Origin of the sequence: Labrys okinawensis (assembly GCF_002982075.1) — a bacterium.
GTDB lineage: Bacteria > Pseudomonadota > Alphaproteobacteria > Rhizobiales > Labraceae > Labrys > Labrys okinawensis_A.
Genome location: NZ_PUEJ01000001.1, coordinates 505,358 through 563,028 on the forward strand (window position 1 = coordinate 505,358; position 57,671 = coordinate 563,028).

General features: G+C 63.4%; 49 protein-coding genes and 1 pseudogene (2 of these 50 running past the window's edge). 26 read left to right on the forward strand and 24 right to left on the reverse strand.

Annotated features, from left to right (window positions below; translation table 11 throughout):
• A protein-coding gene (locus C5L14_RS02360) for a hypothetical protein (RefSeq protein ID WP_105860404.1) crosses the window boundary here: on the reverse strand, window positions 1-489 show its 5' portion. The gene continues 102 nt to the left of window position 1, outside the view; the window shows 489 of its 591 coding nt (coding positions 1-489); the start codon lies at window positions 487-489; its stop codon lies beyond the left edge, outside the window.
• 161 nt (window positions 490-650) lie between these two features.
• Here C5L14_RS02360 and C5L14_RS30245 point away from each other — a divergent pair, with 161 nt between their 5' ends.
• The 3 genes from C5L14_RS30245 (at window position 651) to C5L14_RS02375 (ending at window position 3,527) form a co-directional block, all read left to right on the forward strand.
• On the forward strand, window positions 651-878 hold the full coding sequence (locus C5L14_RS30245; RefSeq protein WP_181160986.1) for a hypothetical protein: 228 nt from the start codon (window positions 651-653) through the stop codon (window positions 876-878).
• 741 nt (window positions 879-1,619) lie between these two features.
• Window positions 1,620-2,834, forward strand: coding sequence for a helix-turn-helix domain-containing protein (locus C5L14_RS02370; protein ID WP_105860405.1), 1,215 nt, complete (start codon window positions 1,620-1,622; stop codon window positions 2,832-2,834).
• A gap of 39 nt (window positions 2,835-2,873) precedes the next feature.
• A complete protein-coding gene (locus C5L14_RS02375; RefSeq protein ID WP_105860406.1) occupies window positions 2,874-3,527 on the forward strand; it encodes a glutaminyl-peptide cyclotransferase in 654 nt (217 codons plus the stop codon).
• A gap of 11 nt (window positions 3,528-3,538) precedes the next feature.
• Here the strand turns inward: C5L14_RS02375 and C5L14_RS02380 are convergent, their stop codons facing one another.
• Window positions 3,539-4,897: a PLP-dependent aminotransferase family protein gene (locus C5L14_RS02380; protein ID WP_105860407.1), complete on the reverse strand. Its 1,359-nt coding sequence runs from the start codon at window positions 4,895-4,897 to the stop codon at window positions 3,539-3,541.
• A 100-nt stretch (window positions 4,898-4,997) separates the two neighbouring features.
• Here C5L14_RS02380 and C5L14_RS02385 point away from each other — a divergent pair, with 100 nt between their 5' ends.
• Complete coding sequence (locus C5L14_RS02385) at window positions 4,998-5,603, forward strand: LysE family translocator (RefSeq protein ID WP_105860408.1); 606 nt, start codon at window positions 4,998-5,000, stop codon at window positions 5,601-5,603.
• Between the two features lie 393 nt (window positions 5,604-5,996).
• On the opposite strand, the gene C5L14_RS02390 is transcribed toward C5L14_RS02385, so the two are convergent.
• On the reverse strand, window positions 5,997-6,791 hold the full coding sequence (locus C5L14_RS02390; RefSeq protein ID WP_105860409.1) for a lytic murein transglycosylase: 795 nt from the start codon (window positions 6,789-6,791) through the stop codon (window positions 5,997-5,999).
• Between the two features lie 368 nt (window positions 6,792-7,159).
• On the opposite strand from C5L14_RS02390, the gene C5L14_RS02395 reads away from it, so the two are divergent.
• Complete coding sequence (locus tag C5L14_RS02395; RefSeq protein ID WP_105860665.1) at window positions 7,160-7,762, forward strand: IMPACT family protein; 603 nt, start codon at window positions 7,160-7,162, stop codon at window positions 7,760-7,762.
• Between the two features lie 96 nt (window positions 7,763-7,858).
• Here C5L14_RS02395 and C5L14_RS02400 read toward each other — a convergent pair whose 3' ends face one another.
• From C5L14_RS02400 to C5L14_RS02430, 7 genes are all read right to left on the reverse strand, one after another.
• Window positions 7,859-8,371, reverse strand: a complete 513-nt coding sequence (locus C5L14_RS02400; protein ID WP_146126812.1) for a GNAT family acetyltransferase — start codon at window positions 8,369-8,371, stop codon at window positions 7,859-7,861.
• A gap of 299 nt (window positions 8,372-8,670) precedes the next feature.
• Entirely contained in the window at window positions 8,671-10,026 is a 1,356-nt protein-coding gene (locus C5L14_RS02405) for a purine-cytosine permease family protein (RefSeq protein WP_105860411.1), read from the reverse strand.
• A gap of 108 nt (window positions 10,027-10,134) precedes the next feature.
• Complete coding sequence (locus C5L14_RS02410; protein WP_105860412.1) at window positions 10,135-11,112, reverse strand: biotin-dependent carboxyltransferase family protein; 978 nt, start codon at window positions 11,110-11,112, stop codon at window positions 10,135-10,137.
• Complete coding sequence (locus C5L14_RS02415; RefSeq protein WP_105860413.1) at window positions 11,102-11,977, reverse strand: 5-oxoprolinase subunit B family protein; 876 nt, start codon at window positions 11,975-11,977, stop codon at window positions 11,102-11,104. Before C5L14_RS02415 ends, C5L14_RS02410 begins: the two co-directional genes overlap by 11 nt.
• The gene (locus C5L14_RS02420) at window positions 11,974-13,365 is read right to left on the reverse strand and encodes an acetyl-CoA carboxylase biotin carboxylase subunit (RefSeq protein WP_105860414.1); all 1,392 of its coding nucleotides are present in this window, start codon (window positions 13,363-13,365) and stop codon (window positions 11,974-11,976) included. The genes C5L14_RS02415 and C5L14_RS02420 overlap by 4 nt, the downstream gene beginning before the upstream one ends.
• Window positions 13,362-13,604: an acetyl-CoA carboxylase gene (locus C5L14_RS02425; RefSeq protein ID WP_105860415.1), complete on the reverse strand. Its 243-nt coding sequence runs from the start codon at window positions 13,602-13,604 to the stop codon at window positions 13,362-13,364. Before C5L14_RS02425 ends, C5L14_RS02420 begins: the two co-directional genes overlap by 4 nt.
• 2 nt (window positions 13,605-13,606) lie before the next feature.
• The gene (locus tag C5L14_RS02430; RefSeq protein WP_105860416.1) at window positions 13,607-14,407 is read right to left on the reverse strand and encodes a 5-oxoprolinase subunit PxpA; all 801 of its coding nucleotides are present in this window, start codon (window positions 14,405-14,407) and stop codon (window positions 13,607-13,609) included.
• A 281-nt stretch (window positions 14,408-14,688) separates the two neighbouring features.
• Between C5L14_RS02430 and C5L14_RS02435 the strand changes: the two genes are divergently transcribed.
• A complete protein-coding gene (locus C5L14_RS02435) occupies window positions 14,689-15,594 on the forward strand; it encodes a LysR family transcriptional regulator (RefSeq protein WP_105860417.1) in 906 nt (301 codons plus the stop codon).
• Between the two features lie 51 nt (window positions 15,595-15,645).
• On the opposite strand, the gene C5L14_RS02440 is transcribed toward C5L14_RS02435, so the two are convergent.
• Window positions 15,646-17,724, reverse strand: a complete 2,079-nt coding sequence (locus tag C5L14_RS02440; RefSeq protein WP_181160987.1) for a hydantoinase/oxoprolinase family protein — start codon at window positions 17,722-17,724, stop codon at window positions 15,646-15,648.
• A gap of 11 nt (window positions 17,725-17,735) precedes the next feature.
• Window positions 17,736-19,490 (reverse strand): hydantoinase B/oxoprolinase family protein, encoded by a 1,755-nt coding sequence (locus C5L14_RS02445; RefSeq protein ID WP_105860418.1) that lies wholly within the window; start codon window positions 19,488-19,490, stop codon window positions 17,736-17,738.
• A 237-nt stretch (window positions 19,491-19,727) separates the two neighbouring features.
• On the opposite strand from C5L14_RS02445, the gene C5L14_RS02450 reads away from it, so the two are divergent.
• Both C5L14_RS02450 and C5L14_RS02455 read left to right on the forward strand, forming a co-directional pair.
• The gene (locus C5L14_RS02450; protein ID WP_105860419.1) at window positions 19,728-20,720 is read left to right on the forward strand and encodes a helix-turn-helix domain-containing protein; all 993 of its coding nucleotides are present in this window, start codon (window positions 19,728-19,730) and stop codon (window positions 20,718-20,720) included.
• A 190-nt stretch (window positions 20,721-20,910) separates the two neighbouring features.
• Entirely contained in the window at window positions 20,911-21,210 is a 300-nt protein-coding gene (locus C5L14_RS02455; RefSeq protein ID WP_105860420.1) for a hypothetical protein, read from the forward strand.
• A 90-nt stretch (window positions 21,211-21,300) separates the two neighbouring features.
• On the opposite strand, the gene fhuF is transcribed toward C5L14_RS02455, so the two are convergent.
• Genes fhuF through C5L14_RS02470 form a run of 3 tightly spaced genes read right to left on the reverse strand, consistent with a single transcriptional unit; the run spans window position 21,301 to window position 25,426 of the window.
• On the reverse strand, window positions 21,301-22,041 hold the full coding sequence (gene fhuF, locus C5L14_RS02460) for a siderophore-iron reductase FhuF (protein ID WP_105860421.1): 741 nt from the start codon (window positions 22,039-22,041) through the stop codon (window positions 21,301-21,303).
• The gene (locus C5L14_RS02465) at window positions 22,038-23,324 is read right to left on the reverse strand and encodes an MFS transporter (protein WP_245443191.1); all 1,287 of its coding nucleotides are present in this window, start codon (window positions 23,322-23,324) and stop codon (window positions 22,038-22,040) included. Before C5L14_RS02465 ends, fhuF begins: the two co-directional genes overlap by 4 nt.
• Window positions 23,321-25,426, reverse strand: coding sequence for a TonB-dependent siderophore receptor (locus C5L14_RS02470; protein WP_105860422.1), 2,106 nt, complete (start codon window positions 25,424-25,426; stop codon window positions 23,321-23,323). Before C5L14_RS02470 ends, C5L14_RS02465 begins: the two co-directional genes overlap by 4 nt.
• 849 nt (window positions 25,427-26,275) lie before the next feature.
• Here C5L14_RS02470 and C5L14_RS02475 point away from each other — a divergent pair.
• From C5L14_RS02475 to C5L14_RS02505, 7 genes are all read left to right on the forward strand, one after another.
• Window positions 26,276-27,907, forward strand: a complete 1,632-nt coding sequence (locus tag C5L14_RS02475) for a methyl-accepting chemotaxis protein (RefSeq protein WP_105860423.1) — start codon at window positions 26,276-26,278, stop codon at window positions 27,905-27,907.
• 121 nt (window positions 27,908-28,028) lie between these two features.
• Complete coding sequence (locus C5L14_RS02480) at window positions 28,029-28,448, forward strand: chemotaxis protein CheW (protein WP_105860424.1); 420 nt, start codon at window positions 28,029-28,031, stop codon at window positions 28,446-28,448.
• Complete coding sequence (locus C5L14_RS02485; protein ID WP_105860425.1) at window positions 28,445-29,686, forward strand: CheR family methyltransferase; 1,242 nt, start codon at window positions 28,445-28,447, stop codon at window positions 29,684-29,686. The genes C5L14_RS02480 and C5L14_RS02485 overlap by 4 nt, the downstream gene beginning before the upstream one ends.
• Complete coding sequence (locus C5L14_RS02490; protein ID WP_181160988.1) at window positions 29,683-30,360, forward strand: chemotaxis protein CheW; 678 nt, start codon at window positions 29,683-29,685, stop codon at window positions 30,358-30,360. The genes C5L14_RS02485 and C5L14_RS02490 overlap by 4 nt, the downstream gene beginning before the upstream one ends.
• The gene (locus C5L14_RS02495) at window positions 30,357-32,612 is read left to right on the forward strand and encodes a hybrid sensor histidine kinase/response regulator (RefSeq protein WP_105860427.1); all 2,256 of its coding nucleotides are present in this window, start codon (window positions 30,357-30,359) and stop codon (window positions 32,610-32,612) included. Before C5L14_RS02490 ends, C5L14_RS02495 begins: the two co-directional genes overlap by 4 nt.
• Complete coding sequence (locus tag C5L14_RS02500; RefSeq protein ID WP_105860428.1) at window positions 32,609-33,637, forward strand: chemotaxis response regulator protein-glutamate methylesterase; 1,029 nt, start codon at window positions 32,609-32,611, stop codon at window positions 33,635-33,637. Before C5L14_RS02495 ends, C5L14_RS02500 begins: the two co-directional genes overlap by 4 nt.
• Window positions 33,634-34,662 (forward strand): diguanylate cyclase domain-containing protein, encoded by a 1,029-nt coding sequence (locus C5L14_RS02505; protein WP_209432020.1) that lies wholly within the window; start codon window positions 33,634-33,636, stop codon window positions 34,660-34,662. The genes C5L14_RS02500 and C5L14_RS02505 overlap by 4 nt, the downstream gene beginning before the upstream one ends.
• Window positions 34,663-34,701: 39 nt before the next feature.
• Here the strand turns inward: C5L14_RS02505 and C5L14_RS02510 are convergent, their stop codons facing one another.
• A complete protein-coding gene (locus C5L14_RS02510; RefSeq protein WP_105860429.1) occupies window positions 34,702-35,385 on the reverse strand; it encodes a CerR family C-terminal domain-containing protein in 684 nt (227 codons plus the stop codon).
• 197 nt (window positions 35,386-35,582) lie between these two features.
• Here C5L14_RS02510 and C5L14_RS02515 point away from each other — a divergent pair, with 197 nt between their 5' ends.
• Entirely contained in the window at window positions 35,583-36,374 is a 792-nt protein-coding gene (locus tag C5L14_RS02515) for a response regulator transcription factor (protein WP_105860430.1), read from the forward strand.
• 262 nt (window positions 36,375-36,636) lie between these two features.
• On the opposite strand, the gene C5L14_RS30580 is transcribed toward C5L14_RS02515, so the two are convergent.
• Window positions 36,637-37,242 (reverse strand): hypothetical protein, encoded by a 606-nt coding sequence (locus C5L14_RS30580; protein WP_245443238.1) that lies wholly within the window; start codon window positions 37,240-37,242, stop codon window positions 36,637-36,639.
• Here C5L14_RS30580 and C5L14_RS02525 point away from each other — a divergent pair.
• A pseudogene (locus tag C5L14_RS02525) lies at window positions 37,241-38,499 on the forward strand (flavin-dependent oxidoreductase). The gene C5L14_RS30580 and the pseudogene C5L14_RS02525 overlap by 2 nt on opposite strands.
• 491 nt (window positions 38,500-38,990) lie before the next feature.
• Here the strand turns inward: C5L14_RS02525 and C5L14_RS02530 are convergent.
• Window positions 38,991-39,773, reverse strand: a complete 783-nt coding sequence (locus C5L14_RS02530; protein WP_245443193.1) for an IclR family transcriptional regulator — start codon at window positions 39,771-39,773, stop codon at window positions 38,991-38,993.
• A 104-nt stretch (window positions 39,774-39,877) separates the two neighbouring features.
• On the opposite strand from C5L14_RS02530, the gene C5L14_RS02535 reads away from it, so the two are divergent.
• On the forward strand, window positions 39,878-40,627 hold the full coding sequence (locus C5L14_RS02535; protein ID WP_105860432.1) for an SDR family oxidoreductase: 750 nt from the start codon (window positions 39,878-39,880) through the stop codon (window positions 40,625-40,627).
• Between the two features lie 61 nt (window positions 40,628-40,688).
• On the forward strand, window positions 40,689-41,966 hold the full coding sequence (locus C5L14_RS02540) for an L-fuconate dehydratase (RefSeq protein ID WP_105860433.1): 1,278 nt from the start codon (window positions 40,689-40,691) through the stop codon (window positions 41,964-41,966).
• Between the two features lie 72 nt (window positions 41,967-42,038).
• Here the strand turns inward: C5L14_RS02540 and C5L14_RS02545 are convergent, their stop codons facing one another.
• Entirely contained in the window at window positions 42,039-43,091 is a 1,053-nt protein-coding gene (locus tag C5L14_RS02545) for a LacI family DNA-binding transcriptional regulator (RefSeq protein ID WP_105860434.1), read from the reverse strand.
• Window positions 43,092-43,525: 434 nt separating this feature from the next.
• Between C5L14_RS02545 and C5L14_RS02550 the strand changes: the two genes are divergently transcribed.
• Window positions 43,526-44,875 carry an MFS transporter gene (locus C5L14_RS02550; RefSeq protein WP_105860435.1) on the forward strand — a complete coding sequence of 450 codons (1,350 nt, stop codon included), beginning with the start codon at window positions 43,526-43,528 and terminating at the stop codon, window positions 44,873-44,875.
• A 58-nt stretch (window positions 44,876-44,933) separates the two neighbouring features.
• Here the strand turns inward: C5L14_RS02550 and C5L14_RS02555 are convergent, their stop codons facing one another.
• From C5L14_RS02555 to C5L14_RS02565, 3 genes are all read right to left on the reverse strand, one after another.
• Complete coding sequence (locus C5L14_RS02555) at window positions 44,934-46,451, reverse strand: sodium:solute symporter family protein (RefSeq protein WP_105860436.1); 1,518 nt, start codon at window positions 46,449-46,451, stop codon at window positions 44,934-44,936.
• 4 nt (window positions 46,452-46,455) lie between these two features.
• A complete protein-coding gene (locus C5L14_RS02560; protein ID WP_105860437.1) occupies window positions 46,456-46,662 on the reverse strand; it encodes a hypothetical protein in 207 nt (68 codons plus the stop codon).
• A gap of 114 nt (window positions 46,663-46,776) precedes the next feature.
• Window positions 46,777-47,874 carry a class II histone deacetylase gene (locus tag C5L14_RS02565; protein ID WP_105860438.1) on the reverse strand — a complete coding sequence of 366 codons (1,098 nt, stop codon included), beginning with the start codon at window positions 47,872-47,874 and terminating at the stop codon, window positions 46,777-46,779.
• A gap of 163 nt (window positions 47,875-48,037) precedes the next feature.
• On the opposite strand from C5L14_RS02565, the gene C5L14_RS02570 reads away from it, so the two are divergent.
• The 6 genes from C5L14_RS02570 (at window position 48,038) to C5L14_RS02595 (ending at window position 54,202) form a co-directional block, all read left to right on the forward strand.
• Complete coding sequence (locus C5L14_RS02570) at window positions 48,038-49,018, forward strand: helix-turn-helix transcriptional regulator (protein WP_181160989.1); 981 nt, start codon at window positions 48,038-48,040, stop codon at window positions 49,016-49,018.
• Window positions 49,019-49,466: 448 nt separating this feature from the next.
• Complete coding sequence (locus C5L14_RS02575) at window positions 49,467-49,742, forward strand: hypothetical protein (RefSeq protein WP_146126813.1); 276 nt, start codon at window positions 49,467-49,469, stop codon at window positions 49,740-49,742.
• Between the two features lie 103 nt (window positions 49,743-49,845).
• Window positions 49,846-50,637: a trehalose-phosphatase gene (gene otsB, locus C5L14_RS02580; protein WP_105860441.1), complete on the forward strand. Its 792-nt coding sequence runs from the start codon at window positions 49,846-49,848 to the stop codon at window positions 50,635-50,637.
• A gap of 32 nt (window positions 50,638-50,669) precedes the next feature.
• On the forward strand, window positions 50,670-52,088 hold the full coding sequence (gene otsA / locus C5L14_RS02585; protein ID WP_105860442.1) for an alpha,alpha-trehalose-phosphate synthase (UDP-forming): 1,419 nt from the start codon (window positions 50,670-50,672) through the stop codon (window positions 52,086-52,088).
• A 336-nt stretch (window positions 52,089-52,424) separates the two neighbouring features.
• Window positions 52,425-52,871 (forward strand): GNAT family N-acetyltransferase, encoded by a 447-nt coding sequence (locus C5L14_RS02590; protein WP_210203195.1) that lies wholly within the window; start codon window positions 52,425-52,427, stop codon window positions 52,869-52,871.
• A 176-nt stretch (window positions 52,872-53,047) separates the two neighbouring features.
• Window positions 53,048-54,202 (forward strand): ROK family transcriptional regulator, encoded by a 1,155-nt coding sequence (locus C5L14_RS02595; RefSeq protein WP_105860443.1) that lies wholly within the window; start codon window positions 53,048-53,050, stop codon window positions 54,200-54,202.
• Here C5L14_RS02595 and C5L14_RS02600 read toward each other — a convergent pair.
• Window positions 54,135-55,358, reverse strand: coding sequence for an ROK family transcriptional regulator (locus tag C5L14_RS02600; RefSeq protein ID WP_105860444.1), 1,224 nt, complete (start codon window positions 55,356-55,358; stop codon window positions 54,135-54,137). The two genes, C5L14_RS02595 and C5L14_RS02600, sit on opposite strands and share 68 nt — an antisense overlap.
• Before the next feature lie 207 nt (window positions 55,359-55,565).
• A protein-coding gene (locus tag C5L14_RS02605; RefSeq protein ID WP_105860445.1) for an alpha-mannosidase crosses the window boundary here: on the reverse strand, window positions 55,566-57,671 show its 3' portion. The gene runs 915 nt beyond the window's last position; 2,106 of the gene's 3,021 nt are visible here — the last part of the coding sequence; the start codon falls outside the window, past its right edge — the gene reads right to left on this strand; the stop codon is at window positions 55,566-55,568.

Sequence of the window (57,671 nt, forward strand, 5' to 3'; positions counted from 1 at the left end):
GGCGCATGCCTCGGAGTTGGCGACGCTTGTATTGCCAGCTTCACCCGCGCCGGGACCAAACCGCACCTGGCACTGATACTGTTCCAAGCCGCCGTCGAGCATCCTGACGGTCAGTCTGCTCCTGGGCAACAGGCAGCGCCGGAGTTTCTCGACGGCGTCGATGGAAGCTGTCAAAGGATCGGGCTCGCCGCAATGCGAGCCATCAGCGGACGATAGGCGATGGTCGGGCAGGACGACCAGCCAGTCGGCGAACATGCGCCCGTCGAGATAGCGAAGACTGAGGCAGATGTCGCGATCGAGCCATGAATCGCTGCCATTCAGCCGACTGGCCCTGTCGGCAAACGAAAAAAGAGCGCGTACGTCATAGGCTTGCATCAGAATGGTACCTCGATCTTTGTCGAGGGCAAAACGGCGTCGGCCGCCAAAGGTTTCCTGCTGCGACCAAGTGGAGCAGCGCGGCGGCGCGAGCTTTACAGTGCCGGGAACCATGCGCCCGGTTCGCAGGTTCAGCGCTATAGCGTTTTGCGATTTGGCGGAATTACCGGAATCGCAAACACGCATTTTCGTCTCAATGCGTTTTGCTCCAGGACGGCTCGATATCGAGACCGTGGCACTCGGGCAGGATCTGCGGCGTGAAAGGGGAGGACATTATGCGCGGTCTTGGCTTTCTGGCTTCATTCGCAGGACTGGTCACTATTGCCAAGCTGCTGGATGAAAATCACCAATTGCGCCAGGAAGTGGAGGCGCTGAAAGCAGCCGTCCGGCGCCGGGACAGGGCAGTCCAGTCAGACGAACCTTGGGACGCAGTCGATGAAGCGAGCGACGAGTCGTTCCCGGCCAGCGATCCTCCGGCTTTCACCGCGCGCCGCAGGACCTGACGATGCCAGTGCCAACGCGTCCACCTAGAGCAAAGCGCGTTCAAGCGTGAACGCTTATTTGCTCTAACTCATTGTTCTGACGGGTCTTTGCGATTCTAGGTGACTCCGTCTAATCGCAAAACGCTATAGTCGCAAGGTGCCCTGGCGATCAGGATCAGGGCGGCGAGGATTGCCACGCTTCCGGTCAGCCGCACGGCGAGCGGTCCGTTTGGCGCAAGACGTTCGAACGTAACGCGGCGGTGGCGGCCGCCATTTGATGCGCAGGTCCATCACCCCGATCGCCAGAAGGATCGCGGCCGGACCGGCGGCGTTCAGCAGCAACGTGTACTTAACCGCAAACCGTCCGGAAAGGCCGCAGGCGCCTGTCGGTTGGTTCCGGCTTCGGGCATGCGGCGCCAGCAGAAGAGCTGATTGTCTTCCACGGCGAGAACCGCCAGGCACCGGCCAGCAGAACGGTCAGCGCTGCGGCGAGAGGGACGGACATCGGGGTCTCGCCCATGCCGGCCATGGCGAGCGCGCATGCCAAAGGTCGCGGCCGTGGCCAATGCCAAGGCGAGGCCCAGACAGCCCGTGAAGGCAAGCCGGGAGGACCATTTGGTACTGGCATTTGGCACGCCGTCCCATGCCCTGTCGGCGTGAATGTGGCTCATGACGGATCTCACGGCATTCTCGATACGCGTTGGCGTTTGTGCTAGTGCGGGATCACCGGATGGTGGGAGTGACAAGTTTGGCGGGATTCGAATGGACTCGCTGATGACGGCCGCGGCCCGTGCGCTTGCCGCCGGCGATCCGCTCGGTGCCCTGAACCGGGTTGCGCTGCGTGACGATGCACCGGCCTTGGCCCTGCGCGGCATCGCGATGGCGCAGCTCGGTGACCTCGACCGTGCCCGAGCCCTGATCCGAGCTGCGGCGCGCGCCTTCGGCGTCAGGCAGGCCGTGGCGCGTGCAAGATGCGTCGTCGCCGAGGCCGAAATTGCTTTCGTCTCGCGTGACCTCGGCTGGCCGGCCAAGGCCCTGCATGCAGCGCGCACGACGCTGGAACAGCACGGCGACCGGGTGAATGCCGCTCATGCCAGATATCTCGAAGCCCGGCGCCTGCTGCTGATCGGGCGCCTGGACGCCGCCGAGGGAGAACTTGCCGATTTCGAGCCCGCATCCCTGCCGCCGGCCTTGAGAACGGCGCATGACCTGGTGGTTGCCGGCATTGCCATGCGCCGTCTGCAGATCCGACAGGCCCGTACGGCACTGACGCGGGCCCGGCTGGCAGCGCGTCAGTCTGGAATCCCGGCGCTGGCGGCGGAGGTCGAAAGCGCCACGCTGATCCTGGATACGCCGGCCGCCCGCCTGGTCGCGGGCGGCAGCGAACGCCCGGTAATGCTGGATGAAGTCGAGGCTTTGCAGACGTCGAAGGCCCTTGTGATCGATGCTTGCCGTCATATCGTACGCGACGCGGAGAAAGAGGCTTCGCTCGCGCGGCGGCCGGTGCTGTTTGCCCTCGTCAGGGCCCTTGGCGAGGTCTGGCCGGGCGATATGTCGCGAGACGAACTGGTGGCGCGTGCCTTCGGAGCCAAGTCGGCCGACGAGTCCCATCGCGCCCGCTTGCGGGTCGAGATGGGCCGCCTGCGCGCCACGCTGCGAGGACTGGCTACCGTCGACGCGACCAGCCGCGGCTTCCTGCTGGTGCCGAGGCGCGCCGGCGAGGTCCTGGTGCTGGCCCGCCCGGTCGAGGAGAAATATGCGGCGGTGCTGGCATTTCTCTCCGATGGCGAAGCCTGGTCCAGTTCGGCTCTGGCGCTTGCACTCGGGGCCAGTCAGCGTACCGTGCAGCGGGCTCTGGACGAACTCGCCTTCGCTGCCAAAGTGCAGTTCTTCGGGCGGGGGAGGGCACGGCGCTGGGTTACGCCACCGGTGCCGAGTTTCGCGACAACCTTGTTACTCCCGCCGCCGCTGCCATGAAGCTAAAGACTCTCATGGACCAAGGATAGGGTATGCCGCATGAAACGGACATCTGCAGAAATCCTTCGTGAATATGGCCCCTTCACCGGTGTCGAAGCCGTGCACGGGGTCAGCTACGATGGCGAGAATGTCTGGTTTGCCTCCGGCGACAAGCTGAACGCGCTCGATCCGGACAGCGGCAGAACGGTAAGGTCCCTCGACGTCGCCGCACATGCCGGCACTGCCTTTGATGGCAAGCACCTGTTCCAGATTGCGGAGGATCGCATCCAGAAGATCGATCCGGCCACCGGTACGGTGCTCGCCAGCATTCCAGCACCCGGAGGCGGCAAGGATTCGGGCCTGGCTTGGGCCGAAGGCGCTCTCTGGGTCGGCCAATATCAGGACCGCAAGATTCACCAGATCGATCCCGAGACCGGTGCCACGCTGCGCACCATCGAATCCAACCGCTTCGTCACCGGTGTGACCTGGGTGGATGGAGAGCTCTGGCACGCCACCTGGGAAAACGACGAGAGCGAATTGCGGCATGTCGACCCGGTTACCGGAACGGTCCTCGACAGCATCGAGATGCCGGCCGGCCTGTTCGTCTCCGGGCTCGAATCCGACGGGCGCGACCGTTTCTTCTGCGGCGGCGGCGAAAGCGGAAAGGTCCGCGCCGTCCGCCGGCCGGCCAAGGCAAAGCCCGTTCGGAGCTAACGCCCGTGTGCTCAGACAAGTACCGGCCGGCCGGGCCGAAACAGGTCGGAGAGAATGTCGAGCGCCTGGCCGAGCTGAGCGATCGTAGGAGCGCCGAGGCTTATCCGTACCCCGCCTTCCGGTGCTGAGGGATCGGCCATCGCTGCGCGTGCCGGCATCAGGGCGACCCCGCGCAGCGCGGCACGGGCGACGAAGCGGTCCGCCGCCTCGGTCGCCATAGGCAGCCAGGCATGAAAACCGCCATTGACCTTGAGCCCCGCCTGCTTGGGCAGGCGTTCGGCGGCGAGCGCCGAGCGCCGGACGGCATCGGCTCGGATCGACGAGGCGACGGCTTCGGCGGTCCCGTCCGTCAGCCATATCCTCATGATCTCGCCCTGGAGAGCCGAGGCCGTGGTGCAACTCGCCTGCAGCCTCGCCTCCGCCTCGGCCACGCAATCGGGCGGGACGACGAGCGCACCCATGCGAAGCCCGGGGCTCAGGGCCTTGGAGAGACCGGCGACATGGAAGGTGCGTTCAGGCGCAAGGGAGGCCAGGGGGCGGACGCCCGGCGGCGCGAAAATGCCGTAGACGTCGTCCTCGATGATGATGACGTCGTGGGCATGGCAGAGGCGGGCAACGGCCTGGCGGCGTTCGGCGCTCATCGTCGCGGTCGTCGGATTGTGGAGGGTCGGCGTCACATAGAGCACCCGGCGCTGGCCATGATCGGCGCCGAGCGCCTCGGCCAGGGCATCGGTCGTAAGGCCCTCTTCGTCCATAGCGAGGCCGACTATCTCGAGACCGGCCTGCCGCGCCACCAACAGGGCGCCTGGATAGGTCAGTGCCTCGGTCAGCAGACGGGTTCCCGGCGGGCAGGCCATGGCTAGCGCAATGGCGAGCGCCTGCTGGGCACCATGAGTCAGCAATGTGCGGTCCGGCTCGGCGTCGACGCCCCGTCCGGCCAGCCAGCGCGCTATCAGGCGGCGATGCTCCGGTTGTCCTGCAGGATGGGAATAAGCACCGAAAGTTTCGGCATCGAGGCGTTTTGCCAGTATCGCCAATGTCGCCTGCAGCAGTCTGTCGCTCAGCATCTGCGGCGGGGCATTGATGCCGAGGTTGATGCTCCCGGTCCCCATCGTCGAGGTGCCTGCCACGAACATTCCCCGGCCGTGGAGGGATCTCACCAGACCGCGTTGCTCCAGTCTGGCATAGGCCTTGGTGACGGTGCCGACTCCGATGCCGAGGCGCCAGGCGAGATCACGATGGGCCGGCAGCCGGTCGCCCGGGCCGATCAGGCCTGCGGCGATGTCGTCGGCAAGCGCCCCGGCAAGCCGTTCGAATGGCGGTTCGTCGCCTGGCGCCAGGCGTGGCGCCCAGGGGGATGCAAGCTTCACGGCGAACTCGTTAATTGTGTCACATGACACTATTGCTTCTTCTAAAATAGTGTCACGCCTCTATGATCCCGTCAATTCTCCGCCGAACCGACGGCCTGCCATGACATCCGACCTGCTGACCGCCTTTGTCCTCTATGCCTTCGTCACATCGATCACGCCCGGTCCGAACAACACGATGCTGCTGGCCTCCGGAGCCAATTACGGCCTCAAGGCCACAATGCCTCATCTCCTCGGCATCAATCTGGGTTTCTGCGTCCTGGTCCTCGCGGCCGGGTTCGGCATAGGCGGCCTGTTCGCCGCCGTCCCGCTCCTTCACACGCTGCTTCGCTATGGAGGCGCGGCCTACCTTCTCTATCTTGCCTGGAAGATCGCCAGGGCAGGTGGACCGGAATCCGACGGTGGCCGAGACCGTCCGATGAGCTTTTTCCAGGCGGCAGCCTTTCAATGGGTCAATCCAAAGGCCTGGATCATGGCGATCGGCGCGATCGCCGCCTATACGCCGGCCAACGGTTTCTTCGGCAATGTCCTGATGGTAGCGGCCATCTACGTTCTGGCCAACGCCCCCTGCCTGCTGGTTTGGGCGGCGGTGGGGACCGCTTTGCGCGGCTTCCTGTCGGAACCTGTGCGATTGCGCATCTTCAATGTGGTGATGGCTCTGGCGCTGGTCGCATCGCTCTATCCGATCCTGGCTGAAGCGGGCAGCTGATCGACAGGCGTATCGCCACCTCTTTCTAGAGATCGAAGGTGAGATAATAGGTCACGACGGAGAACAGCAAGGCAAGCAGCACACTTTCGAGCATCGGCTTTTGTTCCGGTGAAAGGAACTGTCAGCATGCTCGCGTCGCCTTAACCTGCGATTTCCATTTGTTTCGCCGTGATGGCGTAATCGCGGCATTTCGGGGCCTCTCATCCTGAGCGGCCGCCATGGCCGGCGTCACCCCGTTCTTCAGCGGCTTGAATCCGAGTGGCTGCTCGCCTCCGGCGGCGCGGTCCGCCAATAGAAAACGCCGTGGAAGCTGACGCTCCACGGCGTAAGGGACCAATGGCCGATGCGGTCGGGTGGAAGAGCTTGCGGTCTTCCACCGCTCAGCGGGTCGTTCTATTGAGCGTCGATGCGCTGGCCGATATGAGCGATGGCCTGCTGATAGACGGAGGCGGCATTCCAGGCCTGGATGGCCGCGAAATTCGGCTCGCCCGGCTGATAGCCCTGGCCGGCGCTCCAGCCATGGGCCTTCAGATAGTTGGCGGTCGAATCGAGGGCGCCTGCCGCCGTATCGAGATTGCCGACGCCATATTGCAGCACGGTCTTGGGCATGAACTGGGTCTGGCCCACTTCGCCATGCATGGAACCGCGGGTCTGCGCCGTGAAGCGGCCGCTGTCGACCAGCTTGAGGGCGGCATAAAGCTGGTCGGTGAAGAATTCAGGCCGGCGGCAGTCATAGGCGAGCGTTGCCACGGAGGAGAGCATGTTCTGGTTGCCCTTGACGGCACCAAAGCCCGACTCCATGCCCCAGATCGCCAGCAGCGGTCCGGGCGGCACGCCGTAGCGGCGCTCGATATTGCTAAACAGTGCGGCCTGGGATTTCTTGAGCTGGCGGCCGCGCGCAATGATCGTGTTGCCGCCGCGCTTGGCAAGGAACTGGTCCAGGGACAGCCGGAAGCTCTTCAGCCCACGGTCGGCGTTGATGGTGGCTGTGGCGTAGTGGGTGCTCATCAGCGCGGCGATGCCGGCCTGGCCGACGCCCTTGGCGCGTGCCTCGGCGGCAAATTCCTGCTTCCATGCTTCATAGCCGGATGCATTCTTGCCGCATTGGGCAGCGTGGGCTCCGCCTGAAAGCTGGAACAGGCTCAAGACCGCTCCGGCCAGTGCCGCTACATGTATCCTCGTGCTCATTCAAATCCCTTTTTTGAGAACATCCAGGCTGCCGGCGACTACAGCAGTGACGCCGGATCAAGTCAATCGATGCAGAACGGTGCCCACATCATGCTTTCGATTTTGGGTTTACAAAGCAGGCAGGAAGCTTGTGCCTGCCGTCGCCGAATGAGAATTGGGCAAGCGTAGTTGCACCTCCGCACGCTTCTGCGGCGGGCGACCTCGCCGAGGGAAAAGGTGACTTGACGCAAAAATCGTCCCCACCGCGAGCAATCGCCAGTCCGCGACATTGGCAATTCGCCATAACCCTTTGTTCCGACGATATTTCCTGTGATGGAGATGCGTGCCGACTTTTTTGAAAAATGTACTAAGTTGCAGCTATGCCGGATGTGTTCAGTCTTCAGCGAATCGAAACGTTCAGACAGGAAGTCAAGAAAAGTCGCTTTCTGGCGACAGCCGCTCCCGTGTCGGGAGAGGAGGCTGCCAAGGCCTTCATCAGGGATCATTCCGACGTAGCGGCCAATCACAATTGCTGGGCCTGGCGGGTCGGCCCCCTCTACCGCTTCAGCGACGATGGCGAGCCAAGCGGAACCGCGGGCAAGCCGATCCTGCAGGCGATCGACGGCCAGGCCCTGGATGGCGTCGCCGTCGTGGTTACACGCTGGTTCGGCGGCATCCTGCTTGGCAGCGGCGGCTTGATCCGCGCCTATGGCGGCACGGCAGCCGCCTGCCTCCGCGCTGCCGAGAAGTTGCCGATCGTCACCCGGATCGAGGTGCGCATCGGTTGCGCCTTTGCCGACCTTGCGCTGGTGCAGGCACGGCTGTCGGCCCACGAGGCGGTGCAGATCCTGACGCAGCACTATAACGCGACGGGAAGCGAGTTCGTCGCCGCGATCCGCGAACAGGACTTGGCCGATGTCCGGCAGATGGTCGCCGACGTCACGAGCGGTCGCGCGGTCATGTCCATCCCGAAGCGAAACGAAGCTTCCTAGAGCGAAGCGCGTTGAGATGGAAACGCCGCATTGCTCTCACTCTTCGATTGGACGCGTCTTTACGGTTCTGGCGATACCGCCAAATCGTAAAACGCTTTAGCTCGGGTCTGCCTCCCGCTCCCCGGTCTTGCGCCCTCTTCCGCCCCTCTCCTTGCTGGGTTCGGCCGGGCTTTCCCGTTCGACGTCCACGGACAGTTTTTGGTAGACGCCGAGGCCCACGATCATGGCGGTGCCGCCGAACAGCAGGAGTGCCGGATAGAGCAATTGCTCCGGGCTTTGCTTGGCGACCTTGAACACCGTCACCAGAGCCTCGAGGAAAACCGCGATCACGATGGCCGACATGAATTTCGTCAGACTGCGGCGGGCCTCCACGGCATTGCGCATTTCACGGGTACGCAACGCCTCCTCTTCGAGGAAATAGCGCGCGACGTCGAAGACCGCGATGCCAACCACCACAAAGCCGATTGAATCGAGCAGGGTATTGTCGAACTGGCCGTCGTAATAAGCGGCATGAAAGACCCGAAATCCGGCAATCGCGACAAGACTGCCTGCCAATACCATAAGGCAGATGCTGGCTACGGTAAAAACCACCCGGGATACGACTTCCATGCGCCTCCTGCTAAATCTGGCCAATCAGCCCAGGCGGCTGCCGCCCCCCCGACATCAGCCCCCGTCGCCACGAGCCAAGGCGATGCGCACGGGCAGGACAAGGGCTCGGCTACCGTTTCGTTGGTCAGGGCGGGAAACCGGAAAAACCATCCCTGTTCCCTCTACTGCCAGGTCCGGTTGACACGTGCGCATCTTGCAATTCAACGCCGACCGGCTCCGATCGTTCCCGAACGGGTGCAACCGATCCCCCGTGCCCTTGCCGGCTGATTGCTCAGCCGGCGACCTTGCGATCGCTCGCTTCAATCGGCGACCAGGAACCAGGAGCGGCGGGCGAAGGTGAGGCCCACCGTGTAGATGCAGAACGCGGCCACGGCGGTCGCCGGCGCCGACAGTTCCGCATAGGCTCCGCCGAACAGATGCAGGACGATGCCGATGGCCGCTCCGGCGAACCAGGCCACCAGGCCGAGCGGGTTGAAGGCGGGCACGTGGCTGGAGCGATATTCGATCGTATCGCCGGCCAGGCGCCTGTAGCGGTCGCTGAGGATATGGGCCATCGCCACGGCAACCCAGGCCACCACGAAGATGCCCTGATAGGCGAGGGCCTGGAGCAGATAGGCGAAGACATCGGCCAGCATCAGGAGATAGACGATCACGCCGACGACGACGGCCCAGCCGATGCGCCCGAAAGGCAGCTTGCCGAAGAGCTGGACCAGGGCTTCCATGTTGACGGCGGCGAGATAGTAGTTGGCCGTGTTGATGCGCGTCTGCGTGACCCAGACGAAAAGCAGGCCCCAGACACCCATCAGCTTCAGCAAGGCGAGCAGGACGGTCACCTCGCTGACCGTACCGAGATCGGGGACGGTGCCGATCATGAACATGCCGAACAGGCCGCTGACCAGGAACACCATGACATAGAAGGGCATGCCGAAATTGAAGAAGGCGTGATAGCCCGCGTCCTCCTCGCGGCCGAAACGGGCATAGTCGAAGGTGAACATCATCAGGACCCACACGCCCATATAATAGACGAAGCACGACCACCAGCCATTCGCCGGCGGGCCGCCGGCCGGGCCGAGATTGAGCCATTTGTCGCTATAGCCATATTCGGCCACTGCCAGACCGACAGCGACCACCAGCCCGAGGATGTAGAAGGGCAGCAGCACGCCGTTGAACTTGTCGAGCCAGGTCTGGATGCTGCCGAAGATCAGCGGCACCGAATAGAGCACCACGATCAGGGCTGCGATCGCGTAGGACACGGACGGAAAGATGGTGTGGATGCCGACCGCGATGACCGATCCTTCGAACACGGCATAGTAGATGGCGGTGGCGCAGAAGATCAGGGTCGCCAGCCCCGCGCCGACATTTCCGAACAGCACGCGCGAGAACAGGGCGACGGACAGGCCGGTGCGAATGGCAAAGCGGCTGAGCACGGCGTTGATCAGGCCATAGGCGATCACCGACAGCACCATGCCGATGATGGCGTTGCGGGTACCGAAGCCGAGAGCCAGGGCGGCGCCGACGACGATGTAGAACACGGCGCTGCACACGGCCCACCAGGCCATGGTCAGGGCCATCCTGGGCATGCGGGCATCGGGCGGGACCGCCCGGTTGGAATAGTCGAGCGTATCGGCTTCGGCGGCCGCGATGGTGCCTGCCATGATGGTTCCCCTCTCATTGGTTCTGGACCGATGTCGTATTTGGATGGTGTCGTTCTGACGCTGTTCTTGGGCCGGCGGCTTTTTTTGGCCGCTTCGACCGGAGCGGATCTAGTTCGAGGCCAGTGCGGCCCGGATAGAGGTCAGCAGCGCCGCGCGCTCGGCGCGCGCCGCCAGAGCCGTGGCCATGTCGACTTCGACGAACTGCGTCGGGGTGTTGGGCTGCATCTGGCCGATGAGGTCCATGTCGGCCGAGATCACCGTCCCCAGCATGAAATAGCCGCCGCCGGATACGGCATCGCGGTGCAGGATGATCGGCTCGGTGCCGCTGGGCACCTGGATCGAGCCATAGGGATAGCAGCTGTCGACGATGTTGGAGGGATCCGACCCCGCGCCGAAAGGTGGCTCGCGTTCGACGAAGTGCAGGGGGCGGCCGCCACGGAAGCGATAGCCCATGCGGTCGGCTTCCGGCGCGACCTTCCACTGGTCCTCGAAGAAAGCGCGTCCCGACTGCTCCTGGATGCGGTGCCAATAGAGGCCTGGCAGGACCCGAAGCTGCGCGGGCGCGCCGGGACGACGGCGCAAGGCTTCGGGCACGCTGCGCCCTTCCTTGGCGGTGCCCGCTTCGCCGATGGCGAGTTCGTCGCCCTTGGCCAGGGCACGCCCCTTATGGCCGCCGAGCGCGCCGATCACATAGGTCGAGCGGCTGCCGAGCGCCAGGGGAACGTCGAAGCCGCCGCCAATGGCGATATAGATGCGCGCGCCCGCCTTGAGGAAACCGAAGCTGAGGGTCTGGCTCGCCCTGACGCGGAGGGCCGTCCAGGACGGCTGTTCGACCCCGTCGATCTTGATCGGCATCTCGCCCCCGGTGACCGCGATCGTCGCATCCCGGGTGAATTCGAGTTCGGGGCCGAGGAACACGGCCTCCAGGCAGGCGTCTGCCTCGTCATTGCCGACCAGGAGATTGGCGGCACGCAAGGCCAGCCGGTCCATCGCCCCGCCCACGGGGATGCCGAGATGGAAATAACCCGGCCTGCCGAGATCCTGGACAGTGGTGGAAAGGCCGGGATTGAGGACCCTAACGCCCATGGATCATGCCCTCCAGCTTGGCGTTGTAGCCATCGATGTCCTTTTGGAATTCCCTGAGGTCGAAGGTGACCTCGTGCATCTCGGGCGCATAGCGGCCGGAGGCGACGTCGCTTGCGATCGCATCATGTTCATCACGCCCGATCGGCTTGAACTTGACGATGTCGCCGGGCCGGAAAAACACCATGAAGTCGCGGAGATAGCCGGTCTTCTGCTCGGGATCGAAGATCGGCATCGGCGTGATGCCGAACATCTGGTAGCCGCCGGCGCCGCGCACCGAATAGATGCAGGAAAAACAGCCGCCATGGCCGACCGTCAGTTTCGGGGTGTCGGTGCGGGGCCTGAGATATTTGGGGACCTGGAGCTGTCTCCGCCGCTCGACCATCTGGTACATGAAGGGCAGGCCGGCGACGAAGCCGACCATCGAGACGAACCAGGGCGAGCCGCTATGGGCGGCGACGAAATCCTCGACCGAGGCGAGATCGTTGATACGGGCGGCATATTCGAGATCGGTGGCCGCGGGGTCCTGGTGGCGCTCGCGAAACCGCATCAGGGTCTCATGCGTCCAGGGATCCTGATAGAACACCGGTATTTCGATGATGCGAGTGCCGATCACCGGCTCGGATTTCGCGGCGGCCGTCTCGATGGCCTTCACTTCGGCCAGGATGTCGTCCGGCTTGATGCGGTCCGGATCGAAGCGGATCTGGAAGGAGGCGTTGGCCGGACAGATCTCGGTGACGCCGGCAATGCCGGCCTCCCTGATGGCGCGGGTCATCGACAGGCTCTTGAAGAAGGCCTCCAGCGACATGCTCTCGTCGCATTCGACGAACAGGTGCTCGTCGCCGCCAAAGGAATATCGGCTCTTCATCGGGCGGCCTCCTTCACCGGAGAGGCTGGCGGCGGAGCGAAACGGCTTTCGAGCCAGCCCTCGAGAAAACGCGTATGGAAACGGCCGGCGGCGACATCGCTGTCGGCGGCCAGGGCCTCGTGCAGGGGAATGGTGGTGGGGATGCCCTTGATCTTCAGGGCGGCCAGCGCCCGCCTGAGCGTCGCCAGGCAGGCCGCGCGGGTCTCGCCATGGACGACGAGCTTGGCCAGCAGGGAGTCATAGAAGGGCGGCACCGCATAGCCCTCGAAAAGCATGGTGTCGAAACGGATGTCACTCGCCTCGGGGACCGACAGTGCCGTGACCACACCCGGCCAGGGCATGAAGTTCTTGAACGGGTCTTCGGCGTTGATGCGGCACTCGATGGCATGGCCGGTGACGGCGATGTCCGCCTGGCGAATGGAGAGCGGCTCGCCGCCGGCGATGCGCAGCATTTCCTGGACCAGGTCCAGACCGGTGATCATCTCCGTTACCGGATGCTCGACCTGTATGCGCGTGTTGACTTCGATGAAGTAGAAGTCCTGGCTGGCCTCGTCATAGAGATATTCCACCGTGCCGGCGCCGCTATAGCCGACCGAGCGGGCGAGAGCGACGGCACTCTGGCACAAGCGTTCACGCACCTCAGGCGACAGGCCCACGGCCGGAGCTTCCTCCCACACCTTCTGACGCCGGCGCTGCAGCGAGCATTCGCGCTCGAAACAATGCACGAAATTCCTGCCGTCGCCGAGGATCTGCACCTCGACATGGCGCGCCTTTTCGATGGCCTTCTCGACATAGAGACCGCCATCGCCGAAGGCCGCCGCCGCTTCGGCGGAGGCCTGGGGGAACTGCCGGCGAAACGAATCCCAATCGGCGGCGACACGGATGCCGCGCCCGCCACCGCCAGCCGCGGCCTTGATCATCACCGGAAAACCGATGCGTTCGACGATCGCTTCGGCCTCCTCGATATCGGCAACGCGCCCGCCGCTGCCCGGCACGGTGGGCACGCCCGCCTTCTCGGCTTCCGCGCGCGCGGCGACCTTGTCGCCGAGCAGGCGGATGGCCGAGCCTGCGGGACCGACGAATTTCATGCCTGCCGCTACGACGGCATCGGCGAAATCGGCATTCTCGGCGAGGAAGCCATAGCCCGGATGCACGGCATCGACCTTGGCCGCCTTGGCGGCAGCGAGCACGGCCTCGATGTCGAGATAGGATTTCTTTGCCGCCGGAGGCCCGATTTCGATCGCCTCATCGGCGAGCCGCACGGCGAGGGAGTCCCTGTCCGCGGCGCTGTAGACCTGCACCGTGCGCAGTCCCAAGGCCCTGGCCGCGCGATTGATGCGCACAGCGATCTCGCCGCGATTGGCGATGAGAACGGAGCGGATATTCATGCCTCCACCTCGGCGAGAGCCTGGCCGGCCATCACGGCGTCGCCGTCATCGACGAGGAATTTGATATTGGCGCCGCCGATGCCGGCATGGACCTCGTGGAAGGATTTCATCACCTCGACAAGGCCGATGACATCGGCTGCGGCGACGCTCTCGCCATCTTCCTTGAAGGCCGGGCTGTCAGGGGAGGGGCGTCTGTAGAAGACCCCGGGCAAGGGTGACATGATCTCTAGAATTGCCATTCTCATCCCCTCGTGATGGCTTTGGACGGGTTCGCCAGCTCGCTTGCCGGCATGATCTTGATGCCCTCGGCCACCAGGGCCGCCCGCATGGCACGGGCAATGGCAAGGCTGCCGGGCGTATCGGAGTGAAAGCAGATGGAGTCGAAGGCGATGTCGATGTCGTCGCCTTCGACGGTGCGCACCCGCTGTTCCCGGCAGGCGCGCACCACTTTGTCGGCGATCGCGGCAGGATCCAGCCGGCCGGTATGGCGGGTGAACACGATCGAGCCCGACCGGCCATAGTCGCGATCGGCATAGAATTCACGGATCACCGGCTGGCCGGCTTCGACGGCGACGCGATGGGTCAGCGAGACATCCATGCAATAGATGAAGGCGTTGGGAGCGGTGGCCTGCATCGCATGGACGAAGGAACGCGACAGGTCCTCGTTGGCCGCCAGTTCCATATAGAGGGCACCATGCGGCTTCACATGCTGCAGGCTGGCGCCATGGCGCCGGGCGAACTCCCGCAGCGCCCCGGTCTGGTAGACGATATCGTTGACGATCTCTTCGGCCGCGCCCTCGATGCGGCGGCGACCGAAGCCTTGGAGATCACGATAGCCGGGATGGGCGCCTATGCCGACGCCGTGCTGGGCCGCCAGCCGGACGGTGGCGTCCATCAGCGAGGGATCGCCCGCATGAAAGCCCGTGGCTATGTTGGCGGAACTGATGAGCTCCATCAGGGCGGTGTCGTCCGCCTCCGCGAGGCGCCATTGGCCGAAGCCTTCGCCCATGTCGCAATTGATGTCGACCGCAGCCAGCGCCAAGCCAGCCTCCCTCTGTGAGATTCATCCTGCGCCGGCATGCTGCCGGTCTTGCTGTGACGTTAAGGCGAGATGAGTTGATTGAAAAATTCTATATTTAGATGCCTTATATCTGATTTTCAGAAACAGGAAGTTTCTCTGTTTTGCTCGGATTTGTAGAACATGAGGCCATTTTTGAGCAGATATGTGGATAAGTGTGCAGGTCTACCCCTTCGCAAAGGGCTCTCTATCGATTTTTTAAATATTGATATAGAGAGCCATCTGAAACGCGAAGGGAGCCCTCCATGCCGGTCAGTCTGCGCCAGATCCGCTATTTCGTGGCGACGGCCGAGCATGGCCAGGTCTCGCAGGCCGCGGGCGAACTCGGCATCTCGCAATCGGCCATCACCACCGCCATCAAGGAGCTGGAGCAGATCGTCGGCGTCGAATTGTTCACCCGGTCCACCCAGGGCATGGACATGACACCCGCGGGCCGGCAGTTCCTGTTCCACGCCTATGAGATCCTCAACAAGGTCGAGGAGGCCACCAGCCTTCTCCTGCCCGCCAATGATTTTGCCGGCCGGCTGACCGTTGCGGCCACCTACACGGTCATCGGCTATTTCCTGCCGAACCATCTCGGCCGCCTGCGCCGCGCCTGGCCCAATCTCGACATCCAGCTCTTCGAGCTCAACCGCGAGGCGATCGAGGACGGGCTGCTGGCCAATCGCTACGACATGGCGGTGCTGCTGACCTCCAACGTCATCAATCCCGACCTCACCACCGAGACGCTGATGAGTTCGCGCCGGCGGCTGTGGGTGCCGGCCCGCCACCGGTTGCTGGCACAGGGCGCCGTCAGCCTCAGGGAGATCGCCGAGGAGCCCTATATCATGCTGACCGTGGACGAGGCCGCCCACACGGCGCTGCGCTATTGGAGCCTGTCCTCGTTCCGTCCGAACGTGACGCTGCGAACCTCCTCGGTCGAGGCCGTCCGCTCGCTGGTGGCCGATGGGCAGGGGGTGGCGATCCTGTCGGACATGGTATTGAGGCCCTGGTCCCTGGAAGGCAAGCGCATCGAGACAATCGTGCCGAGCGAGCCGATCCCCTCGATGGATGTCGGCCTGGCTTGGCGGCGAGACGCGGTGTTCACCCCCGCCATGGAAGCCTTCCGCTCCTATTTCCGCCAGGCCTTCTTCCTGCCGCCTCATCGCTAGGCGAGATGGGGCCGCAGGCGGGGAGAGGGCGGGAAGCAAGGGCATCGCCCGTCAGTCCTTGCGGGTCAGCAGATAGCTGCCGCTTTCATGGAGGGTCGCAGTCCAGCCGGGCTCGATCACGATGGTGGTGGTGACCTCCTCGATGATCGCCGGCCCGGTGACGGATACCCCCACGCCCAGCTTCGACCCGTCATAGACAGGTGTAGACGTCGCCTCGCCCGAGGCCTGGAAGATCGCTGGCCGGCTGCCTTTAAGGGCAAGGTCCAGGCTGCCGGTTCCCTCCAGCCTGGGAGGCTTTGGTTTCTCGATCAATCCATACAGGGTGGACTCGATATTCACGACCTCGACGGGATTGTGTCGCTCGCAATAGGTGTAGAGCTCCTCGTGGCGGGCGTGGAAGGCATCCTTGACCTTGTCGATCGTGGTTTCGTCGATCCTGAAATTGTCGATGTCGACGGTGCATTCATGCACCTGCCCGACATAGCGCATTTCGAGGCTGCGCTTGATGGCGATGCGCTCGGAGGCAAAGCCGTCCGTCTCCAGATGGCGGACGCCCTGTGCCTCGATCTCGCCGAAGAGCGTGTCGATCTTCTCGCAGGCGCCTTCATTGTCCAGGCGCAGGGGAGCGGTGGCCATATAATTGTATTTGACGTCCGAGATGATCTGCCCGAAGGCGCACAGGCCCGAGGCGAGCTTGGGCAGGATGATCGTATCGATGCCCATCTCGCGCGCCAGAGCGGTGATATGGGCGGCGGTGGCCCCGCCGGCCCCGACCAGGACGAAGTCGCGCGGATCGTAGCCGCGCTCGACCGAGACGCGCCGGATACCGTTGACCATGCCGCTGTTTACGATCGTGAACATGCCATAAGCGGCCTGTTCGATGCTGATGCCGAGCGGCCCGGCGATCCTGGCGATGGCGCCGCGGGCCTTGGCGACGTCGAGAGGTAGCTTGCCGCCGAGCAGGCCCTCGGGATTGAGATAGCCGAGTACGAGATTGGCGTCGGAGGTCGTCGGGTCCGTTCCCCCGCGCCCGTAGCAGGCCGGGCCTGGTTCCGAACCGGCCGATTGCGGACCGACCTGCAGCAAGCCCAGGCTGTCGATCCAGCCGATCGAACCGCCGCCGGCACCGAGTGTCTCGACCTGGATCATGGGGACGCCCACGCGGTAGCGCAGGAAGTCGACGTTCTTGTTCAGATTGGTCTGGCCGTTGCGGGTGAGCGTGATGTCGAAGGAGGTGCCGCCCATGTCGACGGTGATGACATTCTCCTTGCCGAAGGGGGCACCGACATAGAGACCGGCCTGCGGGGCGGATGCCGGGCCGGAATTGATGGCGTAGACGGAGCGGTCGGTCATCACCTGGCCGACGGCGAGGCCACCATTGGACTGGAAATAGCGCACCGGCTGCTTGGCGCCGAGGTCGCGGAAATAGCGGTCGACAGCCGTCACATAGCGCCGCATCACCGGGGCCAGATAGGCATTGGTCACCGCGGTTGAGGTGCGGGTATATTCGCGGATCTGAGGGTAGAGCTCGCTGCCGACGGTGAGGATCGCCTCGGGCATCATCTCCCGCACGATCTCGGCGGCGCGGCGCTCATGGCCGGGATTGAGCACGGACCACACGAAGGAGATCGCGACCGTCTCCACCTTTTCCTCGAGGAACAGGCGGCAGGCCTGGCGCACGTCCTCTTCCTGCATCGGGGTCCGCACCGAGCCATCCGACAGGACGCGTTCGCGCACGCCCCGCCGGAGATAGCGTGGCACCAGCATTGTGGCCGCGGGATATTCCGGATCGTAGCGATAGCCGTCTTCCTTGTGACCGTTGCGGATCTCGATGGAATCCTCGTGGCCCGCCGTGCAGATCAGACCGGTCTTGCCGCCCCGATGGGTGATCAGCGCGTTGAGGCCGACCGTGGTGCCGTTGATGCACAGGTCACAATCGGACACGATGGCCGAGGGGGTCGTGCCGAGACTATCGGCGATCTGCTTGAGGCCGTTCTCGATCGCCTTGGTCGGATCGGAGGGCGTTGAGAGCGCCTTGAAGAGTTTGACATCGCCGCTCGCACGGTTGGCGATGACGAAATCGGTGAAGGTGCCGCCGGCGTCGATGCCGAGACGAAAAGCATGTTCCATGATCGTTTCTTTCAAGCCGCCCGGAGCCGGCGGGTTTCGGCGAGGTCGACTTCGAGCGTCTCGGCATCCTTGATCGCCACGCCGTAGTCGGCGCGGGCGCCCTCGACGGAGACGAGGCCGTTGCGTACGTCCCACACCACTTTCTCGATGGGGCGCTCGAAGGCGTTGCCATAGCCGCCGCCGCCGGGGTTGAGGTTGGTGATGGTCTGACCGGGCTTGATGGTCTTGATGATGTTCTTGCGCTCGACCGTGACCTCGCCCCCGCGCCGGAGTTCGACCCGGCCGACCTTTTTGTCGATGAGAGCGGATTTGGCGCCGGCTGCGCCCATGGCGGGAATGCGCCGCCCCTCGCCGAAGCCGATGCACAGCATGTCGCCGGTCAGGGGCTCGACCTCCCAGGCCGTGCCCGAACCGCCGCGGAATTTTCCGGCCCCGCCGGAATCGGTCATCAGCGCATAACGGTGAATGATGATGGGATAGGAATATTCGAGAAGTTCGACATCGCCCGAAGTGAGGGCGCCGAAGCAGCATTCCGGGCCGACGGCATGCCAGCCGTCCTGCTGGGGCGTGGCGCCGCCGCCGGAGATGATGGTGGCGAGCACCATGGTGACGAACTCCTCGCCGGTACGGCCATCCTTGCCGGCGATGTTGAGCCCGTTGGCATGGCCCCAGGAGGCCGCGACCTTGGAGGGCATCGCCTTCTCGAAGGCGAGACGCACGGCATCGGTCAGCGTCTCCATCGGCGTGGTGGTGCAGTTCATGTGGGGGGCAGGCTCCTGCGCGTTGCACAGCGTGCCCTTGGGACCGAAATCGACGCTCACGCAGCGATAGAGGCCCTCATTGTAGGGCGGCGGCAGGGCGGCGAACATCATCAGGCCGAGATAGACGCCCGAATGGGAATTGCCCTCGTAGGAATTGATGAAATAGGGCACCTGCGGCGGGCTGGAGATGGCGATGTGGCAGGCATCGCCGGTGATGGTCACCTTGGCGGCGATCTCGAAATCGCCGAAACCGTGTCCGGCATCTTCCAGGATGGCCTTGCCCTCATAGGTGCCGTCGGGAACGCTCGCGATCAGCGAGCGCATATGCCGGTCGGCCATGTCGAGCAGCGTGTCGATGCAGGCATCGACGGTAGACTTGCCATATTTGTCGAGGAGGGCGATGAGGCGCCGTTCTCCCACTTGGCAGGCGCCGATCAGGGCGCGGAAATCGCCTTCCTGGTCGCGCCGGGCCCGCATGTTGGAGAAGATCAGGTTGAGCACGTCCTCGCGCGGTTTGCCGCGATCCCAAATCTTCACCGGCGGGATGCGCAGGCATTCGGCGTAGATCTCGGTGGCGTTGGGGTTGTAGCCGGCCGGAACCGGGCCGCCGATATCCGTGAGATGACCCTTGCACACGGTCCAGTAGACCAGCTCGCCCCGATAGAACACCGGCTTGTACATGCAGGTGTCGATGGCGTGGCTGCCGCCGAAGGCCGGATCGTTGTGCAGGAAGAGATCGCCCTCATGGATGTCGTCGCCGAAGAATTTGGCGACGGCTTTCATGGCCGGGATCAACGAGCCGAGATGGATGGGAATGTCCTGGCCCTGCAGAATCATCTCCGGGCGGGCGTTGAAGAGCGCCGTGGAATAGTCATGCGCCAGGTTGAAGACGGAGGAGCGCGCCGTCTTTTCCAGGGCCAGCGTCATCTCGCGCTGGGTGGTCTCCAGGACCCCGCGCACCACCGACAGCGTGATCGGATCAACTTTTGCTCGCTCTGTCGACATTCATCCTCCCTGGCCGGCCGCGGGCGGTGCGGAAAACGAGCTCGTTCTCCGTATGATCCCCTGCAGCGGCGTCTGCGCACCGTCATTTCGTCAGCCAATCAGGTTTGGCGGCGGCCGTCTTTGCAGGGAGAGAGCAATGGTTTGACGCTGAGTGCACAATCGGCCGGACGAAGGGACCGGGCGATTGCCATCCTCGTCTGCCGCGCCTAGTCTCGACAGCCGTTCTGTGGAGCTGTCATGAAGACGTCCGTCACCACGAGCGCGACCCGTACGATGGATCGGAGCCGGCACTGGCACCAGGCCATTGCCGGAGCCTATTTCCCGCTCGACCTGACGTTCCGCCACCCCGATCATTTCTTCGGCGACCTCACCATCTGGCAGTTCGGCGACGTGTCGATCTCCCGCCTGTCGTCGGACGGGTTGCAATATCTGCGCCTGCCGCATCATTTTCGCAGGGCCCGCAAGGAAGAGTTCCTGGTGACCGTGCCGACCCGCTCCCAGGTCTATTTCTCCCAATGCGGCAGCGAGGTGCGCTGTTCGCCCGGCGGGTTCTTCCTAGAGCGCAGCCACGAGCCCTATGAGTTCAGCCATGCCGACCCCGCCGATCTCTGGGTGCTGAAGGTGGCGTCTCAGCCGCTGTCGGAGCGCATCCGCAGTCCGGACAGATTGTGCTCGCTGCAATTCGACGCGGCCAACGGCGCCGGCGGCCTCTTCGCCGACATGCTGCATCTCCTGCCCCAGCGCTTCGAGGCGCTGGACGAGGAGGCCCGCAATGCGGTGGGGCGCCAGCTCATCGACCTGCTGGTGCTGGCGGTCAAGGCGGACGAGCGCGTCCTTACATCCGGCAGCTCGACGGTGCGCGAGGCGCATCTCGCCCGGATCGAGGCCTATGTTCGAGGCCATCTCAACGAATGGCGCCTCGACCCCGAGATGATTGCGCGGGCCTGCGGGGTTTCCATCCGTTATCTGCACGATCTGTTCCGCGACACCGACCAGACGGTGGCGGGCTGGATCCGGGATCAGAGGCTGGCGGCCTGCCGTACCGCGCTCGAAAATCCCGCCAACACCCAGACCGCAGCCGAGATCGCCTATCAATGGGGCTTCACCGACCAGGCCCAGTTTTCACGGAGCTTCAGGGCGCGTTTCGGCCTGCCGCCCGGCGAATATCGCCGCTTGAACCGCCGCATGGGCAGGTCAGAGGCGCCGCCGGACATATCCGGCACCGCTTAGGACGCGTCGCAGAATAAGTACATCGCTTTCAGGCTGTCATCCCCGGCGAGCGAAGCCGAGGGAAGAGGATGACAGTACACTTATCTATCGACGGTTCCTTGGCCGGAAGCCTCCATCCGATTTCTGCCCCCTTGCTGGTTTATAAGGGCGTCTACGCCTGTTCTTCACGCGTTGAACACAGGAGGCCGCCGTGCCGATCAACCGGACTTTGGCGGATGGCTTGGTTTTCGTTTTCCTGGCGTCCGCGACCGCCCCGCTCCTGGACCAGCCGAGCGATGCAGAGGCAACTGCTGCCATGCGGGCGATACCCGCGCTGGCCGCCAAGCAGGAACAGACTGCCCATATCAACTCCTGCGTGCCGGCCGTCGGTCGCCCGGGCGTGACGTGCACGGCCATGGTGAAGGATACGCCGCAGGCGAGAGCGAACCAGGTGCAGGTCTATTTCGCCCGTGGCCCGGACAGCGCCTGGGTCGCCGAGATCATGCACTGATACCGGATTTAGGCGCGCCTAGGGCGTTTGCCTGGGGCGCGGGCATCACTGCAATTGCGCTGATGTTTCCGCCAAATTCCAATTGCAGGGCTAAGCGGAAAGGCTTGCCTGCTGCCGGCTCGTCGGCGGCAGCGGGCAGAGGCTGCCGCAATCCTCCACGCCTGGAAGGAGATAGCGCAGGCAGCAGATTTTCCGCCGCCGCACGGGCTGCCCTTGTTCCAGGGGATAGCTTATCGCGCCACAGATCGGATTGGGGCGACCGTTCTCGCCGCTGCGCCGCTGCAGCAAGGCGCGGCCTTCCTCCAGGGCGGCCGGGCAGGGGCCACCCGTCTCCAGGACCTGGTGCAGCGTCCACTCGAAGATGGCTGCCGCATTGGTCCATAGCAGGCGCTTGGACACGTCAAATCGCCCGGCGAAGCTACGGATCAGCGGTTCGACATGCCCCTCGAAAAGGCGCGAGAAGCGCTCGCTCGCATTGTTGCAATGCGGCCTGCCGTCATCCGGAATGACCAGCGCGGCCGTGCGTCCGCTTTCATGCGGAATGATACCGATCGCGTCGAGATCCACCGGCAGGTCCCGGTCGAGCAGCAAGATTGCGGCGGTCGCCGGGATGACCAGTGCCCCGAAATGCCACTGGGTCCACATCGAGACGAGGGCATGACGGTCGGCGCCTGGATAGGTGCCGGCAAACCGCGACATCAGCTCTTCCGCCACGCCTTTTTCGAGCAGGCTGTGGCCGGCAATGGCCCCGTCATGCGTGCCCGGCAGCACCAAGGCTTCCCCGTACCAATGGAGGTTTCCGGCAAAGCAGGGCGCGAGGGATGCTATCATCGGCCGGATGGAACGCCGGCGAGCGCCTCCCTCTGGACCTTGCGAGCATCGGACCGTACGGCGACACGGTGGCTGAGGATCGCGGCGATCGGCGCGGCTGCCAGGGCGAGGAGCGCTGCCAGGCCGAAATAGAGTCCATAGCCCCAGTGCTGGGCAATCCAGCCCGCGCCCATACCGCCGGCCATGCTCACCAGTGCGTCCATGCACTGCAGCAGCGTGAAGTCGATGCCGGCCTGGCGAGGATCGGAAACCGCCATGAACTGGGCATAGAGCGCGACGAAGCCCAGAGCCATGATGCCGGACGAGCTTGCCAAGGCGAGGATGAGCAGGAGAGGTTGGCCGACCCCCCCCTTCCAGGCAGCATAGGCCAGGCCCGACAGCGCCACTGCCTGCAGCATGAGGGCCAGCGCCAAGACGGTCCGCGCACCGCACAGCCGTACCAAGGCACCACCGATCAGGGCACAGACGAAGCCGACAGCCATGCCGCCGACGCCGTTGACGATGCCGAGCGAGGTGAGGTCGAGGCCGCTGTCGATCAGGAACGGGCCCAGCATGCTCACACCCCATTTTTGCGCAATGACGTTGACGGCGGCCAGTGCCAGGCCGAGATGCATGTCCCTGCGCTGCAGGGCCTGGCGCAGGGAAGGCCGATGGTCACGCCCGGGGGAGGGCGGTGCCGGCGAGACCACGAAGAGCAGGCCGAGCACGATCAACAGGGCCGCCATGGCGAAGCAGGCGACGCCCCAGCCATATTGGGCAACCAGCACCAGGAAGAGGCCGGACCCGATCGCCGACCCCAGATAGGCGCCCCCGACCTGCGCCGCATTGCCCCAGCCATGATAGCGCTCCGACAGAGTCTCCACCGCATGCCCGTCGCAGGCGATGTCGCTGGTGGAGGTGGCGAAGGCGATCAGCAGCAGCACGATGAGCAAAGGCATGAAGGCGGATGGCCCGATCAGCCCCGCCGACATGAGGCCGGCGGCCGAGATCAACCCACCGAGCAGGACGATCGAGCGGGAGCGGCTATGACCGGTGGCCGGCAAACGGTAGCGCTCCACGGCCGGAGCCCAGAGGAATTTGAAGGCCCAGGGCAGCACCGCAAGATAGAGCAGGCCGATCTGGTCGAGCGGCAGATTGCGCTCCCGCAGCACGCTCGGCAGGGCGATGAAGGTCAGCCCGCCAATGATGCTCTGGCCGACATAGAGGCCGCCGACACCGAGCACGATGGCGAGCGGAGAAGACAGCGCGCGCCTTGTCGGCGTACCGGGTTCGGGGCGGCTCACCAGCGGTAGCGCAGGCTGGCGATGACCTTGCGTCCCTCGTCGAAATAGCAATAGCCGACCGTGCAGGTCTGCTTCACCTCGTTGAGAAGATTGGTGGCGCTGACCTGCATGCGCATGCCTGCCAGCTTCGGGTTGAGATTTTCGAGATCGTAGCGGATCGAGGCATCGACGAAGGTGCGCGGCTTGTTGTCGAGCACCGAGCGGTTGAGGTTGTCGCCCAGGCTCGAGCCGACATAGCGCACCCCGCCACCGATGCCCAGGCCCGTGGCCGGCCCCTCCTGGAAGGCATAGTCGAGCCAGAGAGAGGCCATGTGATAGGGCACGCTCGACAGCCGGTTACCCTCGGTATCCGGGGTGAGCTTGAGGATGCGGGCGTCGTTGTAGGAATAGGACGCCTGGACGCTGAGCCCGTTGGTCAGCGAGGCGACGCCCTCGATCTCGACGCCGCGTGAGCGCACGTCGAGCTGTACCTGCTTGTTGAGGCCGTCGACGACCTCGTAGACCACCGCATTGTTCTGGCGCATGTCGAAGACGGCGGCCCGCAGCGAGGCGTTCATATTGGGAATGTCGTATTTGACGCCGATCTCCGTCTGTTCGCCGGTCGTGGGCACGGCAACGCTGCCATTGAGCACGGTGCCCGGATTGGGCGTGAAGGAGGTGCCGTAGGCGACATACGGAGCAACACCGAAATCGGTGACATAGCTCAAGGCGGCCCGCCCGGTGAATTTGGTGTCGCGGCTCTTGCTTTGCGTCACGCCGCTGCCAAGCGTGCCCTTGCTGAAGCGGCCATAGAGCCAATCATGCCGGCCACCGAGGGTCAGGCGCCAATTCTGCCATTTGACCTGGTCCTGAACATAAATGCCGGTCATCGCCAGCGTCTGCTTGGACTGGGTGGTGAGTGGCGGATCGACCCCGAGCGGCACGCCGCCATACCCTTCCGCGGAACGGTAGTGCAGATAGCTGGTGTCCAAGCCCGTCAGCAGCGTGTGTTCGACCGGCCCGGTGGTGAAGTGGCTCTCCAGGCTGGTATCGCTGACGAAGCCGGCGGTGCTTTCGCGGGTCAGGCCGGGACCGAAATAATAATATTCCTGGTTGGTGCCGAGCTGCGAATAGCGCGCATTCTGCCGCAGGATCAGGTCATCGCTGAATTTATGCTCGAACTCGTAGCCGATGCGCCCCTGCTGCTGGCGAAAGTCATTGTAGCGGCGATCCCCGGCGAACACTTTGACGGCACCGATCGATTTGTCGGTAACGTTGCCCTGGCTGTCGACATAGGGGGCATATCGGTTGAGATAGACCTGGGTGCCGCCGACGGTGGAATCCATGTACTCACCCAACAGGGTGAGCTTGGTCTTGTCGTTCGGCTTCCAGGTTATGGCCGGCGCGATGAACACGCGGTCGTCCCTGCCGGCGCTCAGTTCGGCCCTGGCGTCGCGTACGACGCCGGTCAATCGATAGAACAGCGTCTGGTCGGCATTAAGCGGACCCGAAAAGTCGAAATTGCCCTGGAGCCGGCCGAAGGAGCCGGTCTGGAGTTCGACCTCGCGGAAAGGCGTTTCGGTCGGGCGCTTGGAGATGATGTCGACGATGCCGCCAGTACTGCTGGCACCGTAAATGGAAGCGGCCGGGCCGCGCAGGATGGAAATCGCCTCCACCCCGTAAGGTTCGAGCCTGAACAGGCCGTTTGGGCTGTTGAGCTGCCTGAGCCCGTCGCGGAACACGCCGGTATTGGTCATGTCGATGCCGCGGATCATGAACCCGTCATAGCGGGAGTCGAAGCCATACATGCCCACGACGGCGCCAGGGGTGTAGGCGATCGCCTCGAGCAGGTTCTGCGGCTTGCGTTCTTCGAGCTGGGGCTGCGTCACGGTGGAGACGGACTGCGGCACCTCCAGCAGAGGGGTATCGGTCTTGGTAGCACTCCGGCCGGAGGTCGCGACATAGCCGGTGGTAGCGATCACGCCCGGGACTCCACCGTGGTTCTTGCCCTCGACGACCACCGGATCGAGTTCGATCGGTGCGGCGCCATTGGATTGCGCATGGGCGGCGCCAGACGTCAGAACAAGCGGTGCGGATGCCAGAAGGGCAAATTTGAGATTCACGAGCCGAGAGCTTTCTTTAGAAAAAGTCCGCCCCGCCTAACAATATATGTTGATAGAAGTCAACGAGCGCATATTTTAATTATTCTAATTTAAACTTATAGAAACAAAGCTCCAGATTTGTAGAAATCCATATATAAATATTCTTTCAAATATACAATCAAATATGCACTTAAAATTCCTTAATACACGGCGCGGGGAGGCATGTATCAACTTTGAATTCGTGTTGCTGAAGAAAGAAACTGAATTATCTGCTCCGTGGGTCTCGCACGGCTTCGATACGGTCGGAAACCAAGCTCACGCCAAGTCGTCTTGATGGCGCCTCCTTCTCGGAGCACAGCGGCGCTGTGCTCCTGGCGCGGCCAGTTATCACACGGCCCTGAAAGGGGGCTTTGCCGGATCTGCCCGCGGGCGTCATACCTGCGTGAAGCATCTTCTGCCGCAAAAGCATATTTCCGAAGTAAGTCCTTCATTATGAAGAGATTAATGTTTGGCAGGCATATCTTGCTGCATATGCGCAGCAGGAACGAACGGGGAGTCCAGTCAAAGGTGAGAGACGGCGATCTTCGTCCCGCCCCGTTGCTTGCCGGAGCCGATGATCGCGGGAACGAGCCCGGAAACTCGTCGATCCGAGTGGGCATGTCGCGAAGACATCGTTCGGCTGAGGGGATGAGCTATGGATGGCATCGGCGTCGACTTCCGCTGGTCGGGCACACTTGCCTTTAAGGAATCTGACCTTATTTATCGTGGATTTCGATGTAGCTTTTCCTACGGATTTCGTCGTACGGTCGTGCCATATTACCATGCTCGACGTGCTGATCGTTGCAAGACTGAAATGACGCGGCAGTTTCCATGAAGCAAGTAACTATTCGTGCACGTATAATGCTGAGTTTCGGCATTATCCTTCTGGTTGTTTTGGCGATCGGAGTGTTTGCCTATTGGCAACTCAAGTCGATCGAAGACCATGTCACCAGCCTCAAGTCCGACTCCGTCGCGGGGCTGCGAGAAGCCGCCGTCATCAAGGATCGGCTCTTTGAAGACTATCTTGTTTTCGTCATGTCGCGTGAGGCCACGGCCAAACCCCTGACGGAGGATCAGCTTGCCGATGACCGGACCAAGACGAACGCGCTTTTCAGGGGTTATGAGGATACGATCGTAGCAGATGCCGATCGACAGCTCTTCTCGCGGTTCAAGGATTCAGTCGCCTCTTACCAGAATGCCAAGGACGCTTTTCTCAAGCAAACGGCCGCACGCAACGGGATGGCTGCGAATGGGGAGGCGATAGCGTCTGCCGCTTCCGGCGTCGACGCCGCTTTCAAGATGGCCTTCAAGAACCTTACGGATGTAATCGCGTTCAACCAGCAGCGGGCCTTCGCCTTGCCCGATATCGTTGCTAACGAGATTCTGTCGCTGCTGAGCGCCATGATCGTGGCTTTTGCATTTGCGTTGGTGGTTGCCGCCGTCGCGGGTTTTTCGCTGCTGCGCGCCATCACCAAGCCTTTGCTGCAGTTGAAGACATTGATGGACACCATGCGCAAGGGTGACTTCACCCAGCGCATGCAGATCGTTCGCCAGGATGAGTTGGGCGATCTCGGCGAAGGCTATAACCGCATGGCCGACGAAGTGATGGAACTCGTGGGCCAGGTCCAGCGCTCGGGTATCCGTGTCAGCACATCGATGACCGAGATTGCGGCGACGTCCAAACAGCAGCAGGCGACGGCCTCGGAGGTCGCCGCGACCACCACGGAGATCGGTGCGACCTCGCGCGAGATTGCCGCAACCTCCAGGGAACTGGTCAGGACCATGTCCGACGTCGTGACGGTGTCCGAGCATACCGCCAGTCTCGCGTCCGGCGGCAAGGTCGAGCTGGCTCATATGGAGGACACGATGAACCAGGTGATGGGCGCCGCCAGCTCCATCACCGCCAAGCTCGCGGTGCTGAACGAAAAGGCCAGCGACATCAACCAGGTGGTCACCGCGATCACCAAGGTTGCCGACCAGACCAATCTGTTGTCGCTCAACGCCGCGATCGAAGCGGAGAAGGCCGGTGAGTACGGGCGTGGCTTTGCCGTGGTGTCCTCCGAAATTCGCCGTTTGGCCGACCAGACCGCCGTCGCCACCTACGACATCGAGCAGATGGTCAAGGAGATCCAGTCGGCCGTGTCGGCCAGCGTCATGGGCATGGACAAGTTCTCCGAGGAAGTGCGGCGCGGCCTCCATGACGTGCATGAAATTGGAGCCAAGCTTTCCGAGATCATCACACAGGTGCAGGCGCTTGCGCCGCGTTATGAATCCGTCAGCGACGGCATGCAGGCGCAGGCCACGGGAGCCGAGCAGATCAGCGAGGCGCTCTTGCAGTTGACCGAGGCGACGCAGCAGACGGTGGAATCCCTGCGCCAGTCCAGTTCCGCGATCGATGAACTCAACCACGTCGCCAGCAATTTGAGCGGGAGCATCGCACGCTTCAAACTGGAGATGGCCTGACGCGTTCACCTCTGCGATGGGACGGGACTGCCCTGAATCGCAAAGGCGCGTGGAAACAGAAGCTGGCGTTGCAGCGTCTTTCGTCGAAAGGCGCTTTGCTCCAGGAGTGACGGAACCGAAAATGCTCTTCCTCTATTTCCGGATCGGCGATGAAGGTTTTGCGATGACGATCGACCCGATCGTCGAAGTCGTGCCGCTGACGGAATTGAAGAAGGTGCGTGGGGCCCCAGAGGGAGTGGCCGGCTCCTTCGAATATCGCGGCCGCTTCGTGCCGGTCATTGATCTGTGCGCCCTCGAACTCGGCCGGCCGGCCCACCGGCGCCTGAGCACCCGCATCATCGTCATGCGCCATCCGCGGGACGATGCCGTCCTGCTTGGCCTGATCGCGGAAAAGGCCACGGAGATGCTGCGGCTGGATCCGGCGGAATTCGCCCCCTTCGCCCCCGGCCCGGATGGTCTGGTTCAGCGTGTGGAACTGGAGGGCCTACTGCCGGCTGCGCTTCTTGCGGCCATTCGCAGCCAGCCGGTGACCAGCCAATGAGCGATCCTCGCTTCGAACAATTCCTCGCGCGCGCCATCGGGCTGAATGCGGCCTCGATCGGCCCGTCGGCGATCGAACGCGCCGTGGCGGCGCGCTCCAAGGCATGCAAGCTCGATGACATCCAGGCCTACTGGGAACTGCTGCAAAATTCCGAGGAGGAAACGCAGGAACTGATCGAGGCTGTCATCGTTCCCGAGACCTGGTTCTTTCGCGATCCGCAGGCCTTTGCTGCCTTGACGCGGCTGGTGACGCGCGGACCGCTCCAGGCGGATGCGTCCCGCCCAATTCGCCTCCTCAGCCTGCCCTGCTCGAGCGGGGAAGAGCCCTATACGATGGCGATGGCGCTGCTCGACGCCGGCCTGACCGCCGCCCAATTTCGTATCGATGCCGTCGATCTCAGCGCGCGTTCGCTCGCCCTTGCCGGGCAGGGCATCTATGGCCGCAACTCGTTCCGGGGACAAAACCTGGCCTTTCGCGACCGCTATTTTGACGCAACCGATGACGGATACAGGCTCAGGGATACCGTTCGCGGCCTCGTGCAATTCAGCCAGGGCAATATCGTCGCCCCCGATTTCTACGCCGATCCCGCGAGCTATGATTTCGTCTTTTGCCGCAACCTTTTGATCTATTTCGATGCGGCGACGCAAAAGCACGTCGTCGGCGTGATCCGGCGCTTGCTCGCGCCCCATGGCGTCGCCTTTGTCGGCCATTCGGAGGCAGGGCTGATGGGCTCCAACGGCTTCACCTCTGCCAAGATTCCGATGGCGTTCGCCTTTCACAAGGAAAGCGTCCGGCCGGGCCCTGCCAAGGCTCGGCCCGCGCCACCGCCGGCGGAGCCCCGGCCGCGACGGGCGCCGCCGCCCTCGCCGACACCGAGACCGATCTCCCCGGCTTTTCCACGACGCGAGGAGAAGCGGGAACCGGCGCCGCCAAATCTCGAAGAACTGCGCCTCCTGGCGGATCGAGGCCAGCTGCAGGAGGCCGCGCGCGGATGCGAAATGCTGATCCGCCGGGATGGCGCAACGCCGGATGCCCTGGCGCTGCTTGGCCTGATCAGCGACGCCTCCAACGATCTTGGCGCGGCGGAGCGCTATTACCGCAAGGCCCTCTACCTGGATCCCGCCAATGCCGAGGCGCTCGGCCATCTCGCCCTCCTGCTCAAGAAACAGGGCGACCATAGCGGCGCCAAACTGCTCGATGAGCGCCTGCGGCGTCTGGATAAATGGAGAGCGCAATGACCAGCCTCGCTTCCGACGCGCCCTCCGTGGCCTCGCCATCGGCGATCGACAATTGCTGGCAGCGGATCGGCGTGCGCGGCGACAAGTCATGCCCCGAACTCCGTCGTCATGCGCATTGCCACAATTGCGAAGTGTTTTCGCGGGCGGCCTCCCAGCTGCTCGACCGCGACATTCCGTCAGGTGGGGAGGCCGCCATTGCGCCGTCCGGAGTGAACGTGATCGCGCGTTCGTCCAATTCCCAATCGGTGCTGATCTTCCGCCTGGGCAGCGAGTGGTTCGCCTTGCCTACCCTGGTTCTGGACGAGGTGACCGGCCTGCGCACCATCCATTCGCTGCCGCATCGGCGCGGTCCTGCGTTGCTGGGGCTGGTCAATGTGCGGGGTGAACTGGTGATCTGCGTGTCGATCGCGCAGCTGCTCATCGGCGCCGAGCACGATGCTCCGCAGGGCCGGCTGATCGTTGCCCACCATGCCGGCTCACGCTTTGCCTTTCCGGTCGACGAGGTCCAGTACACCCACCTCTACACGGAGGCGGATCTGAAGCCGGTGCCGGCGACCGTGGCCCAGTCGAGCTCGGGCTTCACCCGAGGATTGCTATCCTGGCGTGACAGGAATGTCGGGCGGCTCGATGAGCATGCATTGTTCGAGGCGCTCGGCCGGGGATTGGCACGATGACCCAGGACCTCAGCCAATTCTCAATGCGCGACCTGTTCCGCATCGAAGCCGAAGCGCAGGCCGAAGCCCTGACGACGGCCTTGCTGGCGCTCGACAAGGATCCGATGCGGGCCGATCAGATCGAAGCCAGCATGCGAGCCGCCCATTCTCTCAAGGGGGCTGCCCGAATCGTCGAGATCCACGCGGGCGTGACGATCGCGCATGCGATGGAAGATCTTTTCGTACTGGCCCAGCAGCACGGTACGCAACTGGATCATGACCGGATCGACGTGCTCCTGCGCGGCGTCGACCTGCTCCTGTCTTTCGCCAGATCGCCGGATCTCGAAAGCGGCTCGCGCGACGGGGCCTGGCAGGCCGAAGCCGACCGGTTCGTGCTGGAACTCAACCAGCCGCCGGGCGAGGGCACGCGCCCTCCCGCGCCAGCGCCAGTATCCGAGCCCGCTCCCGTGTCGATGCCCGTGCCGATGCCGGCAATGGACGAAACATCGTCCATCCCCGGATCGACCGACCGGGCCTTGCGTGTCAGCGCCGAGAACCTCAACCGGCTTCTCGATCTCGCGGGTGAATCGCTGGTCGAGTCGCGGTGGTTGGGGCCTTTCGGCCAATCGTTGCAGCGTCTCAAGCGCCTTCAGCTGGAAGCCGCCACCGCCTTGGAGTCGCTGCGGGCCCTCCTGCCGGCCCAGCTCCTGGACGAGCGGGCACAAATAGCTCTCGACAAGGCTCAGCAGCGCCTCCTGGAATGCCGGCAGCATCTGTCGCAACGCCTGGGGGAACTGGAAACCACCGACCATCAGGCAACCACGCTCGCCCACCGGCTCTACGACCAGGCGCTGGCGATCCGCATGCGTCCCTTTTCCGACGGCATCGCCGCCTATCCTCGCATGGTGCGCAACATTGCGCGCGAACTCGGCAAAAAGGTTAGGCTGGAGATCATCGGCGAGCGCACGCTGGTGGACCGGGACATTCTGGACAGGCTCGACGCTCCGCTCGGCCATCTTCTGCGCAACGCTCTTGACCATGGTATCGAAAACCCTGGCGAGAGGCTTTCCGCCGGCAAGGCCGAGGAAGGCGTGGTGCGTCTGGAAGCATCACACCGGGCGGGCACGCTGCAGATCACCGTCTCCGACGACGGACGTGGCGTCGATCTCGAGCAGATCCGTCAAACCGTGATTGCACGCAACCTTGCGAGCCCCGATACCGCCGGCAAGCTCAGCCCCCATGAACTGCTCGAATTCCTGTTTCTGCCCGGCTTTTCCATGAAAGGAGAGGTTACCGTCATTTCCGGACGAGGCGTGGGGCTGGACGTCGTTCAGGAAATGGTCCGCCAGGTCCGCGGCCTTGTGCGGGTCACCTCCGAGCTTGGCGAAGGCACACGCTTCAAGCTGGAACTGCCGCTCACGCTCTCGGTGGTCCGTTCTCTGATCGTGGAAATCGGCGGCGAACCCTATGCTTTTCCTTTCGCCCATATCGTACGCGCCATCAAGATCGCGGGCGATCAGGTGAAAACGGTGGAAGGGCGCCAGCATTTCAGCCTCGATGGACAGTTGGTCGGATTGGTCGGCGCGCATCAGGTGCTCGGTTGCGCGCCGGCGGACAATGCGGAGGACGAATTGCGTGTCGTCGTGGTCGGCAGCCCCGGCGCCATGTATGGGCTGGTCGTCGAGCGCTTCCTCGGCGGACGCGAGCTCGTGGTTCAGCCGCTCGATCCGCGCCTCGGCAAAATCAAGGATATCAGCGCGGCCGCCCTGATGGAGGACGGTTCGCCGCTCCTGATCATCGATGTCGAGGACATCATCCGTTCCATGGAGAAGCTCTCGTCCGCCGATCAGCTTGCCCAGGTCGGTCGGAAATCGGCGGGCCGGCAGGAGGAAAGGCGCAAGCGCGTGCTCGTGGTCGACGATTCCCTCACCGTACGCGAGCTTCAGCGCAAATTGCTCGATCATCACGGCTACGAGGTCGAAGTGGCCGTCGACGGCATGGATGGCTGGAACGCGCTGCGCAATGGCCGCTTCGACCTGCTCATCAGCGACATCGACATGCCGCGCCTTGACGGAATCGAACTGGTCCACCGCATCCGGCAGGACGCGGATCTCAAATCGCTGCCGGTGATGATCGTGTCCTACAAGGATCGGGCGGAGGATCGCCAGCGCGGCCTCGATGCCGGAGCGGATTATTATCTTACCAAAGGCAGTTTTCAGGATGATACTCTGATCAATGCCGTGGTGGATCTGATTGGCGAGGCTGCTGTATGAGGATCGCGATCGTCAATGATTTGCCGCTGGCAGTGGAAGCGATGCGCCGGGTACTCGCCATGGCGCCCCAGCATCAGCTTGCATGGGTTGCCGTCGACGGCGCGCAGGCGGTGGAGCTGTGCCGCCGGGACCGGCCCGACCTCGTGCTGATGGACCTGATCATGCCGCGCATGGACGGTATCGAAGCCACCCGTCGGATCATGGCGCAGTCTCCCTGCGCCATTCTGATCGTGACCGCCGATGTCGAGACCAATGCGTCGCGCGTTTTTGCGGCGATGGGGGAGGGAGCTCTGGATGCGGTCGATACGCCGCTGCTCGGCTCGCAGGAGACCCGTTGGGGTGCGCGCCCCCTCCTGGCGAAGATCGACGTGATCGCCAATCTGGTCAATGAAGGCAATCCCAAGCAAAGGCCTGTCGACGATGCGCGGCCGCAGGCCCGCCAGCTTGTTGCGATCGGAGCGTCGGCCGGCGGTCCCACTGCATTGGCGACTGTCTTGAAAAGCCTGCCCAACAATTTTGCCGCCAGCATCGTGATCATTCAGCATGTCGATGCCCGCTTTGCGCCGGGGCTCGCCAATTGGCTCAGCCAGCATTCCGCGCTCCCCGTCCGGCTGGCGAGCGAGGGGGACCGCGCGCTTCCCGGGCAGGTTCTGGTCGCCGGCACCGACAATCATCTGGTTTTTAAGTCGAATCGACAATTGGGCTATACTCCCAATCCGATCGATCAGGTCTATCGGCCGTCCGTGGACGTTTTCTTCGACAGCGTCGCGCGTCTATGGGGCGGCACCGTGACGGGCGTCCTGCTGACCGGCATGGGATCGGACGGAGCGCGCGGGCTGAAAGCGCTCCGTGACCTTGGACATCATACCATCGCGCAGGACCAGGCTACCAGCGCGGTCTACGGCATGCCGAAGGCGGCAGCCACCCTGGACGCCGCGACGGATATTCTGCCGCTGAGCAGAATCGCCTCGCGTCTGACCGAACTGCTTGGCTCCCCGCGCCTGAGAAGAGGAACCGCCCCATGAGCCAGCCAGCAGACACCAAATCCCACGGCGCCGCTTCCCTCGACACGGCGCAGCGGTCGGTCATGGTGCTTTTGGTCGATGATCAACTCATGGTCGGCGAAGCCATTCGCCGGGCGCTGATCGACGAGACCGAGATCGAACTGCATTATTGCTCCAATCCGCTGGAAGCCCTGGCCGTGGCCAAACGGGTGAAGCCCACCGTGATCCTGCAGGATCTGGTGATGCCCAACATGAATGGGCTGACGCTGGTCCGCCAGTACCGTGCTGATCCCGCCACCAAGGCCATTCCCGTGATCGTGCTGTCGACGGAAGAGGAGGCAACCGTCAAAAGCGAGGCCTTCCGCATCGGAGCCAATGACTATCTCGTCAAGCTGCCCGACCGGATCGAGCTGATTGCCCGTATACGCTACCATTCGGCTGCCTATCTGACTCAGATCCAGCGCGACGAAGCCTATCGTGCCCTGCGTCGAAGCCAGCAGGAGCTGATGGAAACCAATCTGGAATTGCAGCGCCTGACCAATGTCGACGGCCTCACCGGTCTCAGCAACCGGCGCTATTTCGATCAATATCTCGATACGGAATGGCGTCAGGCCATGCGGGCGAGGGAGCCGATCTCGCTGCTGATCATCGATGTCGATCACTTCAAGCAATATAACGACACCTATGGCCACCTCGCCGGCGACGAGGTGCTGAAAACGGTGGCGACGGCAGTGAGGGGGACCTTCCAGCGTCCCAAGGACCTGGCGGTGCGCATGGGGGGCGAGGAATTCGCCGTGGTGCTGCCGCAAACCCTGGCTGGCGATCTCGCCTTTCTCGCGGATAAGGTGGTGCAGGCGATCGAGGCGCTCGGGCTGCCGCACGCAGCCTCTCCGATCGCCGACAAGGTTACGATCAGTGTTGGTGGTGCAACCCACATTCCCGCTGGCGACGATCAGCCCGAAAGACTCATCGAGGCCGCCGACAAGGCGATGTATGAAGCCAAGAGGTCCGGCCGCAACCGGGCCGCGACGGCCACCGGCCTGTAGGATTGCCGCCCTTCAGCCCGAGCGGAAAGATGGATTGGGCTAATGCCCGGAGCTTTTGTGCGCCAGGGCCTGCACACCGGCGAGCGCAAATGTCTCCAGCGCCCGCGACATGGGTTCGATCTCCCGTTCGTGCTCCGCCAGGCTCGGCGCAATCGCTTCCAGCACGCCGCGCTCCACCGTGGCCAGGACCATGAAGGGGGCATTGAGCGCCAGTTCGGCCCTTCCGATGTCGGGATGGTCCAACGGACGATCGAGCATGCGGGCAAGCAGGTCGCGCAGCCAATGCATCTGAGGCGCCAGGAAATCCTCATCCGCCATCAGTGTGGTCACCGTTGGCATCACCATCTCACGGGTGACCAGCCTGATCTGCCAGGAGCGTTCGGCGGGAGACAGCAATCGCCGGGCCATCAGGCCGTAATAGGCTTTGAGCTGATCCAGGGGCTCGGCATGCTTCAGAATGGCTGCGAAGGCCTCGGGCGGGATGACGACCTCGCGTCGCGCCTCGGATACCGCCGCTTCATAGAGGGGGCGAATGCCGCCGAAGTAATAGTTCACCGCCGCGGTATTGACGCCGGCCAGATCGCAAATTTCCCGGCTGGTCGTAGCATGGTAGCCCTTGTCGGCAAAAATCCGTCCGGCGGTTTCGATGAGGTTTTGGCGCGTTTTGACGCCACGCTCCTGGCTGTCTGACGAAACACGACGGGCATGCAGGGGTCTGGGCATGAAAAACTTGGGGCGCTGTCAGTTGAGAAGTAACTTTTTACCCACGATCTTTTAAATGTCAATTTCATATTCTGATTTGACATTGTGGCGACGTTCAAGCACCCTCTCGCTCTGTTGAGGTGTTGGCTGTGCGAAAGCGCACACGCTGGTGATTCTGCTTTTCGGTGAACCTCCACCAAACTGCTGGGACCGCGCTTATGACCCTACCTTTCTCGGCGCCTCGCAAGCCAGTCGCTCCAGCCGCCGATGACCAGCATCCCGCCGCGGACCTTTCGCTCGACGAGGGCGCATCGGCGGCTGCCGCGCAGATCTACCGGGATGCGAGCGCCCATATTGTCGTCATCTGTGCCAGCACCTTGATCCGAACCTGCCTCATGCACTGCCTGGCAGGCTCCGAAACTGACCTGGTGGTCGAAGGCTGCACCGATGTCGAGGAGTGGGAGAGGCAGGGGCAGGGCGCCTCGGTCGTCCTGTTGTGCGTCACGGGAGCGCGGGAGACCGCAATTGCCGTCGAGCGGATGGTGAAACGTGTTCTGGCCATCGCACCCGGCGTCAGGGTTGTGGTGATTTCCGATACCAGGTCGGCCAGCGACGTTTCGAAGGCCCTGGAGCAGGGTGCCAGTGGCTTCATCGCCATGGATTCCAATGTCGATGTCGCCATAGCCGCCATCCGCCTGGTACGCAGCGGCGGCGTGTTCGTGCCGTCCCATAGTGTGATGCAGTCACGGACCCAGGCCGCGCCATTATCGGACGGCAAAAGGTCGCTGCGCGATTTGGTAACCGCCAAGCAACTCGAAGTCGTGGCCCTGATCCGCCGGGGGCTTCCGAACAAGCTGATTGCCGTCGAACTCGAGATGAGCGAGTTCACGGTGAAGGTGCATGTCAGGAACATCATGAAGCGCCTGAACGCGCGCAACAGAACGGAGGTCGTGGCCCTGACCAATGCCTATTTTGCGGAGACCTTCTTCGGGCAGCAGGATCTCGCCTGAGACGCAAGCCCCGGCCGGTGAGGGGATCGCGGCGCCTCGCCTTATGTAAAAACTTGGAATTTATCTTTAACTCATTGATATACTGAAAGAATCGGAACTAAAGCCTCCCCATTGGTGCTTTGAAAGAACCGGTCGAGGAAAGCTGCCGTTTCGTCCGAGATGCCGACGATCTTGTTCGTCGCCTGCCGATAAAGCTTGAAATTGAGTTCCGTGCCGGGCCGGGAATCCAGCCAATTGTTCAGAGGCTTGAGTTCGCGGCGCCCTATAGCGTTTTGCGATTAGACGCAGTCACCAATAATCGCAAAGACGCGTCCAAACAAAGAGATAGAGCAAACACGCGTTCACGCCTGAACGCGCTTTGCTCTAGCGGTGTCTGGGTGAGCGCGGTGCGGCGTACGGAAATGCTTACGCGCGGGGTCTGCCGCAAGACGATCTGTTTCTTGGCAATCGGTTGAGCGCAGGTCACAATGCCTCGAGCGAAAAGACCGTGGCCGCCTTCATTTTCGCTCGCAAACAGGAAAATGATGTCGCCCGCTGCGACATGCTTGCCGCCATACATCGTCTTCTGAGCGGGGAAGCTGAAGTCTTCCACATCAAGATCATGTATCTCGGCCTTGATCGCAAATGCCATATTGCTCCCCCCATGGATCCTTTTCGATTGCCGCCGGAATCGAGCAGGGAAGCTCCCGCCGTTTTCCAAAGCTAGCGGGAACTTCCGGTCGAATGTCGGAAAAGCACTTGCCGCTTCGTCTTTGAAACAGGCAAGAGTACAGCAATGGGACGACTTGCGCCCAAGATCGTCGCCACCAGGCCTCAGACGACAAGCCTTGCCTGTCGACCGCGCATTCTCAATACGGAGCAGGATCATGAAAGCACTGATTGCAGGAGCGGGCATCGGCGGGCTGACCACGGCATTGTTCCTTCACCGGGCGGGAATCGACGTGGAGATCTTCGAGTCTGCCAAAGAGGTTCGTGAACTCGGCGTCGGCATCAACATGTTGCCGCACGCCGTCGGATTGCTGACGGAGCTGGGGTTGATCGACGATCTCGATGCGGCCGGCATCCGGACGCGCGAATTGATCTATGCGAACCGGTTCGGTCAGGTCGTCTGGCACGAATTGCGTGGCATCGACGCGGGCCTTCCTGCGCCCCAGTTCAGCATTCACAGAGGCAAGCTGCTGGGCCTGATCCATCGAGCCGTGGTCGAGCGCATGGGCCCTGGCGTGATCCGAACGGATGTCGGGTGACCGGTTTCGAGCAGAACGGCGATACCGTTACGGCCCATCTATCGGACGGCACCGGCAGGCCGTTACAAGCGGTCGGCGACCTGCTCGTGGGCGCCGATGGCATTCATTCTGTGGTGCGCGCTGCGCTTCACCCCGGGGAGGGCCAGCCGATCTGGAGCGGCATCATGCTCTGGCGCGGAGCCACCCCTTGGCCGAAATGGCAGGACGGCCGCACCATGGCGATCGCCGGCGGCAACTTTGCCAAGTTCGTCTTCTATCCAATTGAAAAGGATAAACAAAACTCAGGAAAGCTCCTGACCAACTGGGCGGTGATGGCGCGGGCGGGCCATGAGCGGGCGCAGGGCTTTTCCCTCGGCAACTGGAGCAGGCCGGGCATGCTCGATGAGGTCCTGTCATTTGTTCGCGACCGCTTCCACCTCGACTATGTCGATCCGGCTGCGATCATCCAGGCCACGGACACGTTCTACGAATATCCCAATTGTGACCGCGAACCGCTGCCGCGCTGGTCGTTCGGGCGCGTGACCTTGCTGGGAGATGCCGCTCATCCGATGTATCCCGTAGGCTCGAACGGAGCGAGCCAGGCCATCCTCGATGCCCGGTCCTTGTCCCAGCATCTGCGTACCGCGGTTACGATCGAGGCGGCTTTGGCAGCCTATGACGCAGAGCGGCGGCCCGTTACCGCCAAGATCGTGCTGGCGAACCGCAAGGGCGGCCCCGAAGGAGTGATCGATATGGTGGAGTCCAGGGCACCCGAGGGCTTTGCCGACATCGATGCCATCGCAAGCCATGAAGAGCGCGAGCGCGTCGTGCGCGGCTACGCATCATTGGCGGGATTTGGGCGCCAAGACCAGCCTGATCGTCCATCCTCCTCGACCTGAATCGTGTCTTTGAAACGCGACGGACCCGGCAGAGAGGGGCGAGTCCATTCCGACAGGGCGCTACATGTCTAATTCGCATAACATATCTTATGGAACATAATCCCGTCATCCCGATTAAGCCAAGCGCTTGAAAAATCGGGTTTTTTGCTGTTGTCCCACGCTTTGCGGCTGCTTTCGGTCCGGCGCATTTCGGGAGCAATTTGACCTCCGGCGCCTCAACGGATCGCCCGAACGCGCTTCATCGCATGATCGTCCGGCAGTCTGGTTCGACCAGCCTCTAATCCACAATTGGGGGCGGCTCGAGAAAACCCGGTTCAAGATTGCAAACTGCGACGAACGGCGCGCGCCGCAGCTTTGGCCGCATCGGTCACCCCGAGCCAGTGTCGCAACAGGCGTCAGTGGAACGACCAACGCTGTGTCCGTCTTCCTGCGCTTGAATTAACGTAAACAAACTAAACGATAACAATATGTTCCATAATTTTCCTAAATCTTTACTGCAAACTTAGGGCCTTGGCCATCTTCTGAAGCAGAACAAGAGTATGCCCGACATCGGGTTGCGCCGACGCCGTCCGGCGAATATGCGGGCAGGTCAGCACGGCAAGCGCATGCCTTTCGGCCGAGAGAATGGGTACGCTGATATCATTGACCCCAAAAATCTGCTGGCTTTCGTCGATGCGGAAGGCAGCCTCGCGATAGGCGGCGAGCTGCGCCTCGAGCCCGGCAAAGGTCGCCGCTTTCTCGGTATCCCTCCAGCGAAACAGCAACTCCGCCTTGGCTTGCGGGTCCTGGAAAGCCAGCAGGAGCTGGCCCGAGCCGGTGCTCAGCAGATCGATCGTCGTGCCGACGCGAACGGTGAAGACCCAGTCTGCGGAAGCCGCCGCATTCGCCACCACCACGGCTTGGTCGCGCTCCCGCATGACGAGATGACAGGACTGGCCGGATTCTTCGGCAAACCGATCCATCAGGGGCATGGCCCGTGAGGTCAGCCGGCGTATGGGTTGATGATGCTGTGCCAGCACGAACATCTTCATGCTCAGGGCGAAACGGTCTCCCTCGGCCGAACGATAGACATAGCCGCGCGCTACCAGGCGTTCGAGCATGCGATAGATCTCGCTGGCGCCCCGGCCGAGCTCCTTGACGATTTCTGCTCGCGTCAATGCGTCGGAGCGGCTGGCCAGCAATTCGAGGATGTCCAGGCCCTTGTCCAGCGCCGGTGCCCGGTAGAGAGCCTCCCGGCTCGATCCTTCCTCCTGCTCCCTTGGCGGTCTTGGCAAGGCGCGTTCCCCCTCTTTTATTGACATATGAATATATTGTTCATATTTGATCCGTCAACAAACGAGCTGCACGCAGCGATAGGAACTCGATGGGAGATCGCCTCATGCGCCTGGACGGCAAACGCATTCTGATCACGGCCGCCGGGCAAGGCATCGGCCGCGCTTCCGCCCTCGCCTGCGCGGCCGAGGGCGCTCATGTCATCGCCACCGATCTCAACGAGGAAGCGCTCGCAGCCCTTGCCGCGGCAGACGGCCGTATCGAAACGCGCCGGCTCGACGTGCTCGACCCCGCTGCCATCACCGAACTGGGCCGATCCCTGCCCGGCCTGGACGGCCTCTTCAACTGTGCCGGTTTCGTCCACAATGGCAGCATCCTCGAATGCAGCGACGAGGATTGGGACTTCAGCTTCGACCTCAACGTCAAGAGCATGTTCCGCCTGATCAGGGCCCTGCTGCCGGGCCTCCTGCATCGTGCAAGCGAGACGGGCTCGAGCGCCATCCTCAACATGGCCTCGATGGCATCTTCGGTGAAAGGCTTCCCGAACCGCCTGGCCTACGGCGCCTCGAAGGCCGCCGTCATCGGCCTCACCAAGGCCCTGGCCGCCGACCATGTCCGCCAGGGCCTGCGCTGCAACGCCATCTGCCCCGGCACGGTCGACACGCCCTCGCTGCGCGGGCGCATCGCCGCCGCGGCCGATCCCGTGCAGGCCGAGAAGGACTTCATCGCCCGTCAGCCGATGGGGCGGCTCGCCAATGTCGACGACATCGCGCCGATGGTGGTCTTCCTGCTTTCGGACGAGTCCCGTTTCGTCACCGGCCAGGCCGTCCTTGTCGATGGCGGCGTGACGATCTGACCGAAATCGACGACAGTCGAGACCCCACAAGAGCGATCATCATCCAGCTGGAGGACACGCAATGACCGAGATCGTCGACATCGAAGTGATCGACCTGCGTTTTCCGACCTCCCAGCAGCTCGACGGGTCGGATGCGATGAATCCCGATCCCGATTATTCGGCCGCCTATGTCATCCTGAAGAGTGATCGGCCGGGTCTGGAAGGACACGGGCTAACCTTCACCATCGGCCGCGGCAACGAGATCTGCTGTGCCGCGATCAAAGCGATGCGCCACCTCGTCGTCGGGCTGTCCCTGGAGGAGGTCCAGGCCGATCTCGGCGCCTTCTGGCGACATGTTACCTCGGACAGCCAACTGCGCTGGATCGGGCCGGACAAGGGCGCCATTCATCTGGCCACCGGCGCGGTGGTCAATGCGGTCTGGGACCTGCTCGCGAAAATGGCCGGCAAGCCGGTCTGGCGGCTGGTCGCCGACATGTCGCCCGAGGAATTCGTGCGCGCCATCGATTTTCGCTACCTGACCGACTGCATCACTCGGGACGAGGCGCTCGCCTTGCTGCGCGAGAAGGAAGCCGGAAAGGCCGAGCGCATTGCTCTTCTCGAGCGCGAGGGCTACCCCTGCTACACCACGTCGGCCGGCTGGCTCGGCTATGACGACGACAAGCTGCGGCGGCTGTGCCAGGAAGCGGTCGATGCCGGTTTCAACCACGTCAAGCTCAAGGTCGGGCGCGACATCGAGCACGACATCCGCCGCCTGCGCATCGCCCGAGAGGTGATCGGTCCGGACCGCCAGCTGATGATCGACGCCAACCAGGTCTGGGAAGTCGACCAGGCGATCGACAGCGTGCGGCAGCTCGCCTTCGCCAAACCCTGGTTCATCGAGGAACCCACCAGCCCGGACGACGTCGAAGGCCATCGCAAGATCCGCGAGGGCGTCGCCCCGGTCAAGGTCGCCACCGGCGAGATGTGCCAGAACCGCATCCTGTTCAAGCAGTTCATCATGCGCGGCGCCATCGACGTGGTGCAGATCGATGCCTGTCGCCTGGGCGGGGTCAACGAAATCCTGGCGATCCTGCTGATGGCCGCCAAATATGGCCTGCCCGTTTGCCCGCATGCCGGCGGTGTCGGCCTGTGCGAATATGTCCAGCATCTGTCGATGATCGATTTCGTCTGCGTATCCGGCACGCGCGAAGGCCGGGTGATCGAATATGTCGACCACCTGCATGAACACTTCAAGACGCCCTGCGTCGTGCGCAATGCCGCCTATATGCCGCCCCTCGCCCCGGGCTTTTCGATCGAGATGAAGCCGGCTTCCCTGACAGACTATCGCTTTGCCGGCTGATGCATGGAAGGCACGGCGCCGGCCGGTCTTCCGGATGTGTTTGGCCTGGAGCATCGCCGCCGACCGATATCCTCAGACAGGAGCCGGTGCGCCCGCATTGCGCGCCGTGCTCTCCCGCGCGACCAGCTCGTAACCCAGATCGATCAGCCGCGGTTCGATATGCTTTCCACCAATCCTGTCGATCAGCATCCGCATGGCTTTTCGCCCCATCTCTTCACGATGGGTCCTGACACTGGTGAGGGCGGGATTCGCGACAGCCATGATTTCCAGATCGTTGAAGCCGCAAATGCCGAACTGATGTGGGACGGCGATACGGCGGCGCTGGGCTTCGAAGAGCACGCCGACGGCAAGGTCGTCATTGTTGCAGAACACGGCATCGGCATCGGGAGCCCGCGCCAGCAATTCGGACATCAGCTCGCAGCCCAGCGACACGGTAGAAGCCCGAGGTGTCGTAACGATGAGCTTCTCATCGAGCATTTCAGCCTCCTCCAGAGCTTGGACGAAGCCCTGGAGCCGCCTCTGCGTGCGTGGATCCATGCGCGCGCCCAGAAAAGCGATCCGCCGATAGCCGCGCTCGACCAGATGCCTCGTGGCAGCGAAGGCAGCGCGATGGTGCGAAAAGCCGACCATCATATCAACGGGATCGTGGCCAACCTCCATGATCTGGACGATCGGGCACTCGGCCTGCAGGAGCTGGGCACGCGCCGACTCCGATTGATCGACGCCGGCCACGATCAGGCCCGCCGGGCGCTGGCTGAGAAATACGCGAAGCAGCCTCTCCTCCTCGATCAGGGAATAGCGGGTGTTGCCGAGCTGCACTCGAAAGGCGGAAGCCTCTGCTTCCGCATAGATGCCGCGCATCACATCCGCGAAAACGTTGTTCGTCACCGAAGGAATGAGCACGCCTATGACATTCGTCCGGGCCGACGCCAATGCGCTCGCCGCGGCGTCGGGGACATATCCCATATCGTCGACGATTTGCTGGATGCGCTGCCTCAGCTCCTGCGAAACCGACTGCGGGTTACGGAGAGCACGCGACACTGTGATAGCGCTAACCTCGGCAGCGCTGGCGATCTCGACCAGTGTTATGCGTTTTTTCCCTAGCCTTTTCTTGGCTTTTTTCATTTGGGCGGCCCTGATGGTGTTTCCCTCCGAAAGATAGAACTTGCAAAATGATTGCGCAATCAATAAGAGTCGCGACAAAGATGGGACGGGAGGAAAATGTGGCAAAGCCGGCATTTGGGCTGGTCAAGGGCCTCTGCGGCTCCGGCCGTTCGTCACCCGCAGGCAATATGGCCAAGGCGACCGGCGCCCACCCCGTCGATAACGACGGCACGGCCCTTCAGCACTTCACGCGCCTTGTAGCGCGATCATCTCTCATGCTCGTCAAGACCACCGCGATCTCTCCAGGGCGACCGTAGGTTCACGCTGACATCATCAGCCAAACTCGCCCCATCTGCGCTCGCCGGCTGCGCGGGCCGCCACCGGAATGCACTGCGGCCACTCAGAAGGCCGTGACGGAAGCACGAACAAACGCCCACGGGAGGAGGACCCCGATCTTGCATACGACACCCGCTCGGCCCCCTGCACAGGGCGGCAACCAGAAAGCGCCTGCCGGCGCCTCCCGCACCCGCTACATCATCCTGGCGCTGTGTTTCGTCGGCCTTGTCATCAACTATCTCGACCGCGCCAATATGAGCGTGGCACTGCCCTATATCGACGCCGATCTCGGCCTCAATCTCACCAATACCGAAAAGGGACTGATCCTAGGCGCCTTCTTCTGGGCCTATGATGGCATGATGCTGATCGCCGGCTGGTTCACCGACAAGGTGGGCTCGCGCCGGGCCTTCACCATCGCCGCGATCTGGTGGTCGATCTTCACGGCGCTCACCCCCCTCGCCCGCGGCTTCTGGGGGTTTTTCGGTTTCCGCTTCTTGCTGGGTGCCGGCGAAGCGCCGGCCTATCCGGCGGCCACCAAGGCGGCCTCGCGCTGGTTCCCCGTGGGCGAGCGCGCCCTCTCCACCGCCGTGATCGATTCAGGCTCTCGGGTCGGTACCGTGCTTTCGCTGCCCATCGTCACAAGCCTTCTCCTGGTGGCGACCTGGCATTATTCTTTCGTGATCCTCGGTGCGCTGGGCATCGTCTGGGCGCTTGTCTGGTACTGGTACTATCGCGATCCCGTCGATCACCCGGGTGCCAACGAGCTGGAGCGCCAGTACATCGCCGACAATGGCGGGCGCACCGAGGCCAATGACGACAGCGAGGCCGCCAAGATCCGTTGGTCGCAACTGTTCGGCTATCGCACGGTCTGGGGCATGATGCTGGGCTTTTTCTGCCTCAACTTCGTGATCTACTTCTTCCTGACCTGGTTTCCCGACTATCTGAAGAATGCCCGCGGCCTCAATCTGAAGGAACTGGGTACCCTTGGCATGCTGCCCGGCCTTGCCGCAGTGGCAACGGCCTGGATCGCCGGCGCCTATGCCGATCATTTGATCCGTCATGGCGCCAACGTCACCAAGGTGCGCAAAGTCGTGATGGTCGGCGGCCTGCTGGGCGGGGCGGCCATCCTGCCTGCCGCCTTCGCCTCGTCCATCTATCTCGCCCTGTTCTTCCTGGCGGTCTCCTATTCCAGCCTGGCCATCGCCGCGACCGGGATCTGGTCCCTGCCCGCCGACGTGGCACCGAGCTCGCGCCATGTCGCCTCGATCGGCGGCATCCAGAATTTCGCCTCCAACATTGCCGGCATCATCAGCCCCTTCATGTTCGGCTTCCTGCTCGACATGTTCAAGGGTGACTATACGCCGGCCTTCGCCCTGGCCGCCGGCTTTGCCGTTCTGGGCGCCTTCTCCTATGCCTTCATCGTGGGCAAGGCCGAGCCGCTTCCCCTGCCCGCCAGCACGGAACGCTGAGTAGACCGCATTGTGAAGCCCCCGCGCCGCAAATATGCGGCGCGGGATACCGGGTTCATCAGATCGGCCGCGCCTGCGTTTCGCCGGCGGGCAAGTCGTCGCCCGCCTCCTCCTCCACGCCGTCGAAGAGCTGACCGATGCGCCGACGCTCTGCCTCGTCCTGCGGCAAGGCATAGGACAGCGCGACATAGACGAGCGTGTTGACGATCAGGCCGACCACGCCCGAGGTCATCCCGGCCAAGGCTGGAATGGCGACGGGATAGAGGAACTGCAGCACCACGGCCACTGCGAAACCGGCGATCATGCCGCTGGCGGCACCCGCCGCATTGCCCCGGCGCCAGAAGATGCCGAGATAGAGTGCCGGGGCGAGCTGCACGATGCCCTGGTAGGAGGCGAGCGCCAAGGTGAGCAGGCCGGCCGTGACATTGGCGGTCGCCACCGCCCCCGCCACCGCCAGCAACGTGGCGAGGATGATGGTGATGCGGGCGGTGCGGGTGTTGGTGGCTTCGTCCGCACCGCCGACATGGATGATGTCCTGGGCGGTATGGGTGCCGACGGCGGCCGTGATGGCGTTCACATTCCCGACGGTGGCGGCGAACACGGCCACGCCCGCCAGCGCCAGCACGAACGGGCCGCCATGCCCGGCCGTCAGGAACCAGACATTGTCGGGCGCCTTCGCGACCTCCGGAAGCTGAGAGGCCAGCATGCTCATGGTCAGCATGATCGCGAGGAACACGAACATGAACGGCGCCGCCTTGAGGGCGGAATTGCGCACCGCCTGGGCGCTCCTCGCCGTGAACAGGCGCACGAAGATATCGGGCCAGCACCACGAGCCCATCGCCCCGGTAAACACCAGTGAGAAATAATAGAGCGGTCCGAGATCGCTGTTGAGGCCGGGCAGGCTGGCAAAGCTCTCCGGCAAGCCGCCAAAGCCGAAGCCCTGCGACATCAGCCAGATGATCAGGCCAAGCGCCACTAGCCCGCCGACTCCATAGGCGAAGATGCCTTGGATCATGTCCGAGATCACGATGCCGCGCATACCGAGCCGCACCGTCCAGATCTGTCGCACCGCCAGCACCGCGATGCCGATGAACACCGCCACCGTCGGCGTGACGGCACCGAAGGACAGATAGGAGAAGACGAGGCCTAGCGACTGGAAAGCCAGTACCAGCCAGGGAAAGGCCGAGATCACGCCAATCACGGCGGCGATCACGCGCACGCTGGTGGAATTGTAGCGCATGCCGACGAAATCGGCCTGGGTCCGCAGGTTGAAGGCCTTGCCCCAGTCGAATACGCGCTGCGCCATCAGGAACATGAACAATACGGCCAGCAGCGAATAGGAGATCACATAATAGCCGATCACCCCGGCCGATGCGGAGAGACCGGCGAAGGCGATGAAGATCGTCCCCGGCAGCCAGGTGTTGAGGAAAGCCATGGTCTGGAACCAGGAACCGAAGGAGCGGCCCGCCACCGCATAGTCGGTAAAGTCCCGGCCCTCCCGGCGGGTGCGCTCGAGCACCACCACCACACCGATGAAGAACAGGGCCAGCAGCCCGTAGCCGATCAGGAAGTCCATGGCCCTACTCCTCGTCCCGGTCCGGGCTCGCCCGGTGCAGATAGGTCAGGCTGACGACCAGGAAGAGGCCACTGCCCATGAAGAAGAGCATCGCCAAGCCGATGCTGCCGCGTGCCATCGCCAGGTGGATCGGCGGAAACAGCATGATGATGAGGTTGAGCCACAGCAAAAGGCGGCGGATCCGGCCAAAGTCAGTCGCTTGCCTCTCCATTTCGTCCTCCCATCTCGAGATTCTCCTGCTGGCTGGGCGGCGCCTCGCCGAAACCCCGCACGAGGTCCCGACACGCGCCATTCTTGTTGTTCTTCGGATCGGTGCGGCGAGAGATCATAGGCCGCAGGCCTGTACCACCGCGTCGACCAATGCCCTTTGATGCGGCTGCAACTCCTGCCCGGGCAGGTCCTTCCAGAACCTCTCGTAAGGGTCCTCGACGCCCGTCGCGACGCCGCTGAGCGTTTCCACCACGGCCAGACCGCAGAAAGGCACATAGAAAGGCGAATAGCCGCCCTCATGGCTGATCACCAGCCGGCCCCCGCAGAGCGACGCCGCCAGGTCCATCAACCGGCGGGTCATCCGGCGATAGGAGCCTGAAACCAGCAGCATGCGGCCGAGCGGATCGGCATTGGATGAATCGAAGCCGCTCGCCACCATGATGACATCGGGCTTGAAGCGCGCGATCGCCGGCAGCACCACCCGGTCGAATGCATCGAGATAGGCCCCCTCCCCCGAGCCCGCCGGCAGCGGAATGTTGATCGCCGAGCCCTTGCCGGGGCCGACGCCGCGATCGGCGACCTTGCCCGTGTCGGGCGGGAAGTTGCCATCCTGGTGCAGCGAGATGGTGAGAATGTTCGGATCTGCCTCGAAGCAGGCTTCGGTGCCGTTGCCATGGTGCACGTCCCAATCGACCACCGCCACCCGCTCGATGCCGAGCCTGGCCCGCGCATGGGCGATCGCCACGGCGACATTGGCGAACATGCAAAAGCCCATGCCCTTTTCCGGGCGGGCATGATGGCCGGGCGGGCGCACCAGCGCATAGGCATTGGCCACCTCGCCCTCGACCACCGCACGCAGCGCACTGATGGTGCCGCCGGCCGCCAGGCAGGCGAGATCGACGCCGGCAAAACCGAAGGGCGAAACGCCGTCACCCATGTCGCCGCCCCGAATGTCGGCACTGAGCGCCTTCATCTTGTCGAGATGCTCGCTGGTGTGGACCCGCAGAATGTCCTCGTCGCTCGCCTTGGTGATCTCGATGCGCTTCAGGGCCTTGGCGATGCCGGAGACTTCCACCAGCGAAGCGAAACGGGCCTTGGATTCCGGTGACTCGACGTGCTGCAGGGGCTGGATGAACTCCCCTTTCAGGAAGCCGGCCGCCGTGCCGGTGTCGTGCCAGCCGAAACGCTCATGCCACACCCATCCCGTGGTCATCCCAGTTCTCCCTCATCTGCAGGTTTTCCGGCAGGCTAGCGCATGCAAACAAGGCGGGAATGGTGCAGATGCACTATGGACGCGGGGGAGCAACCTTGTGACGAGCTTCGTCCACGGCTACTATCATCGAAAATACATAATCCTCCATCCGGGGCCGGTGCATGTGACCTCCAAACTGTCCATGTTCTCGCAATTCGTGGCCGATCTTCACCAGGCCGGCCGGCGCGTCGACCAGGATGCGGATCTCGATCTGGCGGCCCACGCCCTCGAACTCTTGCGCCCCCTCCTTGGCTTCGACTGCGCGTGGTATGGCTGGGCCCGCTTCCTGGATGATCGCACGACCGTCCCGGCCTCCTCCACGCTCGGCCTGCCGGAGGGCTTCGCCCCGTTCTGGTCGACCATGGCCAGTCAGGATCTGGTCGCCACGGCCTTGCGCCGTGATCGCGGCAGGGTCTGCATCTATGATCGCGGGCAGCCCCGGCAAACTGACGAGATGGCCGAGTTGTCGGAGCGCTATGGCATCCGCAAATGGGCCTCCGCCATTCACAATCGGCCGGGAGCTGCCACCACGTTCTTCGTCTCGGTCTACCGTACCCGCCACCATGACCCGCATTGGGACGGGGAAGATCTGCAGCTCCTGCAATGCGCGGTGGACCACCTGTTCCTGGCGTTGCAGGCGGCATTCGAACGGCGCAATGCAGACGGGCCAGGCGAACGGGCGACGCTGGTGGTCGACGAAGCCGGCTTCGCCCATCTCGGCCTGGATCGGTCTCAAGGCTTTCTCAGGACCATCTGGCCCGGCTGGAAAGGCGATCGCCTGCCGCGGCCGCTCCGGCAGGCCGCTTTGCAACCCGGCATCCATCTGTTCGAGCGCGAAGGGGTGGCGGTGAACTGTCGCAAGCACAACGAAGCAGGCCGGCAGTCAAACCTGGTCAGGCTGGAATTTACCTTGCTGTCCAAGCTCGACCGGCTCTCCCCGCGCGAGCGCGAGGTCGCGCACCTCCTCGCCACCGGGGCTACCCACAAGCAGGCGGCGCAGATGCTGGGCAGTGCGCCGGCCACCATCCGCAACCAGACCCAGGCCATCTATGACAAGCTCGGCATCCGGTCGCGGGCGGAGCTAGCCAGTACGGTGTTGCGCTGAGCGCAGGCATGATAAGGGATCTCGGCCATTCTCGCCGGTGACATGGCGAAACCATGGTTGAATTGGCAGCCGCCCCATCGTATCGCGCCCCTCCCGGGCGCCCTGCTTTCAAGCAAATCGCCTTCTTTATGCCTAGGCCATGGGCCTCGAATTTGATTCGATTGAAAAAAGGTACAATAAAACCTTGTAGTTTTATATAACCGCCGCCCGCGCTCGGCGCCCTGTTCCAAGAAGACTGTGCGGAACAGAGGCATCTGAGGTGACGAAACGGTACTTTCTCTTTGTTTGCCAAGATGATGGGAGAAAATTCGACGCCACGCTTTCCCTTTCGGGCAGAGCGTCTGAAGGATATCCCAGTTGCATCGGGCTTTTTGGTAGGCCATGTATCGGCGTAGTTGCATCTCGGCGTTCGGAGGTATCTTAATACACCCTCCGAGGGGCGCCTCGAATGTCCCGCACATTCTTGGCTGGGAAGGGGAAGAAAATGCCGGTTTTGCCGGAACCTATGACTGTGGCCGATCTCATCGATCTGCTGCGCGAACGGGACCCGAAGGCCTTGGTTACCATCGGTAATCCGAATACAGGGCCCGATTGCGCCGGTGCTCTGTTCGACGGCTTTGTCAGGCCTCAGGGCAAGTCCTTCCGTCATATGCCCTGGAGCCAGGTTCAGCATGAGGGATATCTGCCGGCAGTCGTGCTGGAGCGCTACGTTCGACGAAAATGAGCCCGGCTCCCTGCCGTCACGGCTACGATGGGCCTGCGTTTCTCTGTCTCGCCCAAGGCTTTTTTCCTTGCCCTGGCCGCGCTCCGCGCCTACCTAAGGGGCTATGTATGAGGAAAGAAACAGTCAGGACAGCCCTGGCACTTCGCCCTCGGCTGGTGAGACGGTCTTTGCGTCAGCCTTATCTGAGCCCGACAAATGGGCGATTTTCCTGGATATCGATGGCACGCTGATCGATCTTGCCGCGACCCCGCTGTCGATCTTCGTGCCGCCGACCCTGCCGGAAGACCTCGCGGCTCTTTCACGGCATCTGGGCGGTGCCATGGCGCTGGTCACCGGCCGCAATATCGTGCTCGCCGATGAATTGTTCGCCCCTCATCTTTTCCCCATTGCGGGCCTGCATGGTGCCGAACGGCGTGACGCATCCGGCGCGGTGGACAGCCTCGTCGTCCCTGCGTCTTTCGAGCAGCTCAAGCGCGACATCGCCGAGGAGGCCGGAGCATGGCCCGGCGTCGTGTTCGAGGACAAGGGCGCCGCAGTAGGAATACATTACCGCCTGGCAGCCGATCGCAAGGCCGACGTCGAAGCGCTGATGTCGCGCTTTGCTCCTAGCGCGCCCGACTGGACGCTTCAGCACGGGAAGATGGTGGTCGAGTTGCGCCCCGCCCGCGCCAGCAAGGGCAAGGCGCTGGAAGCCTTCCTGCAGGAGCCACCGTTCAAAGGCAGGGTTCCCCTGGCGATCGGCGACGATCTCACCGACGAGGCTATGTTCGAGACCGTCAACAGCCTCGGCGGCCAGTCGATCCGTATCGGATCGGCAGGGACCCAAACACGCGCTCGCGCGTTCATATCATCGCCAGCAGCTTTGCGGGACCTGATCGCCCGCGTTGCGGCCTAATTCGATTCAATCATCAATATTCGAAAGTTACCATGGGTCGACTTGTCGTCATTTCCAATCGAGTTCCCGTCCCCGCCCGCAGCGGCGACGCTCCCGCCGGCGGCTTGGCGGTTGCCCTGAACGCCGCCCTGCAAGAGCGCGGCGGCATCTGGTTCGGATGGTCCGGAAAATCCAGCCCTGGTGCCGAGCCCCCTCCCCCCCGGTTCCAGCAACAGGGCAACATCTCCTATGTGCTGACCGACCTGACCGAGACCGACGTCGAGGAATATTATCACGGCTTCGCCAATCGGGTGCTCTGGCCGATCTGTCACTACCGCCTCGATCTCGCCGAATATGGCCGCAAGGAAATGGCGGGGTATTTTCGCGTCAATCGCCTGTTCGCCCATCGTCTGGCGCCCTTGATCCAGCCGGACGACATCCTGTGGGTGCATGACTATCACCTGATCCCCCTCGCCTTCGAATTGCGGCAGATGGGCATCAAGAATACCATCGGCTTCTTCCTGCATATTCCCTGGCCTCCTTCGGATGTGATCGCCGCCATGCCCATGCATGAGGAGATCATCCGGGGCCTGTCCCACTATGATCTGATCGGCTTCCAGACCGACTACGATCTCGACAATTTTGCGGGCTATCTCGCCCGGGAAGGCATTGCCAGGAAACTAGGGGCCGGTCGCTTCGAATATCACGGCCAGCATTTCAAGGCCGCCGTGCATGGCATCGGTATCGAAACCAAGTCCTTTGCCCAGATGGCGCAGGTGGCGATCAGCAACAGCGCCGTGCGCAAGGCACGCCAGAGCGTTGAAAGCCGCGATCTCATCATCGGCGTGGACAGGCTGGATTATTCCAAGGGCCTGACGCAGCGCATCGACGCCTTCGAGCGTTTCCTGCGCGCGTATCCGGGCTATCACAACAAGGTCACCTATCTGCAGATCACCCCGAAATCCCGTTCCGAGGTGCCGGAATACGAGACGATGCAGAAAATGGTAGCCGAGGAGGCCGGGCGCGTTAACGGGGCCATGGGCACGCTCGACTGGGTCCCCATCCGCTATGTCAACCGTTCGGTCGGGCGACACATATTGGCGGGCCTCTACCGGATCGCCAGGGTCGGCCTGGTTACGCCGCTGCGTGACGGTATGAACCTGGTCGCCAAGGAATTCATCGCTGCCCAGGATCCCGACAACCCCGGCGTGCTCGTGCTGTCGCGCTTTGCCGGGGCTGCCCGCGAACTCGACGGAGCAGTCCTGGTCAATCCCTATGACACCGAAGGAACAGCCAACGCGATCGCTCGCGCCTTGAGTATGTCGCTGCAGGAGCGGCGCGAGCGCTGGCAGAACATGATGAACTTCCTGCTTCACCATGACGTTTCGCACTGGTGCGATGCCTTCCTCAATGATCTGACGCAACACAAGCAGATCCAGGCGGTACCGATCGTGACCAAGGCGAGCGCCTGAACGCGGCGTGGACCGTAAATTTCAGGAAATACGGCAATTTCCATATGAGATACCGCGACCGGGCCATGATCTTGTTCTGGACGGTCAGGGGAGCAACGATGCTCCCCTCTCTCCATGTCCCGGCGAGACTTGAATTACGGCCGCACTGCCGCCCGCCAGGGCGTGTAGTTCGACGTCGAATAAGACCGCCCTTGTCCTGAGACGATTGGGGTTTGACGGAATCGGTGGGAATCGCGAAGACGCCCGGGACAAGTGTAGGAGCGCGCTCGAAAATACCTGCTCCAGGGTTGGCGAGGGCGGCTCGCGCCCGATGGTCGCCCCGGACGGGAGGGTTATGTGCCGATCGACGTCCTGATCCGCGATTTCAACCCGGACGATCGTGAGCCTTGCGCCCGAATCCTGTCCAAAGCCGGGCGCCTGGCCTTCTATTGGGCGGAGTGGCCCGTGTTCGACGGACCCGGTTTCGATGAGGTCACGAAGGACGAACGGATAGTGGTGGCCGAGACACGCAACCAGGTCGCCGGCTTTGCCGCCATCTACACGCCGGAAAATTTCCTGCATCATCTCTATGTCGATCCCGACCTTGCTGGTCGCGGCATCGGGGCCGCCTTGCTCGGCGAGGCCATGAAGCGATACGGTCCGGCGTTGTCGCTGAAGTGCCAGACGCTGAACCAGGCAGCGCGAAACTTCTATCGCAAATGCGGCTGGCTCGAAGACGGCCAGCCCGGCGGAGCCGATGGGCTCGGCTCCTGGCTGTTCATCCGCAGTCCCGGGCCTCGTTGACGGCGCCTCTCTTCCTTCCAACTCGGCCGAGCAAAGCGTTCGGCACGTGACGATCGCGCCGAGACTCGGCAACTATCGCGGCATGGCTTTTGCGGATGGTTTACGCGAGACCTGCACCGGCGAGCGCCAATGGGCTATCGTGGTCGCTTCCGTATCGCGCCACCCAATAAGAGATCATGCCGATCGATCGCAGCCCCCCGCTTCCCGCGCGTTTTCCCGAAAGGCGGGACCAGGCCTCGGGCCTCAATCTGGTGCAGGCAGCCGATCACAATCTGCGCGTCACCCTGGAAGCCCTGCGGCGCGGCGGGGCGATGACGCGGCTCGAACTCGCCCATGTCACCGGCCTGACCGTGCCGGGCATCGCCAACATCCTGCGCCGCCTGACCGGCGAAGGGCTGATCGAAGCCCATAGTTCGGCACGCTCGAACCGTTTCGCGATTCGCCGGGGCAGCGCCGTGTCGATCGGGGTCGATCTCGCCGGCGAACGGGCGAGGCTGATCGCCACCGACCTGGCGGGTACGCCGCTCTTTACCGAGGAGGCACCGGCCTCGATCGACGAGCCGGCCGAGATCGCCGCCTGGATCCGGCCGGCAATCTCCCAGCTCTCGGCGGCGGCGCCGGGCAGTCGGTTGTTCGGCATCGGGCTGACGGCAGGAGATCCTGCCGAAACGATCCGGGCCGCGCTCGCGCCCTACCGGGTCATCATCGAACGGGACACGGTCGCCGCGGCGATCGGGGAGAGGCAATTCGGCGCCGCGACGGCCGATGACAGTTTCGTCTTCATCCTGCTCGGTGCCACCGTACGCGCCAGCATGATCATTGGCGGTACGGTGTTCGACGGCGCCGAGCACAAGGCCGGACTGGTCGGACTGATGCGGACGGGCCGCGACGGGCGTTATCTCGACGAGGTGGCGGCGACCAGCCGCCTGGCCAGCCACGATGTGTCAAATCCCGCCGTGCAGCGATGGCTCGACGAGGCCGCCGAACATCTCACCGACATGATCATCGCCATGGCCGCCTTTATTGGTCCGCGCCTGATCGTGGTGGGCGGCCGATTGCCGACGCCTCTTCTGGAAGCGCTGGCCGCGCGGCTGCAGGTGCTGCGCCGAAGCCGGATGATCGATCCGACGCACCCCTTCTGGCTGCCGGAAATCCGTTGCAGCACGCTGTCCGAGCAGGGCGTGGCACAGGGAATCGCGGCAATCCCCTTCCTCGATATCCTGCTACCGGACCTGCGCCGGACCTTCCAGTTGCGCCGGAATGTCAGCGAAGATCGCGGGCACGCAACGGTGAGCGCGTCCGCTGCGCCGGATCGGCCGCTTCCAGCCTGAGGGCATGCGCCAGCGGCATGGTGGCCGCTCCGAGCGCCGCGGCATCTTCCGAGCCACCGGCGCGATAGACCGGCGGCATCGGCCTGGGGTCGCGGGCGAGTTCTTCGTGAACGAAGAGCAGGAGCTTGTCCATCAAGGTCACCGGCAAGCGGCCTCCGATCAGCACTGCATCGGGATTGATCAAGAGGCCGATATCGATGGCCGCCTCCGCCAGATACCGGGCCGCCATGCGCAGCCAGATCACCACCAGATCCTTGCCGCGCTCGTCGAGAGCCAGCAATTGCTGCGGCTGCGCGACGGCGATGCCGTGCCGGGCCAGAAAGTCGTAGAGCTGCAGCAGCGAAACGAGCTGGCCGAGCGGCTGGACGCCGTCACCTTCCCGTCCGCCCGCCGGCGACAAAGGCAGCCAGCCGATTTCCCCGCTGATGCCGCTCGATCCGTGATAGCAGGCGCCGTCGAGCACGATGCCGCCGCCGAGCCCCGCACCGATGAAGATGTAGAAAAAGCTGCGGATCTCCACGCCGAGCCCATAGGTGAGCTCGCCGATCGCCGCGGCCGTCGCATCATTGTCGATGAAGACGGGCTGTTCGGTGAAAGCGGCGAAGCGGGCGCGGATGTCCGTCTCTTCCCAGATGGAGTAGGCCTCGGGCATGCCGATGAAGGGAATCTCGCCGAGGAGGTCGGGAATGGCGAGGCCGATGCCGACCAGCCGGTTCTCGTCGATGGCGTGGCGGCGGCGGAAGGTCTTCAGGGCTTCCTTCACCTCGGCGAAGAAGGCATCGGGTAAGAGATAGCGCACCTCCCGATGCAGCCGGTCGCGCACCCTGCCGAGCGCATCGACGGCAACGATGGTGAGATGGTCGCGTCCAAGGCCGATACCCACGGAGAAACAGCCTTCCGGATTGATCTCGAGTTCGATCGCCGGCTGCCCGCGCATGCCGTAGCGCCGGCGTGCCTCGATGATCAGCCCGTCGTCGAGCAGCTTTTCGGTGATGCGGGCGACGGCCTGCTTGCTGAGGCCGGAGCGGCGCGCCAGTTCCGTGCGCGAAATCGGCTGGCTCCAGCGAATGGTGCGTAGGATCACGGCCTGGTTGTGGCTGGCGGCATGACCGGAATTGGAGCCGGCGAGTTCGCCCGGCAGGTGGGATGACTTCATGATATCCAGGTCGATGACGCTGCCTTTTTCTCGATCAAGGCGTGCGGCTCACCGTTTTGTCAATCGCGGCGCGATCAATCCCGAGGTCGGCGAAAGTCCTTCCCCGGTAGGCGGACGTCACAGCACCGTGCTCGCATGTCGCGACGTCCGCTCCTGTAAGCGCCGCGCTTGAAGGGAAGAGCGGACGAGACGTCCGCGCCCCCGGCCTCAACCTTTCCTCAGCATCCAGCTGCGCACCTCGAAAGGTTTGAGGTCCGGACCATCGGCACGCGACACCGGCTCTTCGAGGATATTGACGGTCTCGCCGAGCCTCCAGCCCGTGGCCGGTTTGATGGTGAGGGAGCCACGAGCGCCGGCGGGCTCGTAGACGCGCAGGACGAGCCCCCCACCCTCCTCCGCCCGCTTGAGGCCACCGAGCCCGGCCGCGATGCCCTCGATGGCAAGCGGCTGGTGCGATCCGGGCAGCAGGCCGGTGGCGGCGAGCGCCAGCACCGGCTGGTTCAGATCGAGCGCCTCCTCGCGCACGCCGCCCTCGTACCAACTGCCTGCATGCGGAAGCAGCGCATAGGTGAAGCTCTGCTCGCCTTCATCGGCCAGCGGATCGGGATAGATTGGCGCACGCACCAGGCTCAGCCCGAGCACATTGCCTTTGACGCTGTGGCCATATTTGGCGTCGTTCAGGATGGCGACGCCGAAACCGGGCTCCGACAGATCGGCAAAGCGATGGGCCGGCACCTCATATTGGGCGCTCTCCCAGGAGGTGTTGTCGCGGGTCGAGCGGCTGACGGCGCCGAAGGCGCATTCGAAGGTGGCGTAGTCCGAGCGCACCGCCACCGGCGTCAGGGTTCTGAGCAGCACGCGTCGGTCATGCCAGTCGAGATCGGTCCTGATCTCCAGACGCGGCGAGTTCGCCCAGAGCCGCAGCGTCTGGGTGATGGTGGAGTCGCGGAAACGCCTGACGATCCTCACCGCAACGCGATGCGGGCCGGTCTCGACCACCTCGATCGCCTCCACTGCCGTCAGCTCCTGGCCATTGGCGGCATAGTCGTCCTCGATGTCCCAGGCGTCCCAGTTCCGGGGCTTGTCCATGGCATAGGCCCAGAGCTGGTTGCCACGGCCGGCCAGCGCCTCGCGCCCGGCGCGCTTGTCGTAAAGGCTGGCCAGCGTGCCGTCGCCATTGAGGACGGCCCGCACGAAGCGGTTTTCGAGGCTCGCCTTCGAAACCGCGAGGCCCTCGGCTGGCGCCAGCCCGGCGCGGTCGAGCACGGCGATGCCGAGCGCAGGCACCGTTCCCTCCGGTGCAAAGGGAGCGCCGTCGATTTCGCAGCGGATGGGCCGCGCATGGAGATCAGGATTGACCGCGACCAGCACCTCGGCCGATCCGCCCTTCGGCAACTGGGCCGCCACGGCAGCGAGGCCGGCCTTCTGGGCCTCGCGACCCGTCGCCAGCGCCTCGCCGAGTTCGCGTTCGGCATCCTCATAGATCTCGCGGATGCCCGAACCCGGCAGGATGTCGTGGAACTCGTTCTTGAGCACCTTGCGCCAGGCCGGCTCCAGGCTGTCGGGCAGCGGCCCGCCGAGCAGCGCCGCCAGCGAGGCGACGGTCTCGGCCGTGATCAGCGCCCGCTCGGCGTGGCGGTGAAGCCTTTTGGTGTGGCTTTGCGTGGTCAGCGTGGCCCGGTGCAGTTCCAGATAGATTTCGCCCGACCAGACGGGAATTTTCTCCGCGGGGACATTGTCATGTATACGGGCGTAGAAATCCTCGACCCGAACCGGACTGAGCGCCGGGACCGCGGGGAAATCGGCGAGCTGGGCCTGGCGTTCCAGCATTTCGGGCGTGGTGCCGCCACCGCCATCGCCATAACCGACCGCGAGCAGGCTTTCGTCATGGATATCCTTGCGGCGGAAATTCTTCCAGGTCGGGATGATGGCTGCCGGTTCGGTCGAGCCATTATAGCCATGCAGCGGATTGTCGAAGGTGTGGGCGATCACCCGGCTGCCGTCGAGGCCCTCCCAGAAGAACAGGTCGTGCGGGAAGCGGTTGGTCTCCGACCAGTTCACCTTGATGGTGAAGAAGGAATCCATGCCGCCCTGCCTGAGCAATTGCGGCAGGGCCGGTGAGAAGCCGAAGCAATCCGGCAGCCAGCACACGCGGTGCCGCACGCCAAACTGGTGTTGGAAATAGCGCTGGCCGTAGAGGATCTGGCGTACGAAGCTCTCGCCGGTCGGCATGTTGGTATCAGGCTCGACCCACATGCCGCCGATGGTTTCCCATTGGCCCTTTTGCACCGCTGCGGCGATATCGGCGAACAG

Coding starts and splice junctions, on each gene's coding strand:
- C5L14_RS30245 (WP_181160986.1), top strand. CDS start 651: ATGCGCGGTCTTGGCTTTCTGGCTTCATTCGCAGGACTGGTCACTATT.
- C5L14_RS02370 (WP_105860405.1), top strand. CDS start 1,620: ATGGACTCGCTGATGACGGCCGCGGCCCGTGCGCTTGCCGCCGGCGAT.
- C5L14_RS02375 (WP_105860406.1), top strand. CDS start 2,874: ATGAAACGGACATCTGCAGAAATCCTTCGTGAATATGGCCCCTTCACC.
- C5L14_RS02385 (WP_105860408.1), top strand. CDS start 4,998: ATGACATCCGACCTGCTGACCGCCTTTGTCCTCTATGCCTTCGTCACA.
- C5L14_RS02390 (WP_105860409.1), bottom strand. CDS start 6,791: ATGAGCACGAGGATACATGTAGCGGCACTGGCCGGAGCGGTCTTGAGC.
- C5L14_RS02400 (WP_146126812.1), bottom strand. CDS start 8,371: ATGGAAGTCGTATCCCGGGTGGTTTTTACCGTAGCCAGCATCTGCCTT.
- C5L14_RS02405 (WP_105860411.1), bottom strand. CDS start 10,026: ATGGCAGGCACCATCGCGGCCGCCGAAGCCGATACGCTCGACTATTCC.
- C5L14_RS02410 (WP_105860412.1), bottom strand. CDS start 11,112: ATGGGCGTTAGGGTCCTCAATCCCGGCCTTTCCACCACTGTCCAGGAT.
- C5L14_RS02415 (WP_105860413.1), bottom strand. CDS start 11,977: ATGAAGAGCCGATATTCCTTTGGCGGCGACGAGCACCTGTTCGTCGAA.
- C5L14_RS02420 (WP_105860414.1), bottom strand. CDS start 13,365: ATGAATATCCGCTCCGTTCTCATCGCCAATCGCGGCGAGATCGCTGTG.
- C5L14_RS02425 (WP_105860415.1), bottom strand. CDS start 13,604: ATGGCAATTCTAGAGATCATGTCACCCTTGCCCGGGGTCTTCTACAGA.
- C5L14_RS02435 (WP_105860417.1), top strand. CDS start 14,689: ATGCCGGTCAGTCTGCGCCAGATCCGCTATTTCGTGGCGACGGCCGAG.
- C5L14_RS02440 (WP_181160987.1), bottom strand. CDS start 17,724: ATGGAACATGCTTTTCGTCTCGGCATCGACGCCGGCGGCACCTTCACC.
- C5L14_RS02445 (WP_105860418.1), bottom strand. CDS start 19,490: ATGTCGACAGAGCGAGCAAAAGTTGATCCGATCACGCTGTCGGTGGTG.
- C5L14_RS02450 (WP_105860419.1), top strand. CDS start 19,728: ATGAAGACGTCCGTCACCACGAGCGCGACCCGTACGATGGATCGGAGC.
- fhuF (WP_105860421.1), bottom strand. CDS start 22,041: ATGATAGCATCCCTCGCGCCCTGCTTTGCCGGAAACCTCCATTGGTAC.
- C5L14_RS02475 (WP_105860423.1), top strand. CDS start 26,276: ATGAAGCAAGTAACTATTCGTGCACGTATAATGCTGAGTTTCGGCATT.
- C5L14_RS02480 (WP_105860424.1), top strand. CDS start 28,029: ATGCTCTTCCTCTATTTCCGGATCGGCGATGAAGGTTTTGCGATGACG.
- C5L14_RS02485 (WP_105860425.1), top strand. CDS start 28,445: ATGAGCGATCCTCGCTTCGAACAATTCCTCGCGCGCGCCATCGGGCTG.
- C5L14_RS02490 (WP_181160988.1), top strand. CDS start 29,683: ATGACCAGCCTCGCTTCCGACGCGCCCTCCGTGGCCTCGCCATCGGCG.
- C5L14_RS02495 (WP_105860427.1), top strand. CDS start 30,357: ATGACCCAGGACCTCAGCCAATTCTCAATGCGCGACCTGTTCCGCATC.
- C5L14_RS02500 (WP_105860428.1), top strand. CDS start 32,609: ATGAGGATCGCGATCGTCAATGATTTGCCGCTGGCAGTGGAAGCGATG.
- C5L14_RS02505 (WP_209432020.1), top strand. CDS start 33,634: ATGAGCCAGCCAGCAGACACCAAATCCCACGGCGCCGCTTCCCTCGAC.
- C5L14_RS02510 (WP_105860429.1), bottom strand. CDS start 35,385: ATGCCCAGACCCCTGCATGCCCGTCGTGTTTCGTCAGACAGCCAGGAG.
- C5L14_RS02515 (WP_105860430.1), top strand. CDS start 35,583: ATGACCCTACCTTTCTCGGCGCCTCGCAAGCCAGTCGCTCCAGCCGCC.
- C5L14_RS30580 (WP_245443238.1), bottom strand. CDS start 37,242: ATGATCCTGCTCCGTATTGAGAATGCGCGGTCGACAGGCAAGGCTTGT.
- C5L14_RS02535 (WP_105860432.1), top strand. CDS start 39,878: ATGCGCCTGGACGGCAAACGCATTCTGATCACGGCCGCCGGGCAAGGC.
- C5L14_RS02540 (WP_105860433.1), top strand. CDS start 40,689: ATGACCGAGATCGTCGACATCGAAGTGATCGACCTGCGTTTTCCGACC.
- C5L14_RS02545 (WP_105860434.1), bottom strand. CDS start 43,091: ATGAAAAAAGCCAAGAAAAGGCTAGGGAAAAAACGCATAACACTGGTC.
- C5L14_RS02555 (WP_105860436.1), bottom strand. CDS start 46,451: ATGGACTTCCTGATCGGCTACGGGCTGCTGGCCCTGTTCTTCATCGGT.
- C5L14_RS02560 (WP_105860437.1), bottom strand. CDS start 46,662: ATGGAGAGGCAAGCGACTGACTTTGGCCGGATCCGCCGCCTTTTGCTG.
- C5L14_RS02565 (WP_105860438.1), bottom strand. CDS start 47,874: ATGACCACGGGATGGGTGTGGCATGAGCGTTTCGGCTGGCACGACACC.
- C5L14_RS02575 (WP_146126813.1), top strand. CDS start 49,467: ATGTCCCGCACATTCTTGGCTGGGAAGGGGAAGAAAATGCCGGTTTTG.
- otsB (WP_105860441.1), top strand. CDS start 49,846: ATGTATGAGGAAAGAAACAGTCAGGACAGCCCTGGCACTTCGCCCTCG.
- otsA (WP_105860442.1), top strand. CDS start 50,670: ATGGGTCGACTTGTCGTCATTTCCAATCGAGTTCCCGTCCCCGCCCGC.
- C5L14_RS02595 (WP_105860443.1), top strand. CDS start 53,048: ATGCCGATCGATCGCAGCCCCCCGCTTCCCGCGCGTTTTCCCGAAAGG.
- C5L14_RS02600 (WP_105860444.1), bottom strand. CDS start 55,358: ATGAAGTCATCCCACCTGCCGGGCGAACTCGCCGGCTCCAATTCCGGT.